Here is a 57,671-nt window from a genome sequence, read left to right on the forward strand (position 1 = left end):
CAGATAAGGGGGAGGATGCTGGCGGACAAGCAACTGCTGGTACGAGTAAACCTACCAGTAAACCTACGAGTAAACCTACGAGTAAACCTACGAGTACTCCGGCGGTAGACGACTATACAGCTCAGGTATCAACAGACAAAGCCAAGCAGATTCAAGAAAGTGTTACCGTCAAGGATAAGGCAGACGTGGCTTCCATTGTAATGGGCCAATTAAGCCTCTCGGATATCAAGCGGCTGCAAGAGCTAGCCAAAGGTGGTCTGAGTATAGAAGAGAAGCGGGAAGCTCGTAGTATTATCCTTGGTAAGGTATCTGAAGAACAATATAACGAATTGTCCCAGGTCGCTAAGAAATACGGTGTGAGCCAAGGGAAGTCGCGCGATGAAGTAGTAGCTCAGGAAGAACGGATTAAAGCTCAAGAAAAAGGAAGTGAGTAAAATGTCAAAAGTGAAATTTCCAGCAGCCCTATTGCTGCTGCTTACATTGGTTGGAGTGGCACCATTAACAGCATCAGCCCCATTATCTGCATCAGCAGCTGCTGTTAACGAAACGATTAAGGTATCCAGCATGAATGTTAAATTGATCTTCGATGGAGTAAGTTTGCAGCCTCCGGCCGGACAATATGTGTTTTCGTATAAGAACTCAACGTATGTACCTCTTCGCTTCATGTCTAATGCCCTGCAGAAAAGTGTGAATTGGGATGCTAAAAATGTGAGAATCACCGTCTCAGAACCTAACAGCTCTGAACTCGTAAGGATCAAAGAGTACTTAATGAATACCACAGTTGCTGAAAGCCCAGCGATAGTCACTAAGAATGTAATACTGAGCCCGGTGAAGGCTAGCTATGTATTCAGTGGTACTACCAAAACTATTCCAACAGGACAAGGTAGTTATATGTTGAATGGAACAGTATATGTGCCCCTTCGTTTCTTATCGGAATCTGTAGGTAATTCTATTAATTGGGATCAGCAGACGAAGACAATTACTGCAGTGTCTTCAGCCTATCATCCTCAAGTTAATCCAACACCTACACAGACTGAGGGTAATCAAAGTGGAACAGGTGCAACATCAACGCCCCAACCTTCGAATGGTACGAATGGTGGAGGAGCTGCTGGAAGCGGAACATTGAGCTATGAACAAATAACAGGAGATACAGAAGCGAAATTAAATGCGCTGCGGGATCAGAGTAATGCAATCCTTTACAGCCTTGCGCTAGAGTATTTGAGTGCTAAAGATGCCACTACGAAGGCTAATCTTGTAGCTAGTGGGAAACAACAGTTATCTTCGTTTACTGCGAGCTTCAATAACATTATTGGAGATGCTGAACAGAAATTAAAGAGTAATGGACATAGCACTGCTATTATTTCTCAATATAGAGCAGCATTTGAAGCTGAATTACAAAAAGGGATGGCATTGGCTGAGGGAATGGGGAACAAGTAAGATTATTGTGGACAAGAATCAGTTCTTCATATGGCGAAGGACTGATTCTTTGTAAGTAACTGATCCCTTTGGTGAGATTCAATAATTGGATATTTTTTTTGAGATATTCATATAATCTATGAATACTGTTATAGGCTTTGTATTAATTTTGCTTCTTTCTTTAATTGGAATGTAATAAGGTAAAACAATCCTTATATATATTTAGATAAATGAAAAATAGGAGTATAGGAGCAGATATAATGATTGGAAAAATTTGGCTATCCTCACCACATATGAGTGATGAAGGATATGAAATGGAATATATTAAAGAAGCATTTGACACCAATTGGGTAGCTCCCTTGGGTGCAAACGTTACCGGGTTTGAAAAGGAGTTAGCTGCAAAGGTAAATATCAAGGCAGCAGCAGCACTTACAACAGGTACTGCTGCTATTCATTTAGCACTTAAATCAGTTGGCGTTGGTTCTGGAGATGTAGTATTTTGTCAATCTTTAACTTTTTCGGCAACAGCTAATCCTATTATCTATCAGAATGCTGTCCCTGTATTTATCGACAGCAACTTGGAAACTTGGAACATGGACCCTAATGCCTTGGAAGAGGCTTTTATAAAATATCCAAATGTTAAAGCTGTTATAGTTGTACATTTATATGGGCTTTCAGCTGATATGGATCAAATTATGGAGATATGTAACAGGTACAATGTTCCCGTAATAGAGGATGCTGCGGAATCATTAGGAACCTACTATAAAGGAACACATACTGGCACTTTTGGAGAGTATGGTATCTTCTCATTTAATGGGAACAAGATTATCACTACTTCAGGTGGTGGTATGCTGGTTTCTAATAATGAGGAGCAAATTGCTAAGACCAGATTTTGGGCGACTCAAGCAAGAGATCAGGCAAGACATTATCAGCACAGTGAGTTGGGATTCAACTATCGAATGAGCAATGTTGTTGCGGGAATAGGCAGAGGCCAACTAAGAGTATTGGATCAGCGTGTTGTTAAAAAGAAATACATATTCAATTTTTACCAAAAGGAGCTTGGTGGGTTAGAAGGCGTTTCATTTATGCCAATCAATGAGTGGAATGAGCCAAATTGCTGGTTAAGCTGTATTACATTAAGTGGTGCAGTAAGACCATTTGATATCATGATAGATCTTGAACAAAATAATATTGAATCTAGACCGATATGGAAACCAATGCATCTGCAGCCTTTTTTTGCTGAATATGATTATGTCGGAGGAACCGTATCTGAGCAATTGTTTGAAAATGGGGTTTGCTTGCCTTCTGACACCAAAATGACGGATGAGGATCTGGAGCGAGTGTGCACATTGATTAAGAGGATGTGGAAGTAAGATGCTTTGTAAAAAAAGGGTATACGAAAGATACGTCAAGAGAGTGCAGGACTTGTTGCTCTCATCAATTGCTCTTCTTTTGCTTAGTCCCATATTACTTATTGTTGCTGTTCTTGTGAGAATTAAATTAGGCGGGCCAGTATTATTTATTCAAGAACGTCCGGGTTTTCATGATAAGGTTTTTAGAATGTACAAGTTTAGAACGATGACAGATGAACGTGATGCAAATGGCGAATTGCTTTCTGATAGCATTCGTCTTACATCATTCGGGAAATTTTTGCGCTCTACAAGTTTGGATGAGCTTCCAGAGTTATGGAACATTGTACGCGGGGATATGGCTATAGTTGGGCCACGCCCGTTATTGGTGCAGTATTTGGCTCTGTATGATGAACATCAAAAGCGCAGACATGAAGTTAGACCTGGGCTTACTGGTTACGCTCAAGTGAACGGCCGTAATGCAATTAGCTGGGAAGATAAATTTAATTTGGATGTTAAATATGTGGATCAGGTTACCTTTGTGGGTGATTGGAAAACTATTCTTACGACTATAAAAAAGGTTTTTATCAGAGAAGGAATCAACTCAAATAATTCTGTAACTATTGAGCCGTATCGTGGTTCTAGTAAAGAGAGTGTTAGATTATGAAAAATGGCTTAATTATCATCGGTGCTGGTGGTCATGGTAAAGTAGTAGCTGACATTGCGAATGAAATGAATATTTGGGATAATATATCATTTATTGATAATAATCTATCTGTTACAGAGTGTATTGGCTTTGAAGTTATTGGAAATACAGAGGATATTAATACTTATATTAATGACTTTGATTTTTTTGTCGCTATTGGGAATAATTCAACAAGAGAACTAATTCAAAACAAGTTAGAGCATGATGGAGCTTCTATAGTATCCCTAATTCACCCTCAAGCTGTTATTGGCTCTAACGTTAAAGTTGGGTGTGGTACAGTTATTATGGCAGGAGTTATTATTAACAGCTCCTCTTCTATAGGAAAAGGCTGTATAGTTAATACAGCTTCTAGCGTTGACCATGATAACATCATTGAAGATTATACTCACCTATCTCCAGGAGTACACTTAGCTGGGACTGTAAAGATAGGCAAAGGTACGTGGCTTGGAATTGGCAGTATAGTAAGTAATAACATTGATATATGCAGTGGATCAAAAATAGGGGCTGGCGCTGTAGTTGTAAATGATATAACGGAATCAGGAACTTATGTTGGATTCCCGGCAAAAAAATTGATAAAAGATAATTAATGTATATTGCAGAGGGGTCGGAAGATGGATTTTTGGTTGAAAACACTTTTCTATATTAGTGCGTTTATTATTATATGGGCTATGATAGGGTATCCAGTATCTTTAAAAGTAATTGGTAAGTTGCATAAAACTAAAAAATTAGAGAAAAATTACAGTCATAAACCATCTGTTACAGTCATGGTTGTGGCGCATAATGAGGAAAAAGTTATATTGGATAAACTCCATAACATTGTGAGTCTAGAATATCCAAAAGACCGCATAGAGTTCTTAGTCTCTTCTGACAACAGTACGGATAAAACAAATGAGATTGTTAAAGATTTTATACGTAGTTATCAAGAATATAACATTAGGCTGTTCGAGGTTAAAGCTCGCAAGGGGAAGACAAATGCTCAAAATGAAGCTCATAAAACAGTAACATCTGAATATTTAATAATGACTGATGCGAATTCTATGATGGAGAAAAATGCGGTTAGTGAGTTAATGGCTGCTTTCACTTCTGAAGATATCGCATATGTTTCAGGGCGATTAGCAATAATTAATCAGAATGTTAGTGATGTAAGCAATGCCGAAGCAAACTATTGGGACAGCGATTTAGCTGCTCGGGAAATAGAGGGGAGAATTCAAACCATTACTGCGGGCAATGGTGCATTATATGCGTGCAGAACAAAGGATTATAATGATTTTAATCCTATTCAGTGTCATGATAGTGCAATGCCACCGTATTATGCTTTACAAGGGAAACGGGCTATTGCTAACCATGATGCCGTAGCTTATGAAAAAGCTGGAGAAGTTATAGAAGATGAATTTGGGAGAAAGGTTAGAAGTAACAGAGTACTGTTAGCGCAAATATTACCTGACATAAGAATACTAAATATCTTTAAGTATAAATGGTTTACTTATTTTTATTTGGGGCATAGAACGTGTAGATATTTGCTATGGATTTCTCATCTTATAGTGTTGGTAACTAATATCCTGTTGGTTCAGTCATCAATATTTTATATGTTAACATTAGCAGGCCAGATTATTTTCTACTTACTAGCCTTATTGAAACTATATATGAAGCTTAACATTAGATATCTGAATATGATTTATTACTACACAGTTACGATCGCTGCCCAGTGGGTCGGTGTCTACAGGGTTTTAAGCGGGAAGTCTAAGCCATTTTGGGAAAAAGCAGAAAGCACTAGATAAAGTGTTTTAATATGATTAGAGGTGTGGAATGAAAAGGATTTATGTAGCTACAAAAGCGCGAGGTTTTTTGCTGACGCTTTTCAAAACAGAACATGAAAACCTTGTATTTCAGTATAAAGAAAATCAACTCTATGAAACAAATTCGAAAGCTAAACACATAATAGCAAAATTAGTTAAATCTAAGTTAGCAGATCATCTTGGACTAATTCAAAGATTAAAAGTTAGCGATACTGATAGTACAAATGTTTTTAGTTATAATCGTTTTTTGAAAAGCGATAAGGATTATGTTGTATGTCTTGAAAATCCCTTTGCACTAGTTCACTATTCAATAAATAGAAATAGTACATTATTATCCAAGATGAAATTAAAAAAGTATTTTCAAGATAAACATTTGAAAGCAGTGGTCTGTTTATCTAAGGCTTGTTTGAATACTTTAGATAATGTTTACGAAATTCCGAGCAGTGTCAAAACTACTCAAATATACCCTTTAATCGAGAAAAATCCTTTAACAAGTCTGGAAAATATACAATCAAAATCCCATTCTCGCGATATACAGTGTCTATATATTTCTTCTAAATTCACACTAAAGGGAGGCAAGGATATTCTTGAATGTTTTAAACGACTACAGCAACAAGGAATAAACAATATTAAACTTGTAATTATAACCCAGCTAAATTCGATTGATGAAAAAACGCATAGAGAAATTACGGAAAATAAAAACATACAAGCTTATGATTTTAAGTTCAGTAAAGATGAGTTGAATGAGTTTTATAATGCGTCTTCAATTATGCTGAACCCTAGCAGACAAGACAGTTTTTCACTTGTGGTTCTTGAAGCTATGAAATCCGGGAATGCGATTTTGACCTCTGATTTATATGCTTTGAGTGAGATGGTTGAGCACGATTTTAATGGATATTTAGTTGGCCCCAAGTTTAGATTTTTTAATTATGATAATATGCCTAATGTAGCTGTATGGAATCACAGAAGTGAAACAATTTATTCCGATTATATTGATGCCAACATGGTTGAATTTTTATTTAAGAAATTAACTTATCTTAATTCAAACAGAGAAGAATTGGAACGGCTAGCATTGAACTCATATAATAAAGCAGTGACAGGAGAATTTAGTGAAGAGTACATTAAAAAGAAATGGAGCACGATATTTTAAGAGGCAGCACATATTAGAAAGTACAATTTTTTATGGGTGAGGGAATAAATGATAGGGATTGTAGTGCTAACTTATATTAATTGGGCTGATACCTTGAAGTGTGTTAGAAGTATTTTTGAAAGCGAAAAGAAGTGCAGCTATCATATCTATATTGTTGATAATGCCTCACCCGTTCTTCCGGATGAGGAAATGCTACTCTTTTTTAAAGATGCAAGAATTACATATATCAGAAATGAAGTTAATAGAGGTTATTCAGCGGGAAATAATGTAGGTATTAAGTATGCTATATCTGACGGTTGTCGTGAAATACTAATAGCTAACAATGATATTATATTTAAAGAAGATAGTATATTTAACATGTACAACTATTTGAACCAAAATGAAACGGTGGGAATCGTCGGCCCTAAAGTGTTTAAGCCTGACGGAAGTATTCAAGCAATAAATATGGGAGTTAAAACTGGAGTAAGAGAAAAATATATGTATCTTATGAGAAAGACCGTTTTCGCTCCATTTGTTAAGGATTTTATAAGCAAATTTAATGTATTGGATCAAGACCTGACAAAACCTTTTGAGGTTCATTCTGTTTCTGGATGCTGTTTTATGATGAGTGAGCGCTGCTCACGTGATCTTACTCCGCTGGATGAGGGGACTTTTTTATACGGAGAAGAGCTCATTATTGGTATTGGAATGGAGAAAAAAGGATATAAAACGGTATATTTAACTGAAAGTGAGATAATACATGCTCATGGACAAAGTACTAAGAGTATAAAAGCTTTCTCATATATATGCCTGGTTGAAAGTGAGTTATATTATTTTAAAAAATACATTGGTGCATCTGCAATTCAATTGTTTCCTTTGTATTTTATAAGATTTCTAGAGTTTGTTGCATTTTCTATCAAAAGTGCAGACTTTAGGAAAAATATCAAAAGATATATAAGCGTGTCCACTAAGAGACTCTTTATGAAATACTAGATTTGAGGTGGTTTTAGTTTTGATTACAGTAAATTTGGAGACTTTTGAGAAATGATTAAGCCGACTAGATCTAATAGTGTGATTAATAATGTGATGTATGCTTTTATAGCCCAGGGGTTTTCGTTTCTGTTAAGCCTATTGATGTCTGTTGTTGTTCCCAAAATTTTAGGAATTGAAGAATTTAGCTATTGGCAGCTATTTGTCTTTTATACAACTTATATAGGGTTCTTTCATTTCGGATTAAATGATGGGATATACCTTCGTCTCGGCGGGACAAATTACGAAGAGTTGAATTTTAGATCTGTAGGTTCTCAATTCTGGTTAGCATTTGTTTTCCATTCTTTTTTAGCTTCTCTATTTATTATATATAGTGGATTGTTTGTTGAAGACCCAAACCGGCAATTTGTGTATATCGCCACTGCAATTTGCCTGCCGATATACAATGCTGTTGGTTATATTGGATTTATCTTTCAGGCAGTAAATAAGACAAGGATTTTTTCAATATCTGTTATTATAGATAAGATTATTTTTATTCTCATATTAATTACGATGATTGTATTTAAAAATGAGAGTTTTATTTGGCTGGTCTTTTTGAGTCTATTTGGCAAATTAATTGCGTTATTCTATTGTATATGGAATGGCCGTCGAATGGTGTTTGTTGGAATTAAGGTTACGGAATTGCTAGAGACCTCTAAAGAGATGATGCTGAATGTTTCCGTTGGTATGAATTTAATGTTCTCTAATATAGCAAGTTTACTTATTCTTGGAAGCGGAAGACTGATAGTAGATAGAAAATGGGGGATAGAAGACTTTGGCAAATTCTCATTTGCTCTGACCCTTGCAACTTTCATGCTTTCATTTATTGCTCAAATAAGTATGGTATTATTTCCAATGCTGCGTAGGATAGATGGATCGGGACAGAAAAAGTTTTATTGGATGACACGTGATATTTTAGGGATATTATTAGTTGGTATCCTTTTGTTCTACATGCCATTGAACTATGTTTTAGAATTATGGTTGCCGGAGTATAAAGAAAGTCTTGAGTATCTTGCCTTGTTACTCCCCTTGTGCTGTTACGAAGGAAAGATGAGTCTGCTCTGCAGTACCTATTTTAAGGTCCTTCGCAAAGAAAAAGTACTGCTGAAAATCAATTTATATTCACTGGCATTAAGTGTAACGTTAAGTTTAATTTCAGGTTATCTCATCAATAATATTTATGCTGTTATTCTTTCTATGGTTGTTGCTGTTGCTTTTAGAAGCATTATTTCCGAACTCTACTTGTCAAAAATGTTAGAGGGCTCTATCTTGAAAGATATATTAAAGGAGTCAGTACTAGTAGCAATATTCATCTTATGTACTTGGTTTATTAACCCTGTAATTGGATTTGCGGTCTATTTACTTTCCTACATAGTGTATCTTCTTTTATCAAAAGAGAAGTTGGTCACTACGATTCGTTCAGTAAAAGATTATAGACAAAGGGGGAAAATGACGCATGACAACTAGTACAAGCTTAAATTCAACGAATTTTATTGAAAAGCCGCTTAAAATTGCTGTAGCTGGCACTGGTTACGTGGGCTTAGTTACAGGAGTATGCATGGCTCATACTGGTCACAATGTGACTTGTGTTGATGTTGATGAAAATAAAATTAATATGATGAGGGACGGGATAAGTCCTATTTACGAGCAGGACTTGGAACATTTAATGGCTTTAAACAAAGATAGACTTATTTATACCATGGATTATGAATCAGCATATAGAGATGCCGACGTTATCTTTATTGGAGTAGGAACACCGGAAAAGACAGATGGTTCGGCTAATTTATCGTATGTGTTTAATGTTGCAAAGCAAATTGCAGCTTCAGTCAATAAGGAATGTGTAGTTGTAGTAAAATCCACAGTGCCCATAGGTACTAACGACAAAGTTGAAAATTATATAAATCAAGAGCTTGTAAATGATGTGAACGTACATGTTGCGAGCAATCCTGAATTCTTAGCTCAAGGATCTGCAATAAGAGATACCCTGCATACTTCTAGAATAGTTCTTGGAGTTGAGAGTGAATACGCTAAGGAAGTGTTATTAGAAGCATATAATGGATTCAGCAATGTACCTATTCTTATAACTAATCGCCGATCTGCAGAAATGATAAAATATGCATCTAATGATTTTTTAGCGCTGAAAATTTCTTACATTAACGAAATCGCAAATCTCTGTGAAATAGTAGGGGCAGATATAGAATCTGTAACCAAGGGTATGGGGTATGATGAGAGAATAGGAAATAAATTTTTAAATGCTGGTATTGGATATGGTGGTTCGTGTTTTCCTAAAGATACAAAGGCGTTGCATTGGTTGGCGAATTTTCATGACTATGAATTGAAAACAATAAAGGCTGCTATTGAAGTAAATGAACAACAAAAGTTCAAGCTAATTAAAAAAGCCCGCAAATACTATGAAAATATGGATGGACTAACTGTTGCGGTGCTTGGCCTAACATTTAAACCGGGAACTGATGATCTAAGAGAAGCTCCTTCATTAGTTAATGTTCCTATGCTAATCGAAGATGGAGCAAGAGTTAAGGCCTGGGATCCAGTGGGGGTATCAAACTTCAAGAAATTAATGGAACAAAACAAAGTGTCTGGAATTGATTATTTTGAAACTATAGAAGAGACCTTATCCGAAGCAGATATCTGTTTTATATTTACGGAATGGCCTGAAATAAAAGCATTAGAAAAGGAGAAATTTATTCAGAATATGAAATGTCCGATTATTTTGGATGGACGAAATTGTTATAAAAAAGAAGCAATGACAGGGACTACCTATGAATCCATCGGAAGATCTGTTACGTATTAAATGTATTTAGATAAATTCAAATCATAAGTTTGAGTTATTCTTTAATAGAAATTGAATAAGTTAACTGGTTCGTTGCTATTCGGCGGGGCTAATAGATTGTGATTTTATATGGAGGGGTGGGCATGATAAGCTGATTAGCAAAGCGAAGTCCTTATTTCGCGACTTACGCGAGTACTCATGCCCGTAGAGGCTCCATTTCAAATCGCTCTATCATCCTATCAAACGTGCATCCAACCACTTAATAGAGCGAAGAAGTCGTTTAACTATAGTCAGTCTAAGATGTACTGTTTTAATAATTAGGGACAAATGATAGTAAATAGTCTATTTTCTTGAATTTAATTATGGCGTGTCTGAAACTAGATATATTTTCAAAAGCGAGACCATAGCGTAATTTTACAAGGACGAAATCACGAGGGGGCCCTGTAAAAAAATGCTAAGACGCCGCGAAATCAAGGGGCCAGGACTGGGAATGGATAAAAGAACTATTGATCCTCAAAATATAAGAGAAGGTAAAGCCTCGAATTCCAATCAGGCGATGCTTAATGGACTGCTTTGGAAAGTCAAAACAGGGTGCTCCTTAGCGTGATTTTCCTGAACGATTTGGTCCTTGGATTGGAGTAAAGACGATATATTTCAAAAGGTGTTTCTGTTCTTGTCCAGCAATGCGGAGTTGCAGAAAATAGCACCTCTTATAAAGTTCATCAGCACGCAGCGGGGGTGAAAAGGGGGCGAAAACGCCGAATTCATCTAAGAAATCGGACTTTCCTGAGGTGGTCGCAACACCAAAATCTACGGTATTGTAGACGCGCTCTGTAATCCGATTTGCCTCTTTTTAACGCCTTTAAATATTCATGATAGTACCGTACTGTCCCACTTCCTATCTGGCGTAACGTTATCTCGGAACGCTATTTTAGCCGATAAAGCCTACGGAGCGTGAACATTCGAACGAATTTTGAATCCCAAAACACAACGTTCTGTACCCCGCCCAAGTCTAATACGACAGGTCTTTGGACATGTGATTTTTACCATTATAAAGAACGCCATGTTATGATATGTTTTTCTAACAAAATCAAACAAATACGTGGAAAGCAATACGCTATGATAAGCCTTTCTGGAATTTTTTGAGTTTTTCCTTTCTGGCTTCTGTAATATTTTGTTGAAGTAGCTCCATTTTGAAGAGTTTTCAGACACGCCCAAATTTATTATTCACCAGTTATAATTTGCAGTTGTTAGTGTTCCATAGTGGACAAAAGGGACTTATGTTAATCATGGTTAAAACAGGCGGAATCAAGAGTATTGCTTACCTTTAATTTAATATTCAGTAGTTTTTCCGTGAATCTGGAGAATACAAAAGTCTAAACTTAATATTTTGGCTATTTTCACACCATGGAAGAAGGCGGTTACTATCAAAAAGGCATTAATATTATTAGTATTAACTTATGTGTCTGGTGGGTTTACACTTGAACGTATAGGTCTTTCATCAGGCTTTCAGATTAGGTATGTTATGTTAGCCGCAACTATGTTCTTGATTTTAATGAATGAGATAAGGAGAGAGAAGACGAGTACACACAGAAATTATACTACAAGTTTCTTTTTAGTGTCGACGTATGCTTACTTTATCATATTGATGATGACTGCTTTATACACAGCAAATATACCTTTATTTTTTGAAAAAATGATTGACGTAGTATTTTTATTTAGTTTGTTGATTACTACAACATACATGCTTAAGTTTTTTTCATTTGACGAAATTATCGGCGTGATAACAACAGTTTTTATCGTTGTTGGTCTTATATATATAATACCGATTTTTCAATCTGTCTTATCCGGTTCACTACGTGGCACCAATAGTATTGGCGGTCCAAATGTTGTCACGCGTGTACTGTTTTTTTCTGCCGCATCTGCTTGGTATAAATTCCATGCTTCAAAAAAGCTGAAAATGCTCTTACTATGCTTCGCCTTTTTAGCAGGAATTGTACTAGTCGGGTCTCGTGGAGGTATACTAGGTGCATTCGTGGTGTCTGTAGTTTTTCTGGCTTTTAGGGGAGTATATAGGCCGAAAAAGAAGCAATTTAGTCTATCTTTAAAAAAGATACTCTATTACCTGATACCAGTTGCAGCGATCTTCTACATGTGGGATTATCTTGAACGTGTGTTCATTAATCGAATAGTAAATTTACTAATCAATCAAGTATATTATGCGGGGAGAGACCTACTTTACGTTTACGCTGAAGATATGATACGTGAGCGTCCATTCTTTGGTTTTGGACTTAACGGTTATACTATTGCTACTGGTGAGGTATACCCGCACAACACTTTGTTAGAGATGATGGTTGAGACGGGAGTTGTAGGTGCAGTTTACTTTGTGTTTACATGTATCATTACTCTTTTAATATTGCGCCGATATCGTAATTCGGATAATTTAATTATTGCTATTTTACCCTTATATATGCAGATTGTTCAGATGTTTTCAGGGGATTTGTACGACTTTAGGTATTTCTTCCTTTTTTCAGTGACCTGTCTATACTACATGCAACCCTTGGAGAAAAAAATGAAGAATAAAGTGAATAATTCGCATAAACTAAAATTAACTCCTCCCCTTTAGATAGGGTTTAATCTCAAAATTAGAGTGCATGACTGCTATTCTAACATCCGATAAGGATTAAATTTAATAAGTGTAGGGACTTTCAAGAGGCTATTATTTCATGAAATATGACGGTGCTTTAATGCGATTATGTCGACCTTCTAACGCTTGCGTTGGCCCATCAACTTTGAGGATAGTTTACGATTTTCTCTGTCCAATTGCGCATCGAGCTAAAGGTGCCCTTGACAGCGGGATTATCAACTCTTTCACCTTACTCACTTCACCGCTCAATCCTAGTTTCACAGCGGAAAATTTAGGTGAGCAGTTATGCAAGGTCGTGAATGTTTCTTTCCATTCCTTCACACTACGATGAAGCGAAGAGTATTTCAGCCTCTCTTTGTTCTCATCGTCCAGCGCATTTACAGGCTGGTTCGGCAAGCAATGCTTAGTTTTAAGATGTGCATTCGCAAGCAGTGACAGTTTCTGCTTAGTGTTCTTTCGAACCTCGTACACGTTTTCGATCACGTAACCGTGAACATATAATTGATTTGCAACGTGAACCGCATTCGGAAAAATTGCGCTGATTCAGGTGCGATACGCGGAAGCTAAATCCCTAACTACCGCCTTCGGGGTATGTAAAAGGAAACGTGGTGTTCTTTGGCATACGCCTGCAGCTTTCGGTTAGGTAACAAATCTAGCATGATTTTGCCATCGGATTTATGGATTTTAGTGTGTGAACCAACAATATCTTAGACAAAATAAAAAACTTAAGAGCTTGCTGTAGCGCTGCTTAGGTGTGATGAATTCTATGTTAAACCAGTAAGGTTTTGGTGGGGTTATTTTGTCAAGCACTATCTTTTTTTAGAAAAATAATTATGGTTCGTTGCTATTCGGGGTGGGCAAATATATTGCGATTTCATATGGAGAGTCGGGCACGATAAGCTGGTTAGGAACGCAAAGCTTATGCTTTGCGGCTTACGCGAGTACTCGTGCCGTAGAGGCTCCGTGACAAATCACTCTATCATTCTATCAAACGTGCATCCAACCACTCAATAAAGCGAGAGCCATAATTCCCAATAAGTATTATTTGAATTGGAGGTTCAAATGAAAGGAATAATTTTAGCCGGAGGCAGCGGAACGCGCCTCTATCCATTAACCATGGTTACAAGTAAACAACTACTACCAATTTACGATAAACCTATGATCTACTACCCATTATCCACTTTGATGTTGGCCGGAATTAACGAGATCTTGATCATTTCCACTCCTGAGGATACGCCAAGGTTTGAAAACCTCTTAGGAGATGGGTCTCAATTCGGTATTTCCCTACAATATATTGTTCAACCCAGTCCTGATGGTTTGGCTCAGGCTTTTATTTTGGGGGAGTCATTCATTGGTGATGATTCTGTGGCTATGATTCTTGGCGATAACATTTACTATGGAAATGGTATTCGGAAAATGTTAAAAAGAGCTTCTGATAAAGAACATGGTGCGACTGTATTTGGCTATCATGTGCAAGATCCGGAGCGTTTTGGCGTGGTCGAGTTTAATGATGAAGGTAAAGTGCTTAGTGTGGAAGAGAAGCCGGCCCAGCCTAAATCAAATTACGCTATCACTGGATTATATTTCTATGATAATCGGGTAGTAGAGATTGCCAAGAATGTGGAGCCTTCTTCAAGGGGCGAACTTGAGATAACTTCAATTAATGAGGCATACCTTAAACTTGGTGAGTTAGACGTAGAGTTGCTGGGTCGTGGCTTTACCTGGCTAGATACTGGAACTCATCAGAGCCTTGTCGATGCGACTAATTTTGTGAGAACGATTGAAGACCACCAAGGGATTAAGATCGCAGCACTAGAAGAGATAGCCTATATCAACGGCTGGATTAATAAGGAGCACTTATTGGAATGCGGCCAAAAACTAAGTAAGACAGGTTACGGTCAGTATTTAATTAAAGTGGCAACAGGTAAAATCCAATATTAAGTAGTGAAGGTGTGGAAGACATGAAGTTAACAGAAACAGTGCTGCCTGGTGTATTTATCGTTGAACCTGCGGTATTCGGAGACCATCGTGGATGGTTCATGGAAACATTTAGTGATGCAAAGTTCAAAGAACAAGGAATTGATATAACTTTCGTTCAGGATAACCAGTCTTATTCTGCTGTTAAAGGGACACTTAGAGGGCTTCATTATCAATTGGATCCTAAAGCGCAAACGAAGCTTGTTCGGTGCACAAGTGGAGTTATATTCGATGTTGCTGTGGATATTAGAAAGGGCAGTCCTACTTACAGTAAGTGGTTCGGCATAGAGCTTAGCGCTGAGAACAAGAAACAGCTATTGATTCCGAAGGGATTTGCACATGGGTTCATGACTCTTACTGAGGATGTGGAAGTGCAGTATAAATGTGATGAGCTTTACGCACCAGAATGTGATGGAGGAATCCTTTGGAATGATCCTGCCATTGGTGTTGAATGGCCTATACATGTGGCACCGGTTTTATCCGGCAAAGATGAGCAGGCTCCATTATTAGCGGATGCACATTTTAATTTTGTGTATGAAGGCTAATCTTGTTATCTAATAAAAATTCGAGGTGCATTCAATGAGCAAGAAAAAATTGCTGATTACTGGTGGTGCCGGTTTTATCGGTGGCAACTTTGTACAATACATGGTTGATAAATACTCGGATTACGGTGTTATTAATCTGGATTTGTTAACCTATGCCGGCGATTTGACGAAGCACACACTAATTGAGAATAAAGAGAATTATCGTTTTGTACAAGCAGATATTGCTGACCGTGAAGCGGTAATGAATCTTTTTGAAGAAGAGAAGTTTGATTTTGTGGTTCACTTTGCAGCAGAAAGCCATGTTGACCGTTCGATTACAGATCCGGCAATATTTGTTCGTACGAATGTGATGGGGACACAAGTGCTGCTGGATGCTTCCAGAAAGATAGGGCTTGAAAAATTCGTTCATGTCTCTACGGACGAAGTATATGGAGAACTGGACTTTGACCCGACTGTGTTCTTTACGGAAGAAACTCCCCTGCAGCCAAATAGCCCATACAGTGCAAGTAAAGCATCTTCGGATCTATTGGTACGGGCGTATTATGAAACGTATGGCTTACCGATGAACATTACTCGATGCTCTAACAACTATGGTCCTTACCATTTCCCGGAGAAGCTGATTCCGCTGACCATCTCTAAAGTTCTGAACGAACAGAAGGTTCCCGTCTATGGCGATGGTAAAAACATCAGGGATTGGCTGCATGTGTGGGATCACTGTACTGCTATTGATCTCGTTTTGCACAAAGGTATTGGTGGTGAAGTGTATAACGTTGGTGGTCATAATGAGCGCACGAATCTGGAAGTGGTCAATACCATTATCCAGACTTTAGGGAAGTCCGAGGATTTGATTGAATTTGTTGCAGACCGTCTAGGTCATGATAAACGTTACGCTATCGATCCTACGAAGCTTGAGACACTAGGCTGGAAGCCAACCTACACCTTTGAAACAGGAATTGCGCAAACCATTCAGTGGTACACCGAGAACGCGGAGTGGTGGGAACAAATTCTTAGCGGCGAGTATCGGAAGTAGCTTATGGGCAACTTAATTGTAAGTAAAAAAACAGGCAAGCGAAGAAAGAAAATTCTCTTTCTGTCCTTGCCTGTTCTGTTAATTGTGGTGTTCTTCTTCGGTGGTGGCCGCTTTCTCCTTTATAATCAAGCCCCCAAACAAGCAGATGTTATCATCGTGCTTAGCGGTGGGGCAGGAAGGGGTGAAAAGGGAGCAGAGTTGTATAAGGAAGGTTACGCACCGTATCTTCTCTTGTCTAACTCCAAAGAATATGCAAGTTCATCCGGCGACATGCTTCAGACCGCTCTTGCCTTAGGAATTTCTCAAGATGATATCTTGCTCGAACATGCAGCCCAAAGCACCTACCAGAACGCCGAGTTGACTCTTCCAATCATGAAGCAGAATGGTTTCTCATCAGCCATAGTCGTTTCCTCTGACTTTCACATGCGGCGGGTAAAGTTGCTTTTCGATCATATCTATAAGAATTCCGGCATTGAGCTTACCTATATAAGCTCTGATTCGGGTTATAACGCTAACACATGGTGGAGTGACCGTTATAGCCGGGAGACCACCTTCAACGAATACACGAAAATGATGGGCAATGCCTTTGGCTACAACGGCTCCGAAGCCAAAAGTGCTCTAAATCAGATTAAGCGTTGGTTCAGACAAAACTAGTAATATTCTCTTTCTCTCGCTCCCACCAACCGACAAACAAATTAGGTATCCCGGTCTATAATTAGGGTTAATCTATTTTTCGGTAGGAGAGCAGGCCCTTGCCTAATTATTATTTCAAGGAAGTATGGACACCTTTGAGTTGGATACAGATTCGGTTTTTTCGTGATGATGTAGATCGGTTGTGGGTAAAATTTGGATTAAAGCCGCGGAAGCTTATGAGTAAGCGGGGGAGTGAAACGGAGGCCAGTTAGGCCTCTGTTTTCTTTTTGATTCTGTTATTTGATCAATAACGACATTCCCCCAAGGGAGTAATATCCTTGTTCTTGTATATCATTCAGGATGGCGGTGAGGAATTTGTCGGAGAACTTGTAGTTTTTGGTGTAGGACTGGATTAGCTTGACCACCATCTCTTCATTCAACTCTTGTCTGTGTGCGGCCATTCCGATCAGGTGCAGACGAATGTAGGAGTAATCGATAGCGAGCTTCGCAAAGAAGTCGAAGAGGTTGACGCCTGCATGGATATCGCTAACGAAATTCTGGTACACGTGGTTAATGACATAGTTCTCCAAGATAAAGGCCTTGTGCTGGATGAAGGGTTCATAGATTTCTTCGCGTGCACTGCGGTACGTATGTAATGATTCACTTAGGCTGCTTCCGTTTCTCTGCATGCCTTTAAGATATTCATTCATACATTCGTTGTAGCGGGCATTCCATAGGAACTTACTCAGATGAGCCATCAGGGTATTGTTCAGAACCTGGAATTGGATCTGAATATCCGAAGGAAAGATGTCATAGTTTCGAAGTTCCTCGTTAGTGATTAACTCTCCTCTGAACTCCTCCAAGAAAGTCATTACTTGTTCAAATGCACCTGAATGAAACAGCTTAGCGGAATTGTCCAGAAGAACCCCTATAATAATTAACCGGTGCTGCAGTGAGAATTGACGGTCTCTCAAGATTTCAAGGATAAGCTCCCTTAAGCCTAAAATGCATTGTTTTTTCTTGCTGGTGGAGCTGTTTGGTTTATTAATCCGAAGATTCGGTGTCTGCAGTTCATGGGATCTAGTAAAATTCATAGCGTCTTCAGAGAGAAGCACCAGGCGGGCGATTTCCGGACAGGACAAGAGAGCCGATACTTCGATCTCATCGCCATCATTTAGAACCCGGGGATAGGTTGAACAGGTTTGTGACAAGTACGTCTCTCCAACCTTGGCTTGAATCGAACAGAGACCGCCCTTGAGCATGGAACAGTTGCCGGTATGTTGGTTCATTTTGAAAGATGCATAGGACTTGCTGTTCTTTGAGTTACGAATCATATTGTTGTTGATCTCTTCGCGGAGAGGCTTGTCAGGAAGCCGCTTGTATTTATCATAGGTGGATTGGTCTATAGTAATTTCCCATAAAGAGCAGCAGGTATCTTCGCAAGCAGCCCCCGTGCATCGGAATTCACGCATATATGTAGGAGTCAGATACTCCTTTTGCATAAGTTGCATTGATAAGTCCCCCTTGTGTCTTCCATATAAGTAATTGTACCTCTTATTATATCGGGAAGAAGGAGATGAATCTTTACTGAAATCAGGAAACAACCCTCTTAGAATAACTTCAGTAGGGTATTACTTTCTGAGGATGGATTTAGTAATCAGGACCCGATTGCACAATGACGCAAATTACGTAGTGCAATCTTACACTTTTGAGGGGTGGAGAAAAATGAGATGCAATTTATACTCTATATACAATGAACATTAAACAAACGGGAGGAAAGTGAGGGGAATGAAGGAATATGACTATTCATTGGATGCTATTAAGGGAATTAGCTGTATTTTGATGATTGTGGCACATATTCCGCTTTATTTTAATGGTAATGAGCGGGTGTTTCAGATTATTGCCGGTTTGGCCCCTGTACTTTTCTTTGCTGTCTCGGGGGTGACGACCACCTTGCAGGTTCGAAGGAAAAGCTTCAGGTCGCTGCTTAGCTTCTACGTGTTGTTCGCTGTCATCGGTTTCTCCTATAATCTCATGTGGAAACCGGAGGTTCAGGCGTTTTCGGTAATGGATGTTCCCCAGATCATTGCACTCGGAGTGCTGAGTGTATACCTCATAGAGAAATATTTGAAACCTCCACTCTATTTGTATCTCCTTTTGGCGTTGCTTGTTTTTTTGGTGCATTTTTTCATTGGCAGTCTATTGCCGGACTTCCCGCTCAAATCCATACTGTTCACAGAAACTGTTGGGTTTACCTATTTCCCATGGATGTTTGCGTTTGTGGCCGGGATCTTCGCCTATCGGTGCAGCAACCGGGTGAACCTTATTGGAGCTCTTGTAGCCGGGGCACTGCTTGTGATATCCAGTTACGGTGGAGTGCGTGAAGCGGATTTCATCAAATACAATATGTCTGTGAACTATCTTCTGCTGTCTTTGTTTGTATTGTTCGGGGTCTTTTATCTTTTCAGAAGGAAAAAAAGCTATGCTCCCAGTAATCTGATGCTCTATTTCGGTAAGCATTCATTTCTATTTCTATTTACCCATCTGATCTTGATCTTGGCCTTTGACCGGCTTGGGCTGGGCCGCCTGTATATTGTGTGGATATGGTGTCTGGCACTGGTCTGCACTTATGTGGCGATCAGAGTCCTGCTGTGGCTGGGCCGCTTCATCGAGCCGTATATGGGGTATCCGGCGGTTTGGGTTCTTATCGTCATTAGTGTGGTTGCGATTCCGCTGGTGATTTCTAATCGGGATTTAATCATTCTTGCGGAAGCTTCGCTTGGCATTCTCTTTTCGCTGAATTACAAGAAACTTTCCAGTCTAATGCCTGCGAGCCCCTCTTCCCGCCAGCTGCCGGCGCTTCAGGAGGTTATCCATGACAAAGCTTAATTATAAGCTGATCAGCACGTACCGCACCCAACTCATGGGACTGGCAATCCTGTGGGTGGTGCTGTATCATTCGACGATTAATGCATCCTCCGTGCCGGTTCTCGGCACCTTGCAAGCCTATGGGTACGGTGGAGTCGATATCTTCCTGCTGGTTTCGGGTTTGGGGTTATATTATGCCTATCGCGGCAATGTCAGCATGGTTACCTTTTACAAAAGACGGCTGCAGCGGATTCTGCCAACGTATCTTCCGGTGGTGCTGTTATTTTGTCTTCTGTATTGGGGGATCGGTGAGATGTCCTTTACAGAGGTCCTTCTGAATCTGACGACGCTTAGCTTTTGGCTCGGGCTGGACAGCCGGTTTGACTGGTACGTCCCTGCACTATTGGTGTTGTATTTGCTTACGCCACTGTTTATGTATTTTTTCAGGGAGCGGAATAAGGTGATTACCGTTGCTGTGGCCAGCCTTCTTGGAATACTGCTCAGCGTAGTTCTATCTGGAACTTCGTTCTCCTATTTGCTGATTTTTACGATAAGAATTCCGATATTCTGTGTAGGCGTGTTTGTTGGATACCTTATCGATCAAAAACGGGCAATCTCGCGGCTGAGTCTGATCATGCATCTTGCAGTGTTTGTCTCAGGTATATTGTTGCTGGTAGTTAGCCAGAAATATCTGCAGGACTATGTATGGAGTTATGGACTGTGGTGGTATCCTTTTATTCTGATTACACTGCCTTTATGCATCTTGGCGGCGGGAGTACTGCACTGGATGGCAGAGCGCAAATGGACCCGTTATCCCTTCCTCTCATTCTGCGGCACGCATAGCCTGGAGATTTATCTGCTTCATGAAAGAATGCTCAAGATGTTGACGGATCTCCGGCGAAACCTGAACCTGCAGGTGAACGACCTTGTTCTGAATGCGATTTGTATTCTCATTACGTTGGGATTGGCCTTACTATTGAAAAAAGCAGTTGCCGGGTTCAGCGCCAGAGTGAAGTCCGGTACAATACCAGTAACTACTTCGTGATTGCGTTTAAAATCTAAGGCTGTCGAGAAAGTTTCGACAGCCTTCTTTATGTGGAGAATTCAGCTAACCTTAGGATTATCTTAAGAATTAAACAAGAAAAAAACAACATAAGCCCTTTCCGTTTTCTGGTACAATAAGTATATTTCATGCAGTAAAGGAAGGGATCACATAGTGGCTGAAAATATTCTGGTGGTGGATGATGAGCAGGCCATCACTGATCTGATCGAAATCTACTTAAGAAATGAAAATTTCAATGTTCATAAATTTTATAATGGACAGGATGCCCTCAAGTATATTGAGAATGAACATGTGGATTTAGCAATTCTGGATGTTATGCTCCCGGATATTAACGGTTTTACCATCTGCCAGAGCATTCGGGAAAATCACAATTTTCCTATAATAATGCTTACGGCTAAGGATGAAGAAACAGACCAGATTACTGGTCTTACGATGGGGGCAGACGATTATATTACCAAACCGTTTCGTCCGCTAGAGATGGTCGCGCGGGTAAAGGCGCAATTGCGCAGATATAAGAAATACAAGTCCATGCCAGTGCCTGATGAAACGGTCATAGCCTATTCCGGCCTGGTTCTGGATGTGAACACCCATGAGTGCTGGCTGAACGAAAAACAGTTATCTCTTACACCTACAGAATTTTCAATCTTACGGGTCCTTTGTGAGAATAAAGGCAAAGTCATCAGCTCGGAACAATTATTTCGCGTGATTTGGGGCGATGAATATTACAATAAAAATAATAATACCATCACTGTTCATATCAGGCATTTGCGCGAGAAAATGAATGATTCGGTGGATAATCCGAAATGGATCCGAACGATATGGGGGGTGGGGTATAAAATTGAAAAGTAAAACCCATATTCAGATGAACTATGCAAAGTTAAGGATGAAAGTATTCATTCGAATGCTGATTTTGATAATTCTTGCTATCATCGCAGTGGATATTCTATATTTACTGGTTCGAGGACGACTGGGTGAGGGAGGCGTTCTGTTATTACAACATGTTTTTGGTTACGAATATAGTGATGCCCTTTCGATTTACGAAAGTACTTTCCGTGATCATTGGGAAATCATAATGCTGATAGCGATATCGGCCTTTTTTCTTATTTTTTTCTATTTTTCTTTATCCTGGTTTACAAAATATTTTAATGAAGTCAATGAAGGAATGGATGCCCTAATTAAGGATGAAGCAGATATTACGCTATCACCGGAGATGTCTTCAATGGAGCAGAAACTGATTTTTGTGAAGCAAACCCTCAAAAAACGTGAACTGGAGGTACAGGTGGCAGAGCAGAACAAAAGAGATTTGGTCATGTATCTGGCTCATGATATAAAAACGCCGCTTACTTCCGTCATTGGATATTTGAGTTTACTTAACGAAGCTTCCGATATGCCGAAGGAGCAACAAGAGAAATATATGAAAATCACTTTGGATAAGGCGTATCATTTGGAGCGCCTTATCCATGATTTTTTTGAAGTCGAAAGGTATAACCAGCAAACGCTCCAGCTTAACAAACAGAATGTTGACATCTCTTATATGCTGATACAAATGCCGGATGAATTTTATCCCTCGCTCACGACTGCCGGAAAAAAGATGGTTATTGACGCCGAAGAAACGATAACCGTTTATGGTGATGCAGATAAGCTGGCGCGGGTTTTTAATAACATTTTGAAAAATGCCGTTGCATACAGTGACGATAACAGCACGATTGAGGTGGCGGCAAAAGCCCATGAGGGTAGGGCCAACATTACCTTTACGAACACCGGGCAAACCATACCGCCTGATAAGCAAAACAGTATCTTTGATAAGTTCTACCGATTGGATGATGCCCGTTCAACGAATACGGGAGGTGCAGGCTTGGGCCTGGCCATTGCCAAAGAAATAATAATGCGGCATGAAGGGCAGATCGGGATGCAGAGTGAAAATGGGAAAACCGTATTTAGCGTAAAGATACCGCTCACTTCACATGGAGGTCGCTAAATGCATTCTTAGGATTTTCTTAATAAATTTACGTTTAGTTATTAAAGTTCAGTCTGCTTGCTGACGGTACAATAAATACCGGGTAAGCAGACTTTTGTCTGTAATGGAAAGGGCATGAGACGTTTCTAATTGAGTAAGGGAGGTTGGACTATGGAATTAATGCTGGACAGACTTACCAAACAATATGGGCGCAAAACAGCGGTCGATCAAATGACGATTAAGATGAAACCAGGAGTGTATGGTCTGCTGGGAGCGAACGGGGCAGGGAAAACTACACTTATGAGGATGGTCTGCGGAGTGCTGAATCCTACCTCGGGCGATGTTCTTTTGGATGGTAAAAGTGCAGGGGAATTGGGTGAGGATTACCGTAATCTTCTAGGGTATCTTCCCCAGGATTTTGGATATTATCCGGATTTCACCGCAGAGCAATTTATGCTCTATGTCGCGGCATTGAAGGGGATTTCACCTCAGAAGGCCATTATTCGCACAAGGGAGCTTTTGGGGTTAGTTGGCTTATCCGAAGTCTCAACCAGAAAAATCCGAACGTTTTCCGGGGGGATGAAGCAAAGACTGGGAATTTCGCAAGCTGTTTTGAACGACCCTCAAATTTTGGTGCTGGATGAACCTACTGCCGGACTTGACCCGAAAGAGCGTGTACATTTCCGCAATTTAATTGCGAACTTTTCCAAAGACAAGATAGTCATTCTTTCTACTCATATTGTATCTGATATAGAATATATTTCCGACACTGTTCTAATGATCAAAGACGGTAAGCTGATCATCAATAGCCCAGCCGGCAACATTGCGAACGAAATGGACGGTAAAGTGTGGAAATGTGTGGTTACGAAGGAGTATGCCAATACAATCAGCAATTCATTGTGTGTGGCAAATCTGCACCACGGTGATGATGATACGGTCATCCTTCGTGTGCTTAGTGATGAAATCCCGATGGACGGTGCAATGAATGAGGTGCCTACGCTTGAAGATTTGTACTTGTACTATTTCCGGAACGACATTGCCGAATATAGGGGGAGCCGATGAATAGTTTATTCAAATATGAGTTAATGAAAATCGCCAAAAAGAGAATGAACATAGTGGTCGTTCTGGTCAGCTTGTTCTTAACCCTGCTGTTCTTTATCATGCCTTTCCAGAATTATATTTCACTAGAGCGTGATGGCAGTCAGGTGAATGGTGCTGCTGCAATACAGCTTGAGAAAGAGTATGCCAAAGAGCTTGAAGGAACGCTTACGGAAGAACGGGTTGCACAAGATATTAAAGAGTATCAGACATTGTTCTCCAATCCGGAGAATGTGGTGAAAGACGGAGATAAGGTTAACTTGACGGATGAGAATTATGCCCGTTATGTATTACCGCATTACTCTTATTTGAAAATAATTGATGAAGCTTTTTTGAAGCCTCAGGTCACTGATAACGGACTAACGGTTCTTAGAGATATGCGCTTGGAGGATACAGCGGGATTTTATCAGGCGCGCGCGGACAAAGTGAAGAGTTACTTAGATATTGACTATTCTGACTGGAAATATTCGAATCAAGAAAAGCAATTCTGGAACACTAAAAACAGCCAGATTGAAACGCCTTATGAATATGGCTACCACGCTGGATGGAGAAGTTTGTTCCAGTGTTTTGAATTGTTGATTGTTTCTATTATTGCAATTTGCATTTGTATTGCTCCAGTATTTGCAGGAGAATATCAATCGGGAGCTGACAGCGTTATTCTATCTACCCGATACGGGAAATCGAAATTAATAAAGGCGAAAATATCAGCGGCCTTTCTTTTTGCACTGCTTGTGTTTTTAATAAATGTTCTGCTGGCAGTAGGCATTCAACTATACGCGTTTGGATTCGAGGGCTGGGATCTTCCATTACAGATTTTAAATGTTACCATTCCTTATAATCTATCTTTGTTGGAAGCGGCTATGGTATGTATTTTGATCTTATTATTGGTTTCGATGGGTATGGTCGCCGTAACACTTCTACTGTCCGCAAAAATGAAAACAGCTTTTGCAGTGCTTGTTGTAGATGTGCTGGTCATATTACTCCCTGTCTTTTTGGGGCTTAGCGGGACCAATGGCATACTGAATCATATTCTGATGCTGTTTCCGTACATGGCTGTACAGCCTGTATTTCCTGCGGAGTACACTTCGTATTTTTCTTATCCATTTCCCGGCTTGACCGTAGATATTATCGCTATGAGGATTGTTGTTTATGTTGTTATAAGCGCGGTATGCATCCCCTTTGTCGGACGTGCATTTAAGCGTCACCAGGTCCAATAAAGCCTTATGAATTCATTACAGCAAAAAGAGCCGGCACTTAACAAGTTCCGGCTCTTTTTGCTGCCCCTATTCGCCCGTCTGCACAATCCAAACCTCCGGCAGGTTCCGGAATTGTTCGGCATAGTCCAATCCGTAACCGACGACGAATTCATCGGGGATTTCGATGCCGCAGTAGTCGATGGGGATGTCGGCAAGGCGGCGGGAGGGCTTGCTGAGGATGGTGCAGATGCGGACGCTAGCGGCCTCACGGAGAGCAAAGAGCTGCTTGAGATGCTGCAGGGTCAGGCCGGTGTCGATCATGTCCTCGACAAGGAGGACATGTTTGCCGCGGATGTCGGTGTCGATGTCTTTTTTGACGGTGATGACGCCGCTTGAGGTGGAGCTGGCGCCATAGCTGGATACGGACATGTAATCCATGCCGATGGGGAGGGTGATCTCGCGCATCAGGTCAGCCATAAATACGGCTGCTCCCTTAAGGATGCCGATGAGCACCAGCTCCTTGCCTTCGTAATCCCGTGATATGTCTGCTCCAAGCTCCTGGACTCTTTGCTGCAGCTCTGTTTTGGTGACCAGAACCTTTTGTAATGACGTCATTGTGTGGGCTCCTTATGAATCAGAATGATCCCGCCGCAGCAACCTTTCTGTGTTTACAGGCTGCTAATGATCAGGATGTTCTGTCTTTTTCCTTTAGCATAACATCATGTGCCCCCCCTTCGTAAATAGTTGTGGAGGAGACGAGGGTGATTTTGGCATGCTGCTGCAGCCCCGGAATGGTTAAAGCGCCGCAGTTGCACATGGTCGATTTGATTTTGCTGATGCTGAGATCCAGGTTGTCTTTGAGTCTGCCGGCATAAGGGATGAAGGAATCGACACCTTCCTCGAATTCGAGTTTGCTTTCTTTATCGGCGTTGCCGAAGTCGTATCTTTGCCAGTTGCGGGCCCGGCTGGAGCCTTCACCCCAATATTCTTTGACAAAGTTCCCGCCGACCAGCAACTTGCGGCCTGGACTTTCATCGAATCTGGCGAAATAGCGGCCCAGCATCACGAAGTCTGCACCCATGGCTAAGGCAAGGACGATATGGTAATCGTGGACGATGCCGCCGTCGGAGCAGATCGGGACATAAATTCCGGTCTGTTCGTAGTATTCCTGGCGGGCCGCGGCCACTTCAATGACGGAGGAGGCTTGCCCTCTGCCGATGCCTTTTTGTTCCCGGGTGATGCAGATAGAGCCGCCGCCGATGCCGACTTTGATGAAGTCCGCCCCTGCTTCAACGAGGTAGAGGAATCCCTCTTTATCCACGACATTCCCGGCACCTACCTTTACCGATTCCCCAAAAGTATCCTTAATATAATGGATGGTCTCTGCCTGCCACTCCGAATAACCGTCGGAGGAATCGATGCAGAGCACATCCGCTCCCGCTTCGACCAGCGCCGGAACCCGCTCCTTGTAATCCCGGGAGTTGATGCCGGCACCGACGATGAGCTGTTTATTGCTGTCATGCAGCTCCAGCGGATATTCCTGATGGCTGTCGTAGTCCTTGCGGAAGACCAGGTAGACGAGATGGCCGCTGCTGTTCACGATCGGAAGACAGTTCAGCTTATGGTCCCAGATCATATCATTGGCTTCGGTTAAAGTGATGCCTTCTGCGGCGTAGATTAAAGCGGAGAGAGGAGTCATGAATTCCGTAATCGGGCATTCCGGCGGCAGGCGGTTCTCGCGGTAATCACGGCTGGTGACAATGCCCATCAGCTTGCCGGTTGGCTCCCCGTTGTCCGTGATGGCGATGGTGGAGTGGCCACTGCGCGCTTTTAGGGCCAGTACATCCTGCAGGGTATCCTCCGGGCGCAGATTGGAGTCGCTGAGGACAAAGCCTGCCTTGAATTTCTTGACTCTGCGCACCATATCAACCTGCTGTTCTATAGACTGGGAGCCATAGATGAAGGAGATCCCTCCGCTTTTGGCCAGAGCGATAGCCATGTTGTGGTCGGAAACGGCCTGCATCACGGCGGAGGTTACCGGAAGGTTCATCGTAAGCGCCGGCGCTTCACCCTTGCGGAATTTCGTTACAGGGGTTCTAAGATCGACATTACCCGGGATACAATCCTTGGTGGTCAGGTTCGGAACAAGCAGAAACTCGCTGAATGTTCTTGAAGGCTGTTCATAATAAAAAGCCATACGATCTTCACTCCCTTAAATAAGCTATTTATATAAGTTGAAATCAGCTTCTATAGCACTTTATACCTTGGACAGCACCCGTACCGGTATGCCATAGTCTGCTTCCAGCGCCTTGTAGTGTTCGCCTTTTGCCAGATTATCAGTGATTTCACTAATCAGCTCGGGATCAATATAGGTGCCCCGTTCTCCGAAAGGGTACAGCTTGAAATCATAGGCGGTATCCTTGTTTTTATAAATCCTCACATTCTTGGCCTTGCTGATGGACTCGCTTAACCGTGCATAGGATGCGCTCATCGCCTTCACTCCCTTTAATCTGAATAAGTCCTTAACATGAATATCAAAAAACCCCGGATGACAAGAGGCACATGCAAGACAAACGTCACCATAGGAGAGTGCATAATAATTATGCGGTTCTCAGCTTTGGTTCCCTTCGGTCTTGCGTTGCCTCTTGTAGCCTGGGGCAATTTACGGTTGCCTGTAGATACGCTCAATCCAAATTATCGAGCTTATACAAGAGAGATGTAATGTTAACATTGTGTGAGGAATTATAACTTGAATTATTTTGTTATATGCTAACATTGCCGTTATGGTGTGTCAATCATTGATTTGGTGTTATGTAAATGAAAAAAGAACGAGACCGCCGCCAATCATGCGGGGAAGTCTCGTTCCAAGAGCGGGTGGACTGATTATTAGAGCCGGACTTTCCAGGTTGGAAGATTAATGTACCGTTACGTTATCCGGCTCATGAACGGGCTGTTCCAATACGGTAGAGCCGTCTTCAAGACGGAGCCAAGTATCAAAATTCTTTTCGCCCAGGGTTAGTTTTATCACGCGGGCACCCCGCTTAAAGCCTTCTTTTCCATAAGTATTGTAGCCTGAGGCCCGCCCGTAACAGAGGCGTATGCCATGCAGGCTGCCAACAAAGTCGTTGATATGGTCATGTCCGCAAAAGGTGCCGAGCACATCGCCCATCTCCAGCAAAGTCGCAAATAATCCGGAATTAACAGGAGCAGAACAGACGCGCTCGAATCGGTGTCCATGGCAGATCCGGGTAGACCATACCTCCTGGTACTCGGGAACCGGGATATGAAAGAATGCAAGTGCAGGCAGCTTATCCTCATGTGCTTGCGGATTCAGCCGTGCCGATTCAGCTGTCAGCCAGTTAAGCTGATTCCGCTGGATCCAATTGTAGCCTGGTACCTGCTCAAGACCGGAATAGCTGCCGGAGTCCAGAAAATAAAGAACTGCAGCGGAGCTGCCATTAGGCCCCTCAATTTCAAGTGTATAATTGCCTGTACCGGCAAGCTCCGCAGGTCCGGCCTCAGCCAGCGTGTGAGGATGCTCCAAGGCTACCTGCATCAGTTCATCACGGGAAATGCGGGTTTCTGTATCATGGTTGCCAAATACAAAGGCCCAGGGAATGCCGGTTTGTTCAACAGCAGCGACAGCCTCCCGGAAAGCTTCCTGAGGGTTCTCACATTCCTTTTCTTCCGCTGGAACGGGACCCGTGTAAATTAAATCCCCCGTAAAAACGATAAGATCAGGCTGCTCCGCTTCTATAATACGCTCCATGAGTTTACGGGTACGCTGATCCTCGGCTCTTCCATCCATCCAATGTAGATCGGTAAATTGCACTATTTTAAAGGTTCCGTCGTTCTGGAATGATAAATGGCGTTTCATTTGGAAATTCCCCTCTCTGGCCAAAATCAGTCGATATGGATACGCCGGGTGAAATGATCTCCTGAGTTTCGGCCGATCATAATATCAAATTCACCAGGCTCGAAGACAAGCTGATCGTCCTTGCCATAGAACATTAACATGTCTCTGGTGATTTCGAAGGAAACCACCTGCTTCTCATGCGCTGCCAATGAAAGCTGCCGGAAACCCTTAAGCTCTTTGACCGGACGCACAACACTGGCACTGACATCGTGAATATAGAGCTGAACGGTTTCTTTGCCGTCGATGTCCGAGGTATTCTCTACCTCAATAGAGGCTACAAGCTTGTCAGCGGCTTCAACCTTGAAGCTGCTGTAAGCAAAATCAGAATAGCTCAGGCCATAGCCGAAGCAGAAGAGCGGGTCATTGGGGCAGTCTAAATACCGGGTTACATAACGTACTTGCGGATACATGGGATCATAGGGACGTCCTGTTGAATAAGCATTGTAATAAACCGGAATCTGGCCCACAGTGTAGGGGAAGCTCATGGATAAACGCCCGGATGGATTGTAGTCCCCGAACAGTACATCTGCCAGTGAGTTCCCTGACTCCGAGCCGAGGAACCAGGCTTGGAGCAAAGCATCGCTGGCATCCAGCACAGGCTTCAGCTCCAGTGGCCGGCCGCTGAATACAATGGTCACTATCTTTTTGCCGGTGTCCTTCAGGCGCCAGATCAGCTTCTCCTGATTAGGAGACAGGCGCAGGTTGGTTTTGCTGCCGCCTTCTCCGGTATCCTGCTGGTTCTCGCCCACTGCAGCAAGGATCACATCGCAATCCTTCAAGCGGTGAAACGCTTCTTCTATCCCGTCCTCTACATCAAATACACCCTCCAGCATACTCCCCAGCTCGCCGGTCATTGCCGTAAGGATATCCCCGGCTGAGGTTTTCCGGGAAAGTCCTGTGTAGAGCGAGACCGCCGGATCCTTTTCCGTTCCGGCCCAGCCGCCCAGCACATGTATGGAAGTGGCGAAAGGACCGGCAAGCCCGATTTTCATCCCCCGCTTGAGCGGCAAAGCTTCATTCTCATTTTTTAGCAGCACGACCGAGCTTGCGCCAAGCTCGCGTGCGGTCTGCAGATGCTCCGCATTAGGTTCGGCTGCCTCATCCACTTGCGGATCCGCATCCTTAAACGGATTTTCAAACAAGCCCAGTGCGTCCTTAAGCTCCAGTACCCGGATAACCGCTTCGTCGATCAAAGCGACATCAAGCCGGCCTTGTTCAATCAGGTCTGCGGCATGATGGAGATAGTGGGTGGACATCATCTCAATATCAAGACCGGCAGCCAGACTTTTCTCTGCGGCTTCGCGGCCATCCACTGCAGCCCCGTGGGGGATCAGCTCATTGACGGAATTGAAGTCAGCGATGGTAACACCATTGAATCCCCATTCTTCCCGCAGAATCCCGCGCAGAAGCTGTTCATTTCCGGTAGCCGGAATACGGTCTACCGTATTGAATGCGGCCATTACCATAGCTACACCGGCATCGACCGCGGCCTTGTAGGCAGGCAGATAGAATTCACGCAATACACCGGAGGACATATCGACCGTATTGTATTCCCGGCCGCCTTCAGGCGCGCCATAGCCGGCGAAATGCTTGACACAGGCGGCTATGCGTCCTTTTTCCTTCAGATCTTTGCCCTGATAGCCGCGCACCATGCTTTCGGTGACGCGGGCATTCAGATAAGGGTCCTCGCCGGATGTTTCCATGACACGGCCCCAGCGCGGATCGCGGACGAGATCGGTCATCGGCGAGAAAGTGACATGAATCCCGGCAGCTGCGCTTTCTTTGGCAGCGAGCTCGGCAAAGCGTTCACAGGCTTCCAGATCGAAGCTGCAGCCCAGCGCCAGAGGAATGGGCAGAATGGTCCGGTAGCCGTGGATGACATCCGCCATAAAGAGCAGCGGAATCTTCTGGCGGCTTTTTTGCATATGGCGGGTCTGCATTTCGATGGCATTCCGGGCTCCAACGCCGTTCAGAACGCTTCCGATATTCTCAATGGCATGTGGCTTAATTTTGAGCTCCTTGAACGGACCCGTCAAATCAACGGTATCGTCCAGGCCCCAATAGTAAGGACCAAGCTGGGTTAATTGGGCCAGTTTTTCGTCCAGTGTCATTTCATTCACAAGCTCTTGGATAAACGGTTTAGTCATGGCAGACTCCTTCTTCATCGAGCGCATTGAAAGTTATTGGGATAAATAGATATGCAGTTCTTCGTCAGGCAGCGCAAGCACAGTGCTTGCAGGAATGCTAAGCGCACCCGGGCGATACGGATTGGACAGGATTTGGCCGGCAACGGCATTGCCCTCCGAACGCAGTTCCGGTGTGCGGGTGGAACCCGATCCGATATGATAAACAAATTGTAAGGTGCGTCCGAAGCATTGATAAGTGAAGCGCAGACCGTCCAGGCTGGCCGGAAGAACCGGATCAATAATCAGGCTGTCTGCCGTGAAGCGGATTCCCAGAATGCCCGAGATGAGCTGATTCAGGTAAATTCCGGGTCCGCTGGAATATAGCCGCCAGCCGCCTTTCACTTGGACGCTGCCGGTGCGCAGCTGATCGAAATTGTTGTGATAGCTGTAGCGGTCCGGGAAATCTCCGTCAGAACTGCTGAAATACATATTGCTCTGGCGGATTTTCGCATTGGGCACGCTCTCGCGGATATTGATCGGATTGATTTGGAACAGCCCTTCCCAGGCACGCTCGGCATCTCCGAGTTTAGCTGCCGCCTCAAGATAACGAATATGGGCATGCACGTATTGCAGGCTGATTTCACGGCCGACATTGGCGGCCTGCTCGGCACGCCGGAAAATGGTGCTTACGCCGCCTTCATAGCGGGCAGGACGGTCCATCAGGCGTACGCCATCCGGACATTTGAGATGCTCATCAATCAGGCGCAGATTCATATCCGCTTGTGCAGGGTCCACCAGTTCAGCAATGATGCTGCGTGTCATCGGCAGCAGGCGATACTGTATTCCGGTATTTTGGTCCAGCGGATGCAGCATGTATTCGATGGTTTCGGCGTCTTTGAAGTAAGCGAAGCCGGCAATAACCTCATCTTTAATGAGCAACGTCTGGAAAGAGACCTTCATCCGTTCTGCCATTTCAGCAAGCGACCTTGAGAACTCAGGGTCGAATGCCGTGACCTGCGACAGATTCCGGATGACCTGGAATGCCAAGGCAACGGTCCAGGCGCTGACCAGCTTCGTCTTCAGCGCTTCATCGGCAGGCTGCAGGGTATCATCCCAGTCACCGCCGGCATAGGAGATGAGGGCTGTTCCAGGCAGGAAGCGCTTGCAGATTGTGTCCACGGCTGCCTTGACATGCTCCAGCACGGATTCCGACTCCCGGGTAGGCAGGGCATCTGCCAGATAGTGATAGACTACCTCTTCTTGGAAAATAGAACTGTCCCCGGTAGCCATTACATAGTCGGCAATGCATTTAAGCGGCCAAAGCACGACATCGCCATGCCATTCAGGGGATTGGACAGGGTGCTGGTCGAACATAAACCATTGCGGCCACTCCCGGCTCTCCCACAGCTGGTGGGCAAAAATCTCCAAAAGAACATTTCTGGCCAACTCATAATGCTGGGTCATCAGGAAATATTCCATCGGCCCCTGACATACATCCCGCGTGCCCCATGCGGCTCCGCCTGGCTGTTCAAGTCCGTGCGGCACAATAAAATGGACCATTGCATTATGCGTATACCACCATGCGGTTTCGTTCAATTTATCAATCTGTACCTGTTCGGCACCCTCGATCTGTAAGCAGAAACGGGAACTGAAGGCTTCGTAGAATTCTCTGTACAATGTTACTTCAGCTTCAAAGCTGTAAGGAGCCAGCGGCACACTTTCCTTGTCCTCCAGCCTTCCTTGCATGACTAGCTGGAAGCTTGAGGACTGTTCTACGGAAAGGGTAAGCAGCGTACCGTTGCGCGGCTTGCCGTCTTCAAAGAATATCCGGTCGTCACTGAATTTGAAAGCGGTATCAGGTAATTGAATGTCATAATGCAGGCCGGGATAAGGATGGTTCCGCCAAGCGTCTTCATCTGGTTGAACACGGATAATTCCGTCTGCAGCGCTGACTCTCACCGGATGCTGGAATTCATGCTCACCCATAACCAGCTGGTTGGTAATCAGGTAATCGTAGGATTTTCCGAGCTTTGATTGTACCTGAAGCACAATATCCGGTTGATTGGCGGCAGCAAAGGTGGTGATCGTTAACGTATCATGCTCCAGCTTGTAATGCCATTTGGCAAAATTCACACCCATCTCATAAGCAGCCGGCAGCGTAAGAATCCGGTAGACGCCATCCTGGCGGATATAAATACGCTGTCCTGTGTTCTTGAGAATATTGAGCAGGCCGCGCGGCGTGGAGAGAAGCTTATGGAAAGAAGTATTGCCCGCCACCGTCTGACCGTTGAAAATACCGTACATGTAATTGGTGGACGTAATCAGCTTGTTGTTGACCTGTGTGTCATCCATCAGGGTGGTAATGATATGTCCGTGCGGGCGTTCAACAAGCAGTTCCTTGGGCTGCAGCACGACATGGACGTGGTCATTAGTAAAGAAGGACAACAGTTTACCATCCTCGTATTCCTCGAGCTTCCGCTCAGGGAACGCGGCATCAATCTCGGCTTGTGACCACTGCGGAGAGACGTAAGGACCCCCGATTTCAGTACTGAGCGTGACCGTTTCTCCCTCTTGTACAGCGTCGCTCAGGTTCCAGTCTATGGAGGCATAAGCTTCCTGAAGGCGGGACCCAAACTCAAGAGATGTTACTGCGGCGGGATGAGTCTGGCAGAACAGGCCGTAGAAGGCAAAATCAACGGTTCCAGCCAGCTTCATTTGCTCTGTTTGCAGACCGGTATAAGCCAGCTCATATTGAACATTTTGATTCGGAAGGCCGCTTTCCAGTACTTGAGGAACATTTAGGGCTTTATAAGATAAGCCAAAAAACTGCGTGCCATCCGTTGAATAGCCGACGGCTTTAGTTTGAAGCACACCTTGCTGCAGATAGGGGAAAGCTGCGCCCTGAGGCTGGTTTTGGCGTGAGCATACGGCGTAACCGTTAGGCCCCTCCCAAATGCTGTGATCCAGGTACTGGCTCATATAGAGCTCATTGGACAGCACGCCGCCTTTTTCAGCGACACCGAGATCCTGTCCATAAATGACATCAACCGTTTCTCCGTTTCCGGAGAGCTGGATATGCCAGAACCAGATGCCATCAGCGGCAGGAGAGAATGTAACACGGTAATCAATAGCCTCTATCCGGCCTTGGTAAATAAGTCTTTCGTGATTGTACAATAGTTTGGAGCGGGAGCGGATTCCCAGCAAGGGATAGCTTTCAATGCCTTGTGCCGTATGCACGCGAAGATAAATATTATTGGCCGAACCATCCATAGAATTGCCCTGGAACTGATTGATGAGGAATGGCCCATTGGAGAATTCGAAGATGTCGCCTGTTGGCAAGAAAGTGTACTTGGATTCATCGAGTGTAAAGGTAATCATGTTGGATTGTGGTCTGAAAATCATAAGAACCCTCGCTTTCCACTACATGGATAGGACATGAAATTGAACGGATAGGGGAGTTCAAATCAAATGTCATCAAGGGCATGCATTTTCACCAAAAAAGATAATAGAAACGTTTCCATGTTAGGTATACCTCGATATTAGTCTCGTGGCTAAAAAATGTCAATCATCTTTGAAATAATTATTGTTTCGAAACATTTAGGACCGTATATATAATTAATGTACTTGAAATTCGAAAAAAAATTCAATTGACAGCGCATACATTTTAAGAGTATGCTCTTCGCAAGGGGAGTTTCAAAAAAATGATGGAAACGTTTCTATACCCTTCAGTATACCTTTTATTGTGATTGAGAGGCGTCTGAATTTATTCCATTGGTGTGAATGCATCGTTCAAATTGGAGGTGGGCCTATTGGCAAGAATTATGCGAACTGGTGGAAATATCGGCCGGGAATTGATGAAGAACAAAGTTCTTTTCCTCATGCTGCTGCCCGTGCTTCTGTATTTCCTGATCTTCCACTATGCGGTAATGCCCGGAGCTTATGTCGCATTTGTGGATTACAAACTTAACAAGGGGATCTTCGGAAGCGATTTTATCGGCCTGAAGAACTTCGAATTCCTGGTTCAAAATGGTGATCTCTGGAATATCACCAAGAATACCCTGCTGTACAATGTGGCTTTCCTTGTCTTGGGGAATATCATTCAAATTGTGTTTGCCATTATGCTGTCGGAGATAACGGGCAAATGGTTCAAGAAGATCTCCCAGTCGGTGATTCTCCTCCCGAACTTTATTTCAATGGTTATCGTGGGGGTATTTGCTTACAACCTATTCAATTTTAACTCCGGTTTTATCAATACGATGTTGGCCGGCGCCGGGCTGGACCGCCACGAGTTCTACTCCGATGCAGGCATTTGGAAATACATTATTGTCGCCTTCAAAATCTGGGCCAGTACCGGATACGGCATGATTATCTATCTGGCAGCCATAACAGGGATCAACCATGATTTGTATGAAGCTGCTTACATGGACGGTGCTACTACCTGGCAACGGATACGCTACATGACCTTGCCGATTCTGAAGCCAACCTTTATTCTGCTTCTGCTGTTCGGAATGGGCGGGATTCTCAAAGGCTCCTTTGACCTGTTCTATAATCTGATCGGGACGAATTCCGTGCTGTATCCGCAGACGGATATCATTGATACTTATGTCTTCCGCTCATTGGTGGGGCAATTCAACTTCTCCATGGGAGCCGCTGTTGGCTTCTACCAATCCTTGTTCGGGCTGATTCTGGTGCTTGTGGTGAACTTTATTGTGCGCAAGGTCGAGCCTGACAGCGCATTATTCTAAGATTCAGAATGAAACAGGGGTGATGATAATGGAAAAGAAAGCAGTCAAACAAGATGTCGGCAGTATCTTCATTAAAGCCATCAGCTATTTGTGCATCACAATCTTTGCGCTGATTTGTTTATTTCCTTTTGCGCTGATGATCACTTCCTCATTTATGAACGAGCAGGAAATTGTCCGCGAAGGCTACAAGCTGCTGCCCAAAGAATTTTCCTTCAAGTCTTATGAGTTGCTGCTTAACAACTCTACAAATCTCATCAATGCTTATCAGGTAACTATTTTTATCACTGTAGTGGGTACGGTGCTTGGACTGTTTATGATGTCGATGGCCGGCTTTGTGCTCAACCGCAAGGATTTCAAGTACCGCAATTTCTTCTCCTTCCTGATTTACTTTACGACGCTCTTCAGCGGCGGCTTGATTCCAACGTATATCCTGATGGTCAAGCATCTTCATATGAAGGATAACTTGTTCGCCATGATCCTGCCGGCTGTGGTCGGCGCCTGGTCGATCTTCCTGATGCGCAATTTCATGAAGGCGATTCCGGATTCCTTATATGAATCCGCTACCATTGACGGTGCCGGCGATTTCCGCATCTACTGGCGGATTTTCATTCCCTTGGCGGTTCCATCCTTGGCCACCATTGGACTGTTCTCGGCGCTGGGCTTTTGGAATGAGTGGTACAACGGGATGTTGTATATGGATAGCCCGACTAAATATCCGTTGCAATACTTTTTGCAGCGAATGGTTAATCAGACCAACCTTGGGACTATGATCAACTCGGGGGCAGTGATTAATTCAGCCGATCTTCCTACGCAATCTATCAAGATGGCTACAGCTGTTCTGGCCACAGGGCCAATTATTCTCCTCTACCCGTTTGTGCAGCGTTATTTTGTAACAGGGCTTACCGTCGGGGCAGTAAAAGGTTAATGGACGTGTTCTCTTAAGAGAGGCGTTTATTATAAATGAAGGTTTTTATAAACAGACAAGAAAAGGGAGGCTTACCTGATGAAAGGTAAAAAAATCGCGTCTTCTTTAATGGCAGTCCTCATGCTTGCCGGGGTATTGACAGCCTGTACGTCCAAGAACAACAACAATGAGTCAAGCACTTCTCCAACGGATTCCGGAAAGTCGGAAACTACTGCAAATACGGGTGGAGTGGACACTTCCAAGGAAGCCAAGCTGACGTACTACCTGTGGGGCAGTGAAGGGGTTAACAACAAGGCAATCCTTGGCGAGATCAACAAGAAGCTCAAGGCAGATCTGAATGCAAGCATTGAAGTGAAGTACATTGACTGGCCGGATACGGCTACCAAGTACCCGTTATTATTTGCTTCCGGTGAAAATTTTGATATGTCCCACGCCTCTCCCGGAGCACCAGTTTCCTATTTTACATTAGCCAGTGAAGGCGCACTTGTGGACATCACGGAGATGCTGGACAAGGTTGCTCCTAAGCTGAAGGCGGAAATTCCTGCAACTGTCTGGGAGAACACGAAATACAAAGGCAAAATTTATGGAGTTCCGAGTCTTTACAGTGAATACACACCTACCGGTTTTGCTTATCGTTCTGATCTGCTGAAGAAATACGGCATGGAAAAAATCAGTTCAATAGATGATATGGTGAAGTATATGGATAATGTTGTAGCTAACGAATCCTTCACGCCGATCAACGGCAAGGCTGAAGATGCGCAGAATATGTTCAGAATGCTGGTCGATACCACGGATATGTGGCTTAACGCCCCTGGTATTTCTCTGAATGAACTGAATCTGGTGACCAAGAGTCCGGAGGACTTCAAAACCGTCTTCCATCCGGCCTACACCCAGGAATTTGAAGACTGGGCTGTGAAAATGCGTGAATGGGCGGATAAAGGATATTGGGGTAAAGATGTGCTGTCCGCAACCATGGGCGGGAAAGAGAATTTTAGAGCGGGAAACTCTGCAGGTTATTTGACTCATGCCCAAGACTGGATCGGCCAGTATGGAGCGGATATCAAGGCACAACCTGAATCAGATCCTTACTTCTTCACTTTCGCTGAAGCCAACAAGAAAATCAAACGTAAGATGGGCGTGGACAACTCGACCGTAATCAGCACAAATTCGGCTAATCCGGAACGCGCACTGATGGTGATTGAGAAGTTTATGACCGATGAGAGCTATTACAACCTTATTCAATACGGGATTGAAGGCAAACAATATGTCATTGAAGACGGCATCAAGAAATTCCCTCCAGGCTACAATGAAAAAACGGATGCCGGCGGCTTCTCGGCCTGGTCACTCAGAAATGACAAGTTCGTTGTTCCGAGTGATACCGAAAACCCTATCCGCAACTCCTTGTTCGCTGAATGGGATAAAGTGGCGATCGATGATCCGTACAACGGATTCAGCTTCGATCCGTCGAATGTGACTACAGAAATCGCTTCAATCTCCAACGTGAATTCACAGCTTGGTATCCAGCTGATGCTTGGCAAAACTAGCCAGGAGCCTAAAAAAGCAGTTGCAGAATACCGCGAACAGTTGAAAAAAGCAGGAATTGACAAGGTCATTGCCGAAGTACAGAAACAATTAGCAGAATTTGTTCCTGTCAACTAAAGGAATGCTATAAGGCGTAAGGGAGCTATAATTACTTATAGCTCCTTTACCCATAGATGGGGGAGTACAGTGGACGTAAATATCAAGGATATCGCGCGGATTTCCGGTGTCGGCATCTCAACAGTCTCGCGGGTAATCAACAACAAAGGGCTGGTGAGCAAGGCGACAAGAGAGAAGGTTCTAAGTGTGGTCAGGGAATATAATTATGTTCCCAATTCCAACGCGCGGAATTTGAAAACCACGGAATCCAAGAACATTGCACTTATGGTCAAGGGGATTACCAATCCTTTCTTTTCCAATATGATCAAAGAAATTGAACGGCAGGTTAATTTGCGGGGTTACCCGTTTCTCATTCAACAGGTGGAGGATGGAACGGATGAAATCAAAGCGGCCATTCAACTGGTGAAGGAAAAGAATCTCTGCGGGATTATCTTTATGGGCGGAACGTATAATCATTCCGAAGAAAAGTTCAAACAGCTGACGATTCCTTTTGTGCTGACGACGATTACCTCAACCCAGAAGGTGGACCCCTCCGTATTTTCCAGTGTGATCATTGATGAATTGAAGGAAGCCTATAAGGCGACCAATTACTTAATCTCACTCGGGCATACGAATATCGGGTTTCTGGCTAAGTCCCCTTTATTGGACGAAACCACAGGTAACCGCCGGCACTTGGGCTACAAAAAAGCACTGGAAGAGCATAATTTGCCTTACGATGCTCAATTGGTCGAGGATTGTGAATACAGTCCAAGCTCCGGATTTAATGCCGCGCGAAGACTGTTCAACAAGAATAAGGGAGTTACGGCTATTTTTGCAGCCTCCGATACCATTGCGATTGGTGCGGCCAAAGCTGTGCTTACCGCCGGGTTGTCTATTCCGGGCGACATCTCGATCCTTGGCTTTGATGGTATTGAGATGGCTGAGTATTATCATCCCTCTCTGGATACAATCAGCCAACCGGGCACGGAAATGGCATTATCAAGTGTGGGCGTTCTCTTTGACCTCATCTCGGGACAGTCAAACAACCAGCATATTGTCTACGATGCGGTATTGCTCAAACGCGGCTCTTGCCGGATGATCAAGGATTATTAGGGTGAGTTTGCGGCGGAGAAGCTGTCACAGTCATTGCGGAAGTCTGATGCGGAATATGGAATATCTCAAAGATTGTTGTTAAAGGAGCAGGTAAAGCGCTGCTCCTTTTTGCTATAAAAAAACATTATAATTATTCTGAAAAAAAACCATCATAAACGATAGCACTTCTTCGGGGTTTTATTTATAATAATTATTATCTGGATGTCATAAATAGTTCAAAGGTTTTGTAAAAAGCCCTATTTCCTTGTGATATACTTAACACAGCGATTTCGGATGTTGTGTATGACATACCTTTAAATATGGATAAACAGTGATAGTGCCTACACCACTGATTAGAGACTAGGATGGTGAACAAGCGATGCATATTGTCGTCGTTGGCCTGAATTACCGTACGGCTCCCGTAGAGGTGAGAGAGCAGTTCGCTTTTGCGGAGAAGGATCTGCCTGCGGCGCTCCATGAACTGATGCAGACCAAGAGCGTTCTGGAGGGGGTTGTCGTCGCCACCTGTAACCGGACGGAAATTTATGTGGTCGTGGACCGCCTTCATATGTGCGGATACTTCATCCGCAGTTTTATGGAGCAGTGGTTCAATGTAAAGAGTGAACAATTTGCACAGCATATGTATATATATGAAGATGAGCAGGCAATTGCCCATTTGTTCCGTGTGACCTGCGGTTTAGATTCCATGGTGATTGGTGAGACGCAGATCCTGGGACAGGTGCGCAATTCTTTTTTGACTGCCCAAGCAGAAGGCGTGACCGGCACATGGTTCAACCAGCTGTTCAAGCAGGCTGTGACGCTTGGCAAACGTGCGCATAGTGAAACTTCGATCGGCGAAAGCGCGGTTTCGGTCAGCTATGCGGCGGTGGAGCTGGGCAAGCGTATTTTCGGCATGTTCACCGGCAAAAGAGTGCTGATTCTCGGCGCCGGCAAAATGAGCGAGCTTACGGTGAAGCATCTGTACAGCAGCGGGGCGGCAGAGGTTATTGTTGCCAACCGCACGTTGTCGCGGGCGATAGAGCTGGCTGAGAAGTTCTCGGGCAAGCCGAGCACGATTGACGAAGCTTTGAAGCATCTCGATGAAGTGGATATTGTCATCAGCTCTACTGGCGCTGACGGTTTTGTGCTGACAGCGGATCAGGTGGCTGCCGGCATGAAGCGCCGTCCTTCGCGGCCGCTGTTCATGATTGATATTGCCGTTCCGCGTGATATTGATCCGGCGGCGGCAAGTGTGCCGGATGTGTTCCTGTATGACATTGATGATCTGGAAGGCATCGTCGAGAGCAATCTGGAGATGCGCCGCAGTGAAGCGGCCAAGATCGAGGTCATGATCGCAGAAGAGATGGAAGAATTCCAGGTATGGCTGAAGACGCTTGGCGTCAGACCGGTCATCCGCGCGCTTCAGGACAAATCGAACGGAATTTATGAAGAAACTATGGATAGTCTGTTCAACAAGCTGCCCGAGCTGGACGAGCACCAGCGCAAGGTGATCCGCCGCCTGACGAAAAGTATTGTGAACCAGATGATGCATGATCCGATCAATGTGATTAAGGAACTGTCCGGCGGCAAGCAGGGTAGTGAGGCACTTGATTATTTCACGCAAATCTTTGCACTTCAGGAGCAGCTGGGAACCGATCCGGACGGCGGCAGCCCTGCACCGGCTGAGCGGACTGACAATGAACGTTCTTCAAGCATCGACTTCAACGTGCCTAAGACGGTGTTTGCTCCGGCAGGCCTGCTGGGCGGGTGAAGAACATGCAACTGCTGAACGGAATATATGATACCGCTCTGCTGCTATATGCCCTGAGCCTGCTGTTTATTTTCTCGGATTGCCTTCGGCGTAATCCGGGCGGGAAGCGGCTAGGCACGGGGCTTCTTGTCGTTGTGGGACTGTTGCAGTCTGCCGGGCTTGCGATCCGGTTCTCCCAGGAGGGAGGACTGCCTATTTTCACCCCTTATGATTTCCTGTTCTGGTTCTCATTCAGTATCGTGCTGACTTCGCTTGCGGTGGCGTACACGCGCGGAGGTGAATTCACCATCCTGCTGCTCAGCGGAGCGGGCTTCAGTGTGTTCCTGCTGAACCGGGTATGGCTGACGGCTGCGGATCATGGCCTGGAGAGCTGGAGTGCGGTGCACGGATGGCTGGCAATGCACATTATTTTAGCTAATTTGAGCTTTGGCGCACTGACACTGGGTGCGGTATTTGCGATAATGTATCTGTTCCTGCACAGTAAGCTGAAGAGCAAGAAATGGGATGACCGCGTCCGGCGTCTGCCTAGTCTGGAAACGATGGACAAATATTCGTATACATCAATCCTCGCGGGGGTTCCCCTGCTGAGCGTATCGCTTGTACTGGCGGGCATGTCCATTATCGCAGAGGGGCGGACCCCGCTGTTCCAGGATCCCAAGGTGCTGACTACACTTGTCGGGCTTGGGATTTACATAACCTATATCTTGCTGAAGCGGTCCGGCCGAAGAAGCGGGACGGTTATGGCCCGCTGGGCGATTTCGGGATACGGCTTCATTATCCTGAATTTTCTGCTGAATTCATGGTCTGATTTCCACGGCTGGGGCGGGAAGTGATGAACATGGTGAATTATTTTCCGGTCATGCTGGATTTGCAGGGTCAACGGGTAGTGGTGATCGGCGGCGGGGCCGTTACCGAGCGTAAAGTAGGTCCGCTGCTGGAAGCGGGAGCGGCGGTGACCGTTGTCAGCCCCTCGTTAACGGAGAAGCTTAGCGAATTTGCAGAGAAGGGCATGCTAATCTGGATTAGCCGCCCTTATACTCCCGGGGATCTTGAGGGGGCCTTCCTGGTCTATGCCGCCAGCAGTGATGCGGCGGTTAATGAAGCAGTTGCACGCGAGGCCAAGGCTTTGGGCCTTCCGGTGAATGTGGCCAGCCATGCCGAGGCGGGGAACTTCATTACTCCCGGCGTGCTTCGCCGGGGGCGTCTGACGGTGGCCGTATCGACTTCGGGCGCTGGTCCTGGTGTGGCTGCGAAGATTACGGAGCAGGTTGCGGAGATGCTGGGCGAGGAATACGAGCCGTACCTGGATTTTTTGCATGCGCTGCGGGTAGAGATCAAGCGGAAGGAGCCTTCAGCCGCGGTCCGTACCCGGCTTCTGCGCAAGCTGGCCCATCTGGACGTGTTGGATGAGATCAGACAGGGTACTTTTAAAGAGTGGAGCCCGGAGACGGTTCAGGTCTGGATTGCCGCTAACCGTGAGGCGTAGGTATGTTGAAGATCCGGGAACGTTGGGCTGACTGCTGAAGAAGGCACAAGTTGCTGGTAGAAGTGAAAAACCTGCCAGAATGGTTCGGGAGTATCCATTGGTGGCCGAATCCGGGGAAACGCCGGGTAATTGACCGGAATGCGGCTGAACCAAGCCTTGCGGATGCGGTTGTAAAAAGCAACTCATGGGTAAGTTCCGCTGATCTTGGGGGCAAATGCGAGAATTTTAAGGAACGGCAGGCATGCCGCAGATTGTATAAGAGTAGTATGATTGTGAGAGCAGCAAGGCACATGCAGGTTACCGGGAGGAATGTAAATATGCGCAAGATTATTGTAGGCAGCAGACAAAGCGCGCTCGCGCTGACACAGACGGGGCATGTCATCGCCGATCTGGAGCGTCTGAGTGAGGAGCACGGCTTCGGCTTCACCTTTGAAGTGCACCGGATTGTCACCAAAGGCGACCGGATTCTGGACGTTACCTTGTCCAAAGTGGGCGGCAAAGGGTTGTTCGTAAAGGAAATTGAGCAGGCCATGCTGGCCAAAGAGATCGATATGGCTGTACATAGTATGAAGGATATGCCCTCTGAACTGCCGGAAGGGCTGATTAACGGTGCTGTGCCGCGACGGGTCGATCCGCGCGACTGCCTAATCGCCACCGGAGCCGCTAGTCTGGATGAGCTGCCGCAGGGTGCGCGCGTCGGCACCAGCAGCCTGCGCCGTTCCAGCCAGCTTGCCGCACTGCGGCCTGATCTGGACATCCAGCCGGTGCGCGGCAACATTGACTCACGGCTGAAGAAGCTGGAGAGCGGCGAATTCGACGCGATCCTGCTGGCGGCTGCGGGCCTCTCACGTATGGGCTGGGAGGACCGGGTAACGGCTTATCTGCCGCCGGAGGTCTGCCTGCCTGCTGTAGGGCAGGGAGCACTCGGCATCGAATGCCGGGAGGATGACGCCGAGCTGCGGAAGCTGCTGGCACTTTATAATGATGAGCATACGGCCCTTACAGTGGCGGCGGAACGGACGTTTCTTGGCGCACTGAACGGCGGCTGCCAGGTGCCGATCGGCGCTTTTGCGGTACTGGGAGCAGAAGACAGTGGAACTGAATCCAATGAATTAGCAGGTGCTGCTGCACCGGATTCTACCCGCCGGGTCATCACATTGACCGGCATGGTGGGAATGCCGGATGGCTCAGTGATCCTGAAGGAAACCTGCACCGGGGAAGATCCGGTTCAGCTTGGCGAAGAGGTCGCCAGGAAGCTTATTGCCCGGGGAGCGGAGAAGATTTTGGCGGATGTAAGGGGATGATGGAGATGAAGGGGAAAGTCTATCTTGTAGGTGCAGGTCCAGGGGACGCCAAGCTGATTACGGTGAAAGGCCTGGAGTGCATCCAGAAGGCGGATGTGCTGGTATACGACCGGCTGGCCAGCCCGAGGTTGCTGAAACATATGAAGTCCGGCGGAGAAAAAATATACGTAGGCAAGCTGCCTGACCGCCATACGATGAAGCAGGAGGAAATCAACCAGCTGCTCGTCGATCTGGCGCTTGAGGGAAAGACGGTCGTGCGGCTGAAGGGCGGGGACCCGACGATTTTTGGCCGTGTGGGTGAAGAAGCGGAGCTGCTGCGCAGACATGGCATTTATTATGAGATCGTGCCGGGCATTACCTCGGCGATCAGCGTGCCGGCATATGCCGGCATTCCGGTGACTCACCGGGATTATGCTTCCTCACTCTCGATTATTACCGGACATGAAAGTCCGGATAAGCTGGATCATTCCATTCATTGGGATAAGGTGACGAATGCTACGGGAACACTGGTGTTTCTGATGGGCGTTGCCAAAATCGGCTATATCAGCGCCCAACTGATCAAACACGGGCGGCCGCCGGAAACGCCGGTCGCGCTTGTCCGCTGGGGCACGCGTGCGGATCAGGAGACACTGATCGGGACACTCGCCGACATTGAGGCGAAGGTAAAGGCGGCGGATTTCCAGCCGCCTGCCGTCATCGTCGTCGGCGACGTGGTGCTGCAGCGCCAGCAGCTGATGTGGGTAGAAGCGCTGCCGCTGTTCGGCAAGCGCATTGTGGTTACACGGGCCCGCAGCCAGGCCAGCGAGCTGGTGGACCGGATCGAGGAACTGGGCGGCGAGCCGTACGAGTTCCCGGTCATTGAGACGGTCATGCCGGAAGGCGCAGAGAAGAAGGCCAAGATTGCAGAAGCGCTCGGCGCGTTATCCGCATACGACTGGGTCTTCTTCACGAGCGCGAACGGCGTGGAGTTTTTTTGGCGTCACCTGGCGGAGCTCAAGGTGGACATCCGCGGCCTGCACCGCGCGCGCATCGGCGCGGTGGGACCGGCCACAGCCGCGGCGCTGGCCCAGCGCGGGCTGGTGGCTGAGGAGCTGCCTGGAGTCTTCCAGGCAGAGGGGCTGATCGAAGCCTTCGGCTCCAGGCTGCTGCCTGGGCAGAAGGTGCTGCTGCCACGCGGCGACCTCGCGCGCGAGTGGCTGCCGGACAAGCTGAGGGAGCTGGGGCTGGAAGTGACCGAAGTGGACACCTACGAGACGGTGGTCACCGGCGAGGATGACATCGAGCTGCTTAAGCTGCTGGAGGAGAAGCGGATTCACGCGGTTACCTTCACCAGCTCTTCGACAGTGCGTAACTTCATCAGCATCCTGAAGCGGATGGGGCTTGAAGATCCGCTTCCGCTGCTGGCGGGCGTGAAGATTGCCTGCATCGGCCTCGTGACCGAAAAGACAGCCGTAGAAGCCGGTCTGACCCCGGGATTGCTCCCCGGCGAGGCGACGATCGAGGGATTGGTACAGGAGCTGTGCCGCTGGAATGAAGGAACGCGGCTGCGATAATCATTTAATGGCTGGCGGACGAGTAGGGAAATCTAACTTAGCTGCACTTTGTACAACAAAAGTAGGCTTAAACCCCTCATAAGGATGGTTAGTTGTATTCTGTACAGCTAAATTTGCCCATTTAAGCGGAAATTCGCTATTTCGGTGATTTTAGTTGTATGAAGTACAGTTAGGCGGCAAAACAGCGGGCATATTGTGAAATTAGTTGCAGAGAATGCAGTTAGCGCAATCTGCCTGTGTTTGTCTGAGTTCGCTTAGTTGCTTAGTTGCTTGGTTAGCTTAGTTTGCTGGGTTAGCTGGGTTAGCTGGGTTAGCTGGGTTTGCTTGGTTTGCTGGGTTAGCTGGGTTAGCTGGGTTAGCTTAGTTTGCTGGGTTAGCTTGGTTACTTGGTTACTTGGTTACTTGGTTAGCTGGGTTAGCTGGGTTAGCTGGGTTAGCTGGGTTAGCTTAGTTTGCTTGGTTTGCTTGGTTTGCTGGGTTTGCTGGGTTTGCTGGGTTTGCTGGGTTAGCTGGGTTAGCTGGGTTAGCTGGGTTAGCTGGGTTTGCTTGGTTTGCTTGGTTTGCTTGGTTTGCTTGGTTTGCTTGGTTTGCTTGGTTTGCTTGGTTTGCTTGGTTTGCTTGGTTTGCTTGGTTTGCTTGGTTTGCTTGGTTTGCTTGGTTTGCTTGGTTTGCTTGGTTTGCTTGGTTTGCTTGGTTTGCTTGGTTTGCTTGGTTTGCTTGGTTTGCTTGGTTTGCTTGGTTTGCTTGGTTTGCTTGGTTTGCTTGGTTTGCTTGGTTTGCTTGGTTTGCTTGGTTTGCTTGGTTTGCTTGGTTTGCTTGGTTTGCTTGGTTTGCTTGGTTTGCTTGGTTTGCTTGGTTTGCTGTGTTTGCTGGGTTAGCTGTGTTTGCTGGATTAGCTTAGTTTGCTGGGTTAGCTTAGTTTGCTGGGTTAGCTTGGTTTACTTGGTTTACTTGGTTTGCTTGGTTTGCTGGGTTAGCTTAGTTTGCTGGGTTAGCTTGGTTAGCTTAGTTGCTTGGTTAGCTTAGTTTGCTTGGTTGCTTAGTTGCTGGGTTAGCTTAGTTTGCTTGGTTTACCCTTTGATTGCCTGTATTTATCTGAGTTACTCTGAGTTCACCTCAGTCCGACCGGGTTCGTCTGTGACTACATGAATGCCCCTTCCCGGGTCTCATTCAGTTCACAGCTGGGCTAATGTTCAATAGATCACTTAACTTATGTGTTTATATATCTACTATACAGGAGGATGTCCAATGAGTTTTCCAATTACACGGCACCGCCGTCTGCGCGGGACAGCCGGAATTCGCGGAATGGTGCGTGAGACGATATTAAATACGCTGGATTTCATCCAGCCGATTTTTGTTACCTATGGAACAGGTGTGAAGAATGAGATCGGCTCCATGCCGGGTGTGTATCATTTCTCGCTCGACATGCTGAAGGCCGAAGTGGATGAGATTGCTGCACTGGGCATTCCTGCTGTGCTGCTGTTTGGCATTCCTGAGACCAAGGATGCGATCGGTTCATCTGGTTTTGCCGATGACGGCATCGTGCAGGAAGCTACGCGGCTGATCAAGCAGTGGTACCCTGAGCTGCTGGTCGTTGCCGATACCTGCCTTTGTGAATTCACCGATCACGGCCACTGCGGGATGGTTCATACCCATACAGTAGATGGTGTCGTACACGGCGATGTCATCAACGATGCTTCGCTTGAGCTGCTGACCCGTACAGCGGTATCGCAGGCCAAGGCCGGGGCGGACATTATCGCACCTTCCAACATGATGGATGGTTTCGTGCAGGCGATCCGCACCGGACTGGATGAGAATGGCTTCGAGCATGTGCCGATTATGTCCTATTCGGTAAAATATGCTTCGGCCTTCTACGGCCCGTTCCGTGAAGCTGCTGACTCTGCTCCGCAGTTCGGCAACCGCAAAACCTACCAGATGGACCCGGCCAATCTGCGGGAAGCGATCCGCGAAGCGGATTCGGATGTGCTGGAAGGTGCGGATATGCTGATGGTGAAACCGGCGCTGGCTTATCTGGATGTCATCCGGACCATCCGCGACCAGTTCGATCTGCCGCTGGTTGCCTACAATGTGAGCGGAGAATACTCCATGGTCAAAGCGGCGGCGCTGCAGGGCTGGATCGACGAGCAGGCGGTAGTACTGGAAATGTTGACCGGCATGAAGCGTGCAGGAGCGGATATTATCATTACCTATTTTGCCAAGGATGCGGCACGCTGGCTGCAGGGCTAAACTAATCAAGAATTGAACAGGAGTGAGGGACCATGGGTAATGTGCCATTGGCGCGCCGGGAAGAAGCTTCCCGTGCAGCTTTTGAAGAAGCGAAGCAGTATATTCCCGGCGGGGTGAACAGCCCGGTGCGGGCGTTCAAATCCGTAGGATTGACACCGGTTTATGTGGATCATGGCGCGGGTTCGCGCATTTACGATATCGACGGCAACAGCTTTATTGACTACGTCTGTTCGTGGGGACCGCTCATTATGGGACATGCTCACCCAGAGGTCGTAAAGGCATTGCAGGAGACGGCGGTAAAAGGGACAAGCTTTGGCGCGCCTACGCTGCTGGAGACGGAAATGGCCAAAACAGTGGTGGAACGTGTCCCTTCAGTGGATATCGTGCGGATGGTCAACTCCGGTACGGAAGCTACTATGAGTGCGATCCGATTGGCCCGGGGAACTACCGGACGCAGCAAAATCCTCAAGTTTGAGGGCTCGTACCACGGTCATGCGGACAGCCTGTTGATCAAAGCCGGCTCCGGCGTAGCCACGCTTGGTTTGCCGGATAGTCCTGGCGTGCCTGAAGGCGTAGCGGTCAATACGATCACGGTGCCGTACAATGATCTGGAAGGGGTCAAAATCGCTTTTGAACGTTATGGCAGTGAGATTGCCGCGATTATTGTAGAACCGATTGCCGGTAATATGGGCGTTGTACCGCCGCTTCCAGGCTTCCTTGAAGGTTTGCGCAAGGTGACGACGGGTTACGGAGCACTGCTTATTTTTGATGAGGTCATGACAGGCTTCCGCGTGAACCGCAGCTGCGCTCAGGGACTGTTCGGCATTGAACCGGATCTGACCTGCTTCGGCAAAGTAATCGGCGGCGGTCTACCCGTGGGCGCGTATGGCGGCAAAAGAGAGATTATGGAACAGATCGCTCCATCCGGCCCGATCTACCAAGCGGGTACGCTCAGCGGCAATCCGCTGGCGATGGCTTCCGGTCTCAGCACGCTGAAGCTGCTGACGCCAGAGGTGTACGACCGCCTGGAGACACTCGGCGCACGTCTGGAAGCAGGTCTTAAGCGGAACAGCGCCGAGACCGGCATTCCGCTGACAATTAACCGTGTGGGCTCCATGGTCTGCCCGTTTTTTACCGAAGGTCCGGTAATCAACTTCGAAACGGCCAAAACCAGTAACCTGGATATGTTCCGCAGCTACTTCGCCAAGATGCTGGATCAGGGCATCAGTGTTCCGCCATCGCAGTTCGAAGGAATGTTCGTATCCGCTGTACACAGCGAGCAGGATATCGATGATACTATCGAAGCTCACTTGAACGCCCTGAAGTCACTGTGATGTCCGGAGCAGATAATGTATCGGTCCAGGGCGGCGGCGCCTGGACCCGGCGCGGCGAATGGCTGGAAGCCATGCCCGGCCGGGTCGTTACCGGAGCAGCTGATCTGCAGGCTGCGGTAGACCGCTGGCTGCTGGAGACGGCCGGGATGCCGGTGAAACTCCATGCCCGGCTGCGCCGCGAAGGCGGCATCCAGTGGAAGGGCGACCGGCTGCGGCTGGCGCTTTTTCCTTATCGGGAAGCGGGCATTGAGCCGGTGTGGCAGGAGCTTGAAGTGCTGTATGAGGACGACTTTTGCCTTGTTGTCCATAAACCTGCGGGTATGGCGGTTCACCCGGACGGCAGCGGATCAGATACAACGCTGGATCATGTTGTTGCAGCGCATTATGCCGCTTCCGGCGGTAGTGTCGCCGTGCGGCATATACACCGGTTGGACAAGGATACCACGGGTCCTGTGCTCTATGCGAAGAATGAATATGCGCAGCTTGTACTCGATGAAGACATGCGCGAGAAGGTGATATCGCGGCGGTACGCCGCGATTGTGGAGGGCGTCGTCCCGCCTGCGCTCAAGGTGATCGACGCCCCGATTGGCCGCGACCGCCATCATGCGGCGCGCAGGCGTGTGTCGCCCGGCGGACAGTCCGCGGTAACGTTAATCCTTGGACGCGAGGTGCTGCAAGGCGGCACTTCGCTTAAGGTGCAGCTGGAAACTGGACGCACGCATCAGATCCGCGTCCACCTCAGCCATATGGGGCATCCGCTGTACGGGGATGAGCTGTATGGCGGGCCGCGCTGGGGGTTGACAGGCAGCAGCCGTCAGGCTCTGCACGGTGAGGTGTTGGCTTTCAGCCATCCATGGAGCAAGGAAAGGCTGGAAATAGCCGATCCATGGCCGGAGGATATGCTGCGGCTGCGGGAGGAACTGGGCGGCGGGACAATAGGCTGAAATCAGTCTGTTGGAGCTTCCTAGCGACTAAATGATCTAAAGACAATCAAATTTTATAATGCAACTATAAAGAGACCCGAGGCTGAAGGGGCTACACCCTGTTTGTGAGACGAGGTGCAGTCCCATCCCCTGCCTTGGTGTCTTTTTTTTGTTGCTGGAAAATTAATAATCACAATCACAAATGTGAATAAGTCACAAACTTGATGATGCGAATCCGCGAATGAGAGGCACAAGTACCTCCGAATAGGCGGAAAGTAAGCGATTTGGCGAAATGAGAGGCACAAGTACCTCCGAATAGGCAGATGGTGAGCGATTTGGCGAATGAAAGGTACAAGTACCTCCGAATAGGCGGAAAGTAAGCGATTTGACGAAATGAGAGGTACAAGTACCTCCGAATAGGCGGAAGGTGAGCGATTTGGCGAAATGAGAGGTACAAGTACCTCCGAATAGGGGGAAGGTGAGCGATTTGGCGAAATGAGAGGCACAAATACCTCCGATCCGCGGAAAGCTGAGTGTCGCCCCCTTCAAGCTCCAGCCGTGCTAAATATTTAACGAATGATACATTTCTGCGTCTCGGTTCGTCTTTCTAATAAAGGAGATGGACAGCAGATGAAATGGAACAGAATCTCTGTAACGATAGCCGTCTTCGATGCGGTTTTAATAATTGCCGGGAGTATTACTGCAGCTACTGTCGGTTCGGATGTTGTGAAACTGATTCAGCAATTTGGCAGTTTTACTGTGACCGTAGACAATCAATCCGATTACGATCTGTTTTCCGTCGAGACAGGGGTCCTTACGAGCGATTCCGCTGGCCAGATCATTGAGAGCAGTTCCAAGGAAAGCTTCGAGCAAGGGATACCCAGTGGAAGAAAGGTGAAAATCAGCCCTGAACTAAGCCTTTCCGGCGAAGGCGGAATTTATCTTAAGTATACCGATCCAAGAGATGAGGACTCGCCGAAAACGGTCGGGATATGTTCGTATACCGAAAGTTTATCCGGCCATTCCAAGGTCATCATTACAAATGATGATGTAAGTGTTGAAGAAAATTGCAGCTAAATTAGTGTTGCCGCCGTGTTTCTACTTTCTTGTCCCCCCTTATTTCCCGCCCGCCCAGCAAGTGGAAGTGCCAATCTGCCGTTTTTGGGTATAACACTAATAAGATAGATACCCTTACGAAATGCAGCTTGGCACATTAACGATCCTACGACTGGGGGCATAGCCATGAAATGGCAGGGAAGAAGAGGCAGTTCGAATGTGGAGGACCGCAGAGGCAGAGGCGGGGGCGGCGGGAAGGTCATTGGCGGCGGGATCGGCGGAATTATTCTTGTAGTGATTGTAACACTGCTCAGCGGGGGCAATGCCGGGGATATATTAGGGAACCTGACATCCGGCGGTACCAATTCTTCAGCTCCTTATGAGCAGACAGCTGAGGAGCAGGAGCTTTCCGAATTTGTATCCGTGGTTCTTGCTGACACCGAGGAGGTGTGGGGTGAGATTTTTAAGCAGCAGGGAATGACCTATGAGGATCCGACGCTTGTAATGTACAGCGGCAGTGTGGATTCTGCCTGTGGAACGGCCACTTCGGCAGTCGGGCCGTTTTATTGTCCCGGGGACGCCAAGCTGTATATTGATCTGAGCTTCTACGATGAGCTGCAGCAGCGCTTCCAGGCGCCGGGCGATTTCGCGATGGCTTATGTCATTGCCCACGAGGTGGGCCATCATGTACAGACCCTGCTGGGCACGTCGAAGCAGCTGAATTCGCTTCGCCAGAGCCTGAGCGAGAAGGAATTTAATAAATATCAGGTCCGGTTCGAGCTGCAGGCCGATTATCTGGCCGGAGTCTGGGCCAATCACGCCCAGGGCATGAACCTGCTGGAAGAAGGCGATCTGGAGGAGGCTCTGACGGCGGCGAGTGCGGTCGGCGATGACACGATCCAGAAGCAGGCACAAGGGTATGCGGTGCCAGACAGCTTCACCCATGGGTCTTCGGAACAGCGGAAACGCTGGTTCTACAAAGGTTTTAACTCCGGTACCATTGAAGGCGGAGATACTTTTAACGCTGCCCAGCTATAGAATGTGAGAGGGCAAAGTGTCAGCCGCTCAACCGGAGAACCGTCCATCCCCCTGTGCGGGAGCGAGCTAAGCCAAGTATAAATAAGCCTGCAGACAGAGCCGTTACGGCCTCGTCTACAGGCTTTTATTCTTTGGAGGAAAGCCGTTTCCTTCCGGGCTTTTTGGATTCCAGCAGCTGGTCGGCAGACCTACTTCTATTAACGGGCAGGTGCTTTTTTTCATAGAAAGAGACTGTTGCCCATGCCTTATAGCCAGCGTTGGTCATATAATACTTTGTTAACGCGGAGCAGGCTGCTCCTCATGAAATGAATTCTACAAGCCGGGGAGAGGGGTTCATGAAAATACTGCTGGTCACCTACTGGGGACTCACTAATATGGGCGGAATCTGGACGTATATGAAACAGCTCTCAGACAAGCTGAGCGAGCAGGGGCATTCTGTTACGCTGATGGGAAGCCATGTAGAGAGCAATACGTTATATTTGCTGAACCAGGAGAGCTATTTTGATAAAAATGCATATTATAACACGCTGCTGCCTTATCTTGATCCTCAGCGGTTTCCGTATCTGTACCTGGAGCATGGCATCTTCAGTTTTGAAATTGGCCGTTATGTGTTTGAGGCGGGAGCGTCTGTGCTCGGCCTGGAGGACTATGATCTCATCCACACCCAGGATCCCATCTCCACTTACGCGCTGCGGCGGGTGATGAAAAATCGGGTGCCGCTGGTGTCCAGCATTCACGGGGCATTGGCCCGGGAGTCGTATTACGAGTATAAGGGGATTGAACCGGAGCTTACGAAGGAGAAATACGAGAGCCGGCCGATTTGGAGCTATTTCCGCCGGATTGAGCAGCTTGGCGCACATGCCGCCGATCTGATCCTGGTCTCTTCAAAATGGATCGGTCAACTGGTGAATGAGCTCGGCGTCACTCCGGAGCGGATTCATACGCTGCCTTACGGGATCAACCTGGAGCAGTACAATGACAAGGCTGCATTGCCTTCCCCGGTACAGCTTGGCGGGGGACATAAGGTGATTATGTACGCCGGCCGTTTCGAGTACATCAAGGGCGTGCATGTGCTGATCGGCGCACTGGGTCTGGTGCATCGCAGCCGTCAGGACTGGGTCTGCGTCTTAGCCGGGAGCGGTAGTCTCCTGGAAGAGCTGAGATCACAGGCGGCAGCGCTGGGGATTCAGGGACATCTGGTGTTTGTGGGTAATTTGGACAATATCCCGGCCACGTTGCAGCAGGCCGATATCTATGTGCAGCCCAGCCTGCAGGATACGCAGCCCTACTCGGTCACAGAAGCCCAGCTTGCCGGTATTGCACCGATTGTGGCTGGGACGACGGGAATGCCGGAAATGGTTAAGCACGGAGAAACAGGCTGGATCTTTCCCGCGGAAGATTCAGGGGGGCTGGCGGAGCTGCTGCTTCTGCTGCTAGGCGATGATGAACTGCGCGGGCGGACAGGAAACCAGGCGAGAAAATGGGCGGTCCGCTGCCGCTCGCTGGATGTCATGACGGAAGGAACGCTTAAGGTGTACCGCAAAGCGGTGGGAAAGCAAGCCTGGCATAGAGGGGGGACCGGAGGCGAAATGCTGGCGGTGGGAAAGGAAGCCGGAGCGATTCAGGGAGCTTTTCATCCGGCTGATTTGCTGGGCAGCATTACCCCCGGCAATCCACTGGTGCCGGTTCTCCGGAGCAGGCTGCCGCTGGATTATTCCGTTCCCGATGCCCGTATTCTTGGTTTTGACAAGCAATAAGAGACGGCTGCTCTGATGAAGTGTCCAAAGTTGTCATGCCTTTCTGATTGAAGCATATACATGAGAGGAGTAACATTTTGGGCTTATGCTCTGGGCTTGTCTCGGGGTTAGATTATGCCAAGAAGGAGGACATTTCCCGTGTTTGACCAGTCCCACGGTTTGCGGTTTGATATTTATGAACGCATCCACCTTTCGGAAGAACTTCCGGGAATCGCTGAACTGGAAGAGGTGGAGCTGATTCCGGAAATCCAGGTGATTCAGCGGGAGGACCGGGCCGAGCTGTACGGACAGCTTCTGCTCACCGGACTCTACCGGGGTGAGAATGACCGGACGGAACGTCTGGAGCATGCCATTCCTGTTGAAATCACAGTACCGCTGACCCGGGTCAGCTCACTTGAAGACATAGGGGTGGAGATCGAGAATTTCGATATCGACCTGCTTACGATGCGTACGGTCAATATAACTGGTGTACTCTCGCTGCGGGGAATCGGGGGAGCGGAGACGCAGCCCGCCTGGCAGCAGGAGGAGTACACGGCAGCTTATTCACCTGACGAAGAAAAACAGGCCCCGGGGGTTAGGGTAGAGGCCCGGGAGCATGAGAACGATGCTTTATATGAAAACTCAGTGTGGACTTATGGCGAAGGCACCGCAGAGAGTTTCGCTGAGGAGCATGAGTTTGCCCACAGTGGGCCTGAAGCTGCTGTGAATCCGCTGTTTTTGGAAGGCACCGTGTTCACCCACCAGCCCGCTGCATCCCCACCGGCCCAGCAGAAGGACAAGGAAGTGAAGGTGCGGACACACAGCTTTGATAGCCCGCAGGGGATATCAGCAGCCGGAACTGCGGACAACGAACCTGTTTCGGGTCACTTCTTCGGGGCACAAGGGAGAGCGGAACAGGCCGTTCCGGCCGCTGGAAATCAGGCTGGCTATACAAATCCCTTTAACAGTTCTGACATTGCCAAAGTATCAGGCACCGAAAGTTCAGGCAGCGCAAAGGACATTTCGGATGCTGCCGCTGAGAATACAGCCTTGGAGGCGCATGCCTCCCATCAGGAAGAAAAGGATTTCTCTGCTCAAAATGGGGACTATGCGGCACTTTTTGCTCAGGATAGCTCCGCATCTCACGCTGATCAGGAGAACGCGGGCGAAGGCGTGATCTCTAAGGAAGCAACACCTCCGCAGGAGGAGAAGCCGGATCTGAAGGTTGCCCTGGGAAGCAAGAGAGAAGAAGATATTCCCGCGAAGGAGCATCTTACCTTTTCTTCCCTGCTCAGCTCCAGCCGCTCCCGCAAGGAACAGGAAGAGCTTATCGCCGAGGATACAGCTGCTGCGGCGCCTGTTCCGGACTCCGGCCGTGACGGGGAATGGAAAAGCCGTTTTATCGGTGGCTTGAACGGCAAGGATCTGTTCCGTAAAGTGCGTCTCTGCATTGTCCAGCGTGAAGAAACAATTGATACTATAGCGGAGAAATATCAGCTCAGTGCAAGAGAGCTTGTCATGTACAACCGTCTTTCCGGTCAGAATGTGGAGGAAGGCCAAGTATTGTATATCCCTTAAGAGATGCCGGCAGGCGCATCGGTGTCAGAATCCCGATCGGATGAGATCGGGATTTTTTGTGTTTCTGTCCTCTGAGCTGAAACTAAGGATGAACATCAGGGGTTCAAATCAGGCCAAGGGAGCAAATTTTAGAAATGGGCGGTATAAGTCCCGCAGTTTGTGTGTATGCTGGTTGACTAGGAATAGTACTAAATGTATTATTGGATTAAGTAAATTCTTAATAAAGACTGGGAACGGGAAGAGTAGGCGGTCAGCCCTTCAGAGAGCGGAACTATAAATTGCTGTGAGTTTCCGCAGGATGCAGCCACCGAAGTCGCCCCGGAGTTGCCCCTCTGAGCTTGTCTTCAGATTCAAGAAGCACAGGTTAGGAAGTGGCCGGTTGCAGCCGTTATCTGCGTGAGTGTCGCGCTAAGTTTCCGGAACCTTTGGGACCGGAACGGTGGTTTATTTTTTATTGGCGCGAAACAAAGGTGGTACCGCGAAAGAATGGCCTTTCGTCCTTTGAGACGAAGGGCCTTTTTGTATTTTTTTTCAGAGGTCCAGCTTCAGAGATACATCTACCAATGCTACTTAAATGGAGGGTTTAGAATGGCTGATCACAACAAAGCGGCGGCAGAGCTACAGATGCCGCAAGATCCGGCACAGGATGCTGCTGCCGACAATAGCGCAAAGAGCGATATGCCGACTACATATGATCCGAAGGCGGCTGAACAGAAATGGTATGCCTACTGGATGGAGAAGGAGTTCTTCAAGGCTGGAATGCGGCCTGAAGCAGAGCCTTACAGCATTGTAATTCCACCGCCGAATGTAACCGGGATGCTGCACATCGGGCATGCGCTCGATTTCACGCTGCAGGATATCCTGATCCGTACCAAGCGGATGCAGGGCTTCGATACCCTGTGGCTCCCGGGAACGGACCATGCTGGTATTGCTACCCAGACCAAGGTGGAGCAGAAGCTGCGCCAGCAGGGCCTTTCCCGGCATGATCTGGGCCGCGAGAAATTCCTGGAGCAGGTATGGGAGTGGAAGGACCAGTATGCCAAGACCATTCATGAGCAGTGGGCCAAGATGGGTCTGTCCCTCGACTATTCGCGCGAGCGGTTCACTCTGGATAAAGGGATGTCCAGCGGTGTACGCCAGGTATTTGTGGAGTTATACCGTAAAGGACTGATCTACCGCGGCAAGCGCATTATCAACTGGGATCCGGCAGCCCGTACTGCTTTATCCGATATTGAAGTTGAGTACAAAGAGGTTAACGGTCACCTGTACCATCTGCGCTACCCTCTTAAAGACGGCAGCGGATTCATCACCGTAGCAACGACACGTCCGGAGACGATGCTGGGTGATACGGCGGTAGCGGTGCATCCGAAGGATGAACGCTATCAGGATCTAATCGGCAAAACGTTGATCCTTCCGGTCATCGGCCGGGAAATTCCGATTATCGCCGATGATTATGTAGAGAAAGAATTCGGCAGCGGCGCGGTTAAGATCACTCCGGCCCATGATCCGAATGACTTTGAAGTTGGCCTGCGCCACAACCTTCCGCAGATCAATGTGATGGACGAAGGCGGCACGATGAACGAGGAGGCTGGTCCTTATCAGGGACTGGACCGCAGCGAATGCCGCAAAGCGATTGTTGCTGATCTCAAGGAGCAGGGCGTTCTGATTTCGATTGAGGACCATCTGCATCAGGTAGGACACAGCGAGCGTTCCGGCGCAGTGGTTGAGCCTTATCTGTCCACCCAGTGGTTCGTGAAGATGCAGCCGCTGGCTGAAGCTGCCATTACTGCACAGAAGAACGGTGACGGCGTTAACTTTGTGCCGGACCGTTTTGAGAAAACGTATTTGAACTGGATCGAAAATGTGCGTGACTGGTGTATTTCCCGCCAATTGTGGTGGGGACACCGCATCCCGGCCTGGTACTCTGAATCTACAGGTGAAGTGTTTGTAGCGTATACGGAAGAGGAAGCCCG

46 protein-coding genes, 1 riboswitch and 1 other annotated feature (2 of these 48 only partly in view) are annotated in these 57,671 nt (G+C 46.7%); of the genes, 39 read left to right on the forward strand and 7 right to left on the reverse strand.

What is annotated here, in order from left to right:
• The 15 genes from NYE29_RS16755 to NYE29_RS16825 all read left to right on the forward strand — a co-directional run.
• On the forward strand, nucleotides 1–434 hold the 3' portion of the coding sequence (locus tag NYE29_RS16755) for a hypothetical protein (protein ID WP_340896824.1). 286 nt of this gene lie to the left of the window's left edge; the window shows 434 of its 720 coding nt (coding positions 287–720); the start codon falls outside the window, past its left edge; it ends in the stop codon at nucleotides 432–434.
• Between the two features lies 1 nt (nucleotide 435).
• A complete protein-coding gene (locus NYE29_RS16760; RefSeq protein ID WP_340896825.1) occupies nucleotides 436–1,437 on the forward strand; it encodes a copper amine oxidase N-terminal domain-containing protein in 1,002 nt (333 codons plus the stop codon).
• A gap of 239 nt (nucleotides 1,438–1,676) precedes the next feature.
• The gene (locus NYE29_RS16765) at nucleotides 1,677–2,789 is read left to right on the forward strand and encodes a DegT/DnrJ/EryC1/StrS family aminotransferase (protein ID WP_340896826.1); all 1,113 of its coding nucleotides are present in this window, start codon (nucleotides 1,677–1,679) and stop codon (nucleotides 2,787–2,789) included.
• Between the two features lies 1 nt (nucleotide 2,790).
• Entirely contained in the window at nucleotides 2,791–3,432 is a 642-nt protein-coding gene (locus tag NYE29_RS16770) for a sugar transferase (RefSeq protein ID WP_340896827.1), read from the forward strand.
• Nucleotides 3,429–4,058, forward strand: a complete 630-nt coding sequence (locus tag NYE29_RS16775) for an acetyltransferase (RefSeq protein ID WP_340896828.1) — start codon at nucleotides 3,429–3,431, stop codon at nucleotides 4,056–4,058. Before NYE29_RS16770 ends, NYE29_RS16775 begins: the two co-directional genes overlap by 4 nt.
• A 24-nt stretch (nucleotides 4,059–4,082) precedes the next feature.
• Complete coding sequence (locus NYE29_RS16780; RefSeq protein ID WP_340896829.1) at nucleotides 4,083–5,249, forward strand: glycosyltransferase family 2 protein; 1,167 nt, start codon at nucleotides 4,083–4,085, stop codon at nucleotides 5,247–5,249.
• A 28-nt stretch (nucleotides 5,250–5,277) separates the two neighbouring features.
• Complete coding sequence (locus tag NYE29_RS16785) at nucleotides 5,278–6,417, forward strand: glycosyltransferase family 4 protein (protein WP_340896830.1); 1,140 nt, start codon at nucleotides 5,278–5,280, stop codon at nucleotides 6,415–6,417.
• Nucleotides 6,418–6,465: 48 nt separating this feature from the next.
• A complete protein-coding gene (locus NYE29_RS16790; RefSeq protein ID WP_340896831.1) occupies nucleotides 6,466–7,389 on the forward strand; it encodes a glycosyltransferase family 2 protein in 924 nt (307 codons plus the stop codon).
• 51 nt (nucleotides 7,390–7,440) lie between these two features.
• Entirely contained in the window at nucleotides 7,441–8,892 is a 1,452-nt protein-coding gene (locus NYE29_RS16795) for an oligosaccharide flippase family protein (RefSeq protein WP_340896832.1), read from the forward strand.
• Nucleotides 8,882–10,237 carry a UDP-glucose dehydrogenase family protein gene (locus NYE29_RS16800; RefSeq protein WP_340896833.1) on the forward strand — a complete coding sequence of 452 codons (1,356 nt, stop codon included), beginning with the start codon at nucleotides 8,882–8,884 and terminating at the stop codon, nucleotides 10,235–10,237. Before NYE29_RS16795 ends, NYE29_RS16800 begins: the two co-directional genes overlap by 11 nt.
• Nucleotides 10,238–11,606: 1,369 nt before the next feature.
• On the forward strand, nucleotides 11,607–12,842 hold the full coding sequence (locus tag NYE29_RS16805; protein ID WP_340896834.1) for an O-antigen ligase family protein: 1,236 nt from the start codon (nucleotides 11,607–11,609) through the stop codon (nucleotides 12,840–12,842).
• Between the two features lie 1,083 nt (nucleotides 12,843–13,925).
• Nucleotides 13,926–14,804, forward strand: coding sequence for a glucose-1-phosphate thymidylyltransferase RfbA (gene rfbA / locus NYE29_RS16810; protein WP_340896835.1), 879 nt, complete (start codon nucleotides 13,926–13,928; stop codon nucleotides 14,802–14,804).
• Nucleotides 14,805–14,824: 20 nt separating this feature from the next.
• Nucleotides 14,825–15,385, forward strand: a complete 561-nt coding sequence (gene rfbC, locus NYE29_RS16815) for a dTDP-4-dehydrorhamnose 3,5-epimerase (protein WP_340896836.1) — start codon at nucleotides 14,825–14,827, stop codon at nucleotides 15,383–15,385.
• 34 nt (nucleotides 15,386–15,419) lie between these two features.
• The gene (rfbB, locus tag NYE29_RS16820) at nucleotides 15,420–16,415 is read left to right on the forward strand and encodes a dTDP-glucose 4,6-dehydratase (RefSeq protein WP_340896837.1); all 996 of its coding nucleotides are present in this window, start codon (nucleotides 15,420–15,422) and stop codon (nucleotides 16,413–16,415) included.
• A 3-nt stretch (nucleotides 16,416–16,418) separates the two neighbouring features.
• Nucleotides 16,419–17,069 carry a YdcF family protein gene (locus tag NYE29_RS16825; RefSeq protein ID WP_340896838.1) on the forward strand — a complete coding sequence of 217 codons (651 nt, stop codon included), beginning with the start codon at nucleotides 16,419–16,421 and terminating at the stop codon, nucleotides 17,067–17,069.
• A gap of 275 nt (nucleotides 17,070–17,344) precedes the next feature.
• Here NYE29_RS16825 and fliB read toward each other — a convergent pair whose 3' ends face one another.
• Entirely contained in the window at nucleotides 17,345–18,559 is a 1,215-nt protein-coding gene (fliB, locus tag NYE29_RS16830; RefSeq protein WP_340896839.1) for a flagellin lysine-N-methylase, read from the reverse strand.
• A 277-nt stretch (nucleotides 18,560–18,836) separates the two neighbouring features.
• Here fliB and NYE29_RS16835 point away from each other — a divergent pair, with 277 nt between their 5' ends.
• The 6 genes from NYE29_RS16835 (at nucleotide 18,837) to NYE29_RS16860 (ending at nucleotide 25,251) form a co-directional block, all read left to right on the forward strand.
• The gene (locus tag NYE29_RS16835; protein ID WP_340896840.1) at nucleotides 18,837–19,937 is read left to right on the forward strand and encodes a hypothetical protein; all 1,101 of its coding nucleotides are present in this window, start codon (nucleotides 18,837–18,839) and stop codon (nucleotides 19,935–19,937) included.
• Nucleotides 19,924–20,961: an acyltransferase family protein gene (locus tag NYE29_RS16840; RefSeq protein ID WP_340896841.1), complete on the forward strand. Its 1,038-nt coding sequence runs from the start codon at nucleotides 19,924–19,926 to the stop codon at nucleotides 20,959–20,961. Before NYE29_RS16835 ends, NYE29_RS16840 begins: the two co-directional genes overlap by 14 nt.
• A 171-nt stretch (nucleotides 20,962–21,132) precedes the next feature.
• Nucleotides 21,133–21,828 (forward strand): VanR-ABDEGLN family response regulator transcription factor, encoded by a 696-nt coding sequence (vanR, locus tag NYE29_RS16845; RefSeq protein WP_340896842.1) that lies wholly within the window; start codon nucleotides 21,133–21,135, stop codon nucleotides 21,826–21,828.
• On the forward strand, nucleotides 21,761–22,957 hold the full coding sequence (locus NYE29_RS16850; protein ID WP_340896843.1) for a sensor histidine kinase: 1,197 nt from the start codon (nucleotides 21,761–21,763) through the stop codon (nucleotides 22,955–22,957). Before vanR ends, NYE29_RS16850 begins: the two co-directional genes overlap by 68 nt.
• Nucleotides 22,958–23,107: 150 nt before the next feature.
• Complete coding sequence (locus NYE29_RS16855; protein ID WP_340896844.1) at nucleotides 23,108–23,998, forward strand: ABC transporter ATP-binding protein; 891 nt, start codon at nucleotides 23,108–23,110, stop codon at nucleotides 23,996–23,998.
• Complete coding sequence (locus NYE29_RS16860; protein ID WP_445322173.1) at nucleotides 23,995–25,251, forward strand: ABC transporter permease subunit; 1,257 nt, start codon at nucleotides 23,995–23,997, stop codon at nucleotides 25,249–25,251. The genes NYE29_RS16855 and NYE29_RS16860 overlap by 4 nt, the downstream gene beginning before the upstream one ends.
• 66 nt (nucleotides 25,252–25,317) lie before the next feature.
• Here NYE29_RS16860 and hpt read toward each other — a convergent pair whose 3' ends face one another.
• From hpt to NYE29_RS16890, 6 genes are all read right to left on the reverse strand, one after another.
• Complete coding sequence (hpt, locus tag NYE29_RS16865) at nucleotides 25,318–25,845, reverse strand: hypoxanthine phosphoribosyltransferase (RefSeq protein WP_038595755.1); 528 nt, start codon at nucleotides 25,843–25,845, stop codon at nucleotides 25,318–25,320.
• A gap of 70 nt (nucleotides 25,846–25,915) precedes the next feature.
• A complete protein-coding gene (locus tag NYE29_RS16870) occupies nucleotides 25,916–27,427 on the reverse strand; it encodes an IMP dehydrogenase (RefSeq protein ID WP_340896846.1) in 1,512 nt (503 codons plus the stop codon).
• A 60-nt stretch (nucleotides 27,428–27,487) separates the two neighbouring features.
• The gene (locus tag NYE29_RS16875) at nucleotides 27,488–27,721 is read right to left on the reverse strand and encodes a hypothetical protein (RefSeq protein ID WP_340896847.1); all 234 of its coding nucleotides are present in this window, start codon (nucleotides 27,719–27,721) and stop codon (nucleotides 27,488–27,490) included.
• 137 nt (nucleotides 27,722–27,858) lie between these two features.
• A riboswitch (purine riboswitch) is annotated at nucleotides 27,859–27,961 on the reverse strand.
• Nucleotides 27,962–28,144: 183 nt separating this feature from the next.
• Nucleotides 28,145–29,107 (reverse strand): metallophosphoesterase family protein, encoded by a 963-nt coding sequence (locus NYE29_RS16880; protein WP_340896848.1) that lies wholly within the window; start codon nucleotides 29,105–29,107, stop codon nucleotides 28,145–28,147.
• A gap of 26 nt (nucleotides 29,108–29,133) precedes the next feature.
• A complete protein-coding gene (bglX, locus tag NYE29_RS16885) occupies nucleotides 29,134–31,293 on the reverse strand; it encodes a beta-glucosidase BglX (RefSeq protein ID WP_340896849.1) in 2,160 nt (719 codons plus the stop codon).
• A gap of 33 nt (nucleotides 31,294–31,326) precedes the next feature.
• Complete coding sequence (locus tag NYE29_RS16890; RefSeq protein ID WP_340896850.1) at nucleotides 31,327–34,674, reverse strand: GH36-type glycosyl hydrolase domain-containing protein; 3,348 nt, start codon at nucleotides 34,672–34,674, stop codon at nucleotides 31,327–31,329.
• A 398-nt stretch (nucleotides 34,675–35,072) separates the two neighbouring features.
• Here NYE29_RS16890 and NYE29_RS16895 point away from each other — a divergent pair, with 398 nt between their 5' ends.
• The 18 genes from NYE29_RS16895 to NYE29_RS16980 all read left to right on the forward strand — a co-directional run.
• On the forward strand, nucleotides 35,073–36,017 hold the full coding sequence (locus tag NYE29_RS16895; RefSeq protein ID WP_340899735.1) for an ABC transporter permease: 945 nt from the start codon (nucleotides 35,073–35,075) through the stop codon (nucleotides 36,015–36,017).
• 28 nt (nucleotides 36,018–36,045) lie between these two features.
• Entirely contained in the window at nucleotides 36,046–36,942 is an 897-nt protein-coding gene (locus NYE29_RS16900; RefSeq protein ID WP_038595743.1) for a carbohydrate ABC transporter permease, read from the forward strand.
• 78 nt (nucleotides 36,943–37,020) lie between these two features.
• A complete protein-coding gene (locus NYE29_RS16905) occupies nucleotides 37,021–38,601 on the forward strand; it encodes an ABC transporter substrate-binding protein (RefSeq protein WP_076114210.1) in 1,581 nt (526 codons plus the stop codon).
• 69 nt (nucleotides 38,602–38,670) lie between these two features.
• Nucleotides 38,671–39,693: a LacI family DNA-binding transcriptional regulator gene (locus tag NYE29_RS16910; RefSeq protein WP_076114211.1), complete on the forward strand. Its 1,023-nt coding sequence runs from the start codon at nucleotides 38,671–38,673 to the stop codon at nucleotides 39,691–39,693.
• A gap of 358 nt (nucleotides 39,694–40,051) precedes the next feature.
• A complete protein-coding gene (gene hemA / locus NYE29_RS16915; RefSeq protein ID WP_340896851.1) occupies nucleotides 40,052–41,443 on the forward strand; it encodes a glutamyl-tRNA reductase in 1,392 nt (463 codons plus the stop codon).
• A gap of 5 nt (nucleotides 41,444–41,448) precedes the next feature.
• On the forward strand, nucleotides 41,449–42,276 hold the full coding sequence (gene ccsA, locus NYE29_RS16920; protein ID WP_340899736.1) for a cytochrome c biogenesis protein CcsA: 828 nt from the start codon (nucleotides 41,449–41,451) through the stop codon (nucleotides 42,274–42,276).
• Between the two features lie 5 nt (nucleotides 42,277–42,281).
• Nucleotides 42,282–42,929, forward strand: coding sequence for a precorrin-2 dehydrogenase/sirohydrochlorin ferrochelatase family protein (locus NYE29_RS16925; RefSeq protein ID WP_340896852.1), 648 nt, complete (start codon nucleotides 42,282–42,284; stop codon nucleotides 42,927–42,929).
• A 317-nt stretch (nucleotides 42,930–43,246) separates the two neighbouring features.
• Entirely contained in the window at nucleotides 43,247–44,233 is a 987-nt protein-coding gene (gene hemC / locus NYE29_RS16930; RefSeq protein ID WP_340899737.1) for a hydroxymethylbilane synthase, read from the forward strand.
• A 5-nt stretch (nucleotides 44,234–44,238) separates the two neighbouring features.
• On the forward strand, nucleotides 44,239–45,786 hold the full coding sequence (gene cobA, locus NYE29_RS16935) for a uroporphyrinogen-III C-methyltransferase (RefSeq protein ID WP_340899738.1): 1,548 nt from the start codon (nucleotides 44,239–44,241) through the stop codon (nucleotides 45,784–45,786).
• Nucleotides 45,787–46,328: 542 nt separating this feature from the next.
• Nucleotides 46,329–46,664: a hypothetical protein gene (locus NYE29_RS16940; protein ID WP_340896853.1), complete on the forward strand. Its 336-nt coding sequence runs from the start codon at nucleotides 46,329–46,331 to the stop codon at nucleotides 46,662–46,664.
• A 370-nt stretch (nucleotides 46,665–47,034) separates the two neighbouring features.
• A complete protein-coding gene (hemB, locus tag NYE29_RS16945) occupies nucleotides 47,035–48,033 on the forward strand; it encodes a porphobilinogen synthase (RefSeq protein WP_076114071.1) in 999 nt (332 codons plus the stop codon).
• Between the two features lie 32 nt (nucleotides 48,034–48,065).
• On the forward strand, nucleotides 48,066–49,367 hold the full coding sequence (hemL, locus tag NYE29_RS16950) for a glutamate-1-semialdehyde 2,1-aminomutase (RefSeq protein ID WP_038595727.1): 1,302 nt from the start codon (nucleotides 48,066–48,068) through the stop codon (nucleotides 49,365–49,367).
• Nucleotides 49,367–50,311 (forward strand): RluA family pseudouridine synthase, encoded by a 945-nt coding sequence (locus tag NYE29_RS16955; RefSeq protein WP_340896854.1) that lies wholly within the window; start codon nucleotides 49,367–49,369, stop codon nucleotides 50,309–50,311. Before hemL ends, NYE29_RS16955 begins: the two co-directional genes overlap by 1 nt.
• Nucleotides 50,312–50,920: 609 nt before the next feature.
• Entirely contained in the window at nucleotides 50,921–51,367 is a 447-nt protein-coding gene (locus NYE29_RS16960) for a hypothetical protein (RefSeq protein ID WP_340896855.1), read from the forward strand.
• A 165-nt stretch (nucleotides 51,368–51,532) separates the two neighbouring features.
• The gene (ypfJ, locus tag NYE29_RS16965; protein WP_340896856.1) at nucleotides 51,533–52,384 is read left to right on the forward strand and encodes a KPN_02809 family neutral zinc metallopeptidase; all 852 of its coding nucleotides are present in this window, start codon (nucleotides 51,533–51,535) and stop codon (nucleotides 52,382–52,384) included.
• 305 nt (nucleotides 52,385–52,689) lie between these two features.
• Nucleotides 52,690–54,141, forward strand: coding sequence for a glycosyltransferase family 4 protein (locus tag NYE29_RS16970; protein ID WP_340896857.1), 1,452 nt, complete (start codon nucleotides 52,690–52,692; stop codon nucleotides 54,139–54,141).
• A gap of 138 nt (nucleotides 54,142–54,279) precedes the next feature.
• On the forward strand, nucleotides 54,280–55,698 hold the full coding sequence (locus NYE29_RS16975; protein ID WP_340896858.1) for a LysM peptidoglycan-binding domain-containing protein: 1,419 nt from the start codon (nucleotides 54,280–54,282) through the stop codon (nucleotides 55,696–55,698).
• Between the two features lie 220 nt (nucleotides 55,699–55,918).
• Nucleotides 55,919–56,203: a binding site (T-box leader), on the forward strand.
• A 119-nt stretch (nucleotides 56,204–56,322) separates the two neighbouring features.
• A protein-coding gene (locus NYE29_RS16980; protein ID WP_340899740.1) for a valine--tRNA ligase crosses the window boundary here: on the forward strand, nucleotides 56,323–57,671 show its 5' portion. 1,342 nt of this gene lie beyond the right edge of the window; the window shows 1,349 of its 2,691 coding nt (coding positions 1–1,349); its start codon is at nucleotides 56,323–56,325; the stop codon falls past the right edge of the window.

Source organism: Paenibacillus sp. FSL M7-1046 (genome assembly GCF_038007405.1).
GTDB lineage: Bacteria > Bacillota > Bacilli > Paenibacillales > Paenibacillaceae > Paenibacillus_AQ.

What these genes read in the sequence shown, in the direction of transcription:
- NYE29_RS16850 (WP_340896843.1), top strand. Translation starts at nt 21,761, where the DNA reads ATGATTCGGTGGATAATCCGAAATGGATCCGAACGATATGGGGGGTGG.
- NYE29_RS16900 (WP_038595743.1), top strand. Translation starts at nt 36,046, where the DNA reads ATGGAAAAGAAAGCAGTCAAACAAGATGTCGGCAGTATCTTCATTAAA.
- NYE29_RS16800 (WP_340896833.1), top strand. Translation starts at nt 8,882, where the DNA reads ATGACAACTAGTACAAGCTTAAATTCAACGAATTTTATTGAAAAGCCG.
- NYE29_RS16770 (WP_340896827.1), top strand. Translation starts at nt 2,791, where the DNA reads ATGCTTTGTAAAAAAAGGGTATACGAAAGATACGTCAAGAGAGTGCAG.
- ccsA (WP_340899736.1), top strand. Translation starts at nt 41,449, where the DNA reads ATGCAACTGCTGAACGGAATATATGATACCGCTCTGCTGCTATATGCC.
- NYE29_RS16840 (WP_340896841.1), top strand. Translation starts at nt 19,924, where the DNA reads ATGACAAAGCTTAATTATAAGCTGATCAGCACGTACCGCACCCAACTC.
- bglX (WP_340896849.1), bottom strand. Translation starts at nt 31,293, where the DNA reads ATGACTAAACCGTTTATCCAAGAGCTTGTGAATGAAATGACACTGGAC.
- NYE29_RS16765 (WP_340896826.1), top strand. Translation starts at nt 1,677, where the DNA reads ATGATTGGAAAAATTTGGCTATCCTCACCACATATGAGTGATGAAGGA.
- NYE29_RS16855 (WP_340896844.1), top strand. Translation starts at nt 23,108, where the DNA reads ATGGAATTAATGCTGGACAGACTTACCAAACAATATGGGCGCAAAACA.
- NYE29_RS16960 (WP_340896855.1), top strand. Translation starts at nt 50,921, where the DNA reads ATGAAATGGAACAGAATCTCTGTAACGATAGCCGTCTTCGATGCGGTT.
- NYE29_RS16795 (WP_340896832.1), top strand. Translation starts at nt 7,441, where the DNA reads ATGATTAAGCCGACTAGATCTAATAGTGTGATTAATAATGTGATGTAT.
- hemL (WP_038595727.1), top strand. Translation starts at nt 48,066, where the DNA reads ATGGGTAATGTGCCATTGGCGCGCCGGGAAGAAGCTTCCCGTGCAGCT.
- rfbA (WP_340896835.1), top strand. Translation starts at nt 13,926, where the DNA reads ATGAAAGGAATAATTTTAGCCGGAGGCAGCGGAACGCGCCTCTATCCA.
- hemC (WP_340899737.1), top strand. Translation starts at nt 43,247, where the DNA reads ATGCGCAAGATTATTGTAGGCAGCAGACAAAGCGCGCTCGCGCTGACA.
- cobA (WP_340899738.1), top strand. Translation starts at nt 44,239, where the DNA reads ATGAAGGGGAAAGTCTATCTTGTAGGTGCAGGTCCAGGGGACGCCAAG.
- NYE29_RS16970 (WP_340896857.1), top strand. Translation starts at nt 52,690, where the DNA reads ATGAATTCTACAAGCCGGGGAGAGGGGTTCATGAAAATACTGCTGGTC.
- NYE29_RS16955 (WP_340896854.1), top strand. Translation starts at nt 49,367, where the DNA reads ATGTCCGGAGCAGATAATGTATCGGTCCAGGGCGGCGGCGCCTGGACC.
- hemB (WP_076114071.1), top strand. Translation starts at nt 47,035, where the DNA reads ATGAGTTTTCCAATTACACGGCACCGCCGTCTGCGCGGGACAGCCGGA.
- NYE29_RS16785 (WP_340896830.1), top strand. Translation starts at nt 5,278, where the DNA reads ATGAAAAGGATTTATGTAGCTACAAAAGCGCGAGGTTTTTTGCTGACG.
- NYE29_RS16760 (WP_340896825.1), top strand. Translation starts at nt 436, where the DNA reads ATGTCAAAAGTGAAATTTCCAGCAGCCCTATTGCTGCTGCTTACATTG.
- hpt (WP_038595755.1), bottom strand. Translation starts at nt 25,845, where the DNA reads ATGACGTCATTACAAAAGGTTCTGGTCACCAAAACAGAGCTGCAGCAA.
- rfbB (WP_340896837.1), top strand. Translation starts at nt 15,420, where the DNA reads ATGAGCAAGAAAAAATTGCTGATTACTGGTGGTGCCGGTTTTATCGGT.
- NYE29_RS16835 (WP_340896840.1), top strand. Translation starts at nt 18,837, where the DNA reads ATGAAGGAATATGACTATTCATTGGATGCTATTAAGGGAATTAGCTGT.
- NYE29_RS16890 (WP_340896850.1), bottom strand. Translation starts at nt 34,674, where the DNA reads ATGATTTTCAGACCACAATCCAACATGATTACCTTTACACTCGATGAA.
- ypfJ (WP_340896856.1), top strand. Translation starts at nt 51,533, where the DNA reads ATGAAATGGCAGGGAAGAAGAGGCAGTTCGAATGTGGAGGACCGCAGA.
- NYE29_RS16825 (WP_340896838.1), top strand. Translation starts at nt 16,419, where the DNA reads ATGGGCAACTTAATTGTAAGTAAAAAAACAGGCAAGCGAAGAAAGAAA.
- NYE29_RS16775 (WP_340896828.1), top strand. Translation starts at nt 3,429, where the DNA reads ATGAAAAATGGCTTAATTATCATCGGTGCTGGTGGTCATGGTAAAGTA.
- rfbC (WP_340896836.1), top strand. Translation starts at nt 14,825, where the DNA reads ATGAAGTTAACAGAAACAGTGCTGCCTGGTGTATTTATCGTTGAACCT.
- hemA (WP_340896851.1), top strand. Translation starts at nt 40,052, where the DNA reads ATGCATATTGTCGTCGTTGGCCTGAATTACCGTACGGCTCCCGTAGAG.
- NYE29_RS16870 (WP_340896846.1), bottom strand. Translation starts at nt 27,427, where the DNA reads ATGGCTTTTTATTATGAACAGCCTTCAAGAACATTCAGCGAGTTTCTG.
- NYE29_RS16925 (WP_340896852.1), top strand. Translation starts at nt 42,282, where the DNA reads ATGGTGAATTATTTTCCGGTCATGCTGGATTTGCAGGGTCAACGGGTA.
- NYE29_RS16905 (WP_076114210.1), top strand. Translation starts at nt 37,021, where the DNA reads ATGAAAGGTAAAAAAATCGCGTCTTCTTTAATGGCAGTCCTCATGCTT.
- NYE29_RS16780 (WP_340896829.1), top strand. Translation starts at nt 4,083, where the DNA reads ATGGATTTTTGGTTGAAAACACTTTTCTATATTAGTGCGTTTATTATT.
- NYE29_RS16880 (WP_340896848.1), bottom strand. Translation starts at nt 29,107, where the DNA reads ATGAAACGCCATTTATCATTCCAGAACGACGGAACCTTTAAAATAGTG.
- NYE29_RS16790 (WP_340896831.1), top strand. Translation starts at nt 6,466, where the DNA reads ATGATAGGGATTGTAGTGCTAACTTATATTAATTGGGCTGATACCTTG.
- NYE29_RS16860 (WP_445322173.1), top strand. Translation starts at nt 23,995, where the DNA reads ATGAATAGTTTATTCAAATATGAGTTAATGAAAATCGCCAAAAAGAGA.
- NYE29_RS16875 (WP_340896847.1), bottom strand. Translation starts at nt 27,721, where the DNA reads ATGAGCGCATCCTATGCACGGTTAAGCGAGTCCATCAGCAAGGCCAAG.
- fliB (WP_340896839.1), bottom strand. Translation starts at nt 18,559, where the DNA reads ATGCAACTTATGCAAAAGGAGTATCTGACTCCTACATATATGCGTGAA.